Origin of the sequence: Roseicella aerolata, from assembly GCF_020523605.1 — a bacterium.
GTDB lineage: Bacteria > Pseudomonadota > Alphaproteobacteria > Acetobacterales > Acetobacteraceae > Paracraurococcus > Paracraurococcus aerolatus.
In genome coordinates this window covers 1-40,857 of record NZ_JAJAQI010000045.1, presented here as the reverse complement: position 1 = coordinate 40,857, position 40,857 = coordinate 1, and the positions used below count along the sequence as shown (strand labels likewise).

33 protein-coding genes and 1 pseudogene are annotated in these 40,857 nt (G+C 72.6%); 21 read left to right on the top strand and 13 right to left on the bottom strand.

The window, feature by feature from the left end; genetic code table 11:
- Positions 1-360: 360 nt before the first annotated feature.
- From LHA35_RS22690 to LHA35_RS22665, 6 genes are all read right to left on the bottom strand, one after another.
- The gene (locus tag LHA35_RS22690; protein WP_408902406.1) at positions 361-915 is read right to left on the bottom strand and encodes an NADH-quinone oxidoreductase subunit B family protein; all 555 of its coding nucleotides are present in this window, start codon (positions 913-915) and stop codon (positions 361-363) included.
- A gap of 120 nt (positions 916-1,035) precedes the next feature.
- A complete protein-coding gene (locus LHA35_RS22685; RefSeq protein WP_226612389.1) occupies positions 1,036-2,544 on the bottom strand; it encodes a hydrogenase large subunit in 1,509 nt (502 codons plus the stop codon).
- Entirely contained in the window at positions 2,541-3,983 is a 1,443-nt protein-coding gene (locus LHA35_RS22680) for a hydrogenase 4 subunit F (protein WP_226612387.1), read from the bottom strand. Before LHA35_RS22680 ends, LHA35_RS22685 begins: the two co-directional genes overlap by 4 nt.
- 133 nt (positions 3,984-4,116) lie before the next feature.
- Positions 4,117-4,785: a hydrogenase-4 component E gene (locus tag LHA35_RS22675; RefSeq protein WP_226612378.1), complete on the bottom strand. Its 669-nt coding sequence runs from the start codon at positions 4,783-4,785 to the stop codon at positions 4,117-4,119.
- 95 nt (positions 4,786-4,880) lie between these two features.
- A complete protein-coding gene (locus LHA35_RS22670) occupies positions 4,881-5,840 on the bottom strand; it encodes a respiratory chain complex I subunit 1 family protein (protein WP_226612375.1) in 960 nt (319 codons plus the stop codon).
- A 1-nt stretch (position 5,841) separates the two neighbouring features.
- Complete coding sequence (locus LHA35_RS22665; RefSeq protein ID WP_226612371.1) at positions 5,842-7,860, bottom strand: proton-conducting transporter transmembrane domain-containing protein; 2,019 nt, start codon at positions 7,858-7,860, stop codon at positions 5,842-5,844.
- Between the two features lie 172 nt (positions 7,861-8,032).
- Here LHA35_RS22665 and LHA35_RS22660 point away from each other — a divergent pair, with 172 nt between their 5' ends.
- From LHA35_RS22660 to LHA35_RS22650, 3 genes are read left to right on the top strand one after another with little or no spacing between them, the layout of a single operon-like run.
- Complete coding sequence (locus tag LHA35_RS22660) at positions 8,033-9,133, top strand: TRAP transporter substrate-binding protein (protein ID WP_226612367.1); 1,101 nt, start codon at positions 8,033-8,035, stop codon at positions 9,131-9,133.
- Positions 9,134-9,161: 28 nt separating this feature from the next.
- Positions 9,162-9,710 carry a TRAP transporter small permease subunit gene (locus LHA35_RS22655; protein ID WP_226612364.1) on the top strand — a complete coding sequence of 183 codons (549 nt, stop codon included), beginning with the start codon at positions 9,162-9,164 and terminating at the stop codon, positions 9,708-9,710.
- A 31-nt stretch (positions 9,711-9,741) separates the two neighbouring features.
- Positions 9,742-11,154 carry a TRAP transporter large permease gene (locus LHA35_RS22650; RefSeq protein ID WP_226612361.1) on the top strand — a complete coding sequence of 471 codons (1,413 nt, stop codon included), beginning with the start codon at positions 9,742-9,744 and terminating at the stop codon, positions 11,152-11,154.
- Positions 11,155-11,239: 85 nt separating this feature from the next.
- Here LHA35_RS22650 and LHA35_RS22645 read toward each other — a convergent pair whose 3' ends face one another.
- Positions 11,240-12,625, bottom strand: coding sequence for an amidase (locus LHA35_RS22645; RefSeq protein WP_226612353.1), 1,386 nt, complete (start codon positions 12,623-12,625; stop codon positions 11,240-11,242).
- Between the two features lie 276 nt (positions 12,626-12,901).
- Here LHA35_RS22645 and LHA35_RS22640 point away from each other — a divergent pair, with 276 nt between their 5' ends.
- The gene (locus tag LHA35_RS22640; protein ID WP_226612349.1) at positions 12,902-13,219 is read left to right on the top strand and encodes a hypothetical protein; all 318 of its coding nucleotides are present in this window, start codon (positions 12,902-12,904) and stop codon (positions 13,217-13,219) included.
- Between the two features lie 100 nt (positions 13,220-13,319).
- On the opposite strand, the gene LHA35_RS22635 is transcribed toward LHA35_RS22640, so the two are convergent.
- The 4 genes from LHA35_RS22635 to LHA35_RS22615 form a co-directional block, all read right to left on the bottom strand.
- A complete protein-coding gene (locus LHA35_RS22635; RefSeq protein ID WP_226612347.1) occupies positions 13,320-14,066 on the bottom strand; it encodes a 2OG-Fe dioxygenase family protein in 747 nt (248 codons plus the stop codon).
- Positions 14,063-14,830, bottom strand: coding sequence for a (Fe-S)-binding protein (locus LHA35_RS22630; RefSeq protein ID WP_226612344.1), 768 nt, complete (start codon positions 14,828-14,830; stop codon positions 14,063-14,065). Before LHA35_RS22630 ends, LHA35_RS22635 begins: the two co-directional genes overlap by 4 nt.
- Positions 14,831-15,009: 179 nt before the next feature.
- A complete protein-coding gene (gene mltA, locus LHA35_RS22620; RefSeq protein ID WP_264185728.1) occupies positions 15,010-16,065 on the bottom strand; it encodes a murein transglycosylase A in 1,056 nt (351 codons plus the stop codon).
- 104 nt (positions 16,066-16,169) lie between these two features.
- Positions 16,170-16,853: a Tim44/TimA family putative adaptor protein gene (locus LHA35_RS22615; protein WP_226612342.1), complete on the bottom strand. Its 684-nt coding sequence runs from the start codon at positions 16,851-16,853 to the stop codon at positions 16,170-16,172.
- 132 nt (positions 16,854-16,985) lie between these two features.
- Here LHA35_RS22615 and LHA35_RS22610 point away from each other — a divergent pair, with 132 nt between their 5' ends.
- The 4 genes from LHA35_RS22610 (at position 16,986) to LHA35_RS22595 (ending at position 22,430) form a co-directional block, all read left to right on the top strand.
- Positions 16,986-17,564, top strand: coding sequence for a histidine phosphatase family protein (locus tag LHA35_RS22610; protein ID WP_226612332.1), 579 nt, complete (start codon positions 16,986-16,988; stop codon positions 17,562-17,564).
- 319 nt (positions 17,565-17,883) lie between these two features.
- Positions 17,884-19,635, top strand: a complete 1,752-nt coding sequence (locus LHA35_RS22605) for a hybrid sensor histidine kinase/response regulator (RefSeq protein ID WP_226612330.1) — start codon at positions 17,884-17,886, stop codon at positions 19,633-19,635.
- A 237-nt stretch (positions 19,636-19,872) separates the two neighbouring features.
- On the top strand, positions 19,873-21,072 hold the full coding sequence (locus LHA35_RS22600; RefSeq protein ID WP_226612326.1) for an FIST signal transduction protein: 1,200 nt from the start codon (positions 19,873-19,875) through the stop codon (positions 21,070-21,072).
- Positions 21,072-22,430 carry a sensor histidine kinase gene (locus LHA35_RS22595; protein ID WP_226612324.1) on the top strand — a complete coding sequence of 453 codons (1,359 nt, stop codon included), beginning with the start codon at positions 21,072-21,074 and terminating at the stop codon, positions 22,428-22,430. The genes LHA35_RS22600 and LHA35_RS22595 overlap by 1 nt, the downstream gene beginning before the upstream one ends.
- Positions 22,431-23,080: 650 nt before the next feature.
- Here LHA35_RS22595 and LHA35_RS22590 read toward each other — a convergent pair.
- Entirely contained in the window at positions 23,081-24,259 is a 1,179-nt protein-coding gene (locus LHA35_RS22590) for a fatty acid desaturase (RefSeq protein WP_226612393.1), read from the bottom strand.
- A gap of 221 nt (positions 24,260-24,480) precedes the next feature.
- Between LHA35_RS22590 and secB the strand changes: the two genes are divergently transcribed.
- The 13 genes from secB to LHA35_RS22525 all read left to right on the top strand — a co-directional run bounded on the left by secB (position 24,481) and on the right by LHA35_RS22525 (position 40,494).
- A complete protein-coding gene (gene secB, locus LHA35_RS22585; protein WP_226612318.1) occupies positions 24,481-24,951 on the top strand; it encodes a protein-export chaperone SecB in 471 nt (156 codons plus the stop codon).
- Positions 24,952-25,384: 433 nt separating this feature from the next.
- Positions 25,385-26,617: a DegT/DnrJ/EryC1/StrS family aminotransferase gene (locus LHA35_RS22580; RefSeq protein WP_226612316.1), complete on the top strand. Its 1,233-nt coding sequence runs from the start codon at positions 25,385-25,387 to the stop codon at positions 26,615-26,617.
- Positions 26,617-27,867: a glycosyltransferase family 4 protein gene (locus LHA35_RS22575; protein WP_226612314.1), complete on the top strand. Its 1,251-nt coding sequence runs from the start codon at positions 26,617-26,619 to the stop codon at positions 27,865-27,867. Before LHA35_RS22580 ends, LHA35_RS22575 begins: the two co-directional genes overlap by 1 nt.
- Positions 27,868-28,044: 177 nt before the next feature.
- A complete protein-coding gene (locus LHA35_RS22570) occupies positions 28,045-29,127 on the top strand; it encodes a UDP-N-acetyl glucosamine 2-epimerase (protein ID WP_226612312.1) in 1,083 nt (360 codons plus the stop codon).
- A 250-nt stretch (positions 29,128-29,377) separates the two neighbouring features.
- Complete coding sequence (locus LHA35_RS22565; protein ID WP_226612310.1) at positions 29,378-30,601, top strand: glycosyltransferase; 1,224 nt, start codon at positions 29,378-29,380, stop codon at positions 30,599-30,601.
- A 7-nt stretch (positions 30,602-30,608) separates the two neighbouring features.
- Positions 30,609-32,585: a polysaccharide biosynthesis protein gene (locus LHA35_RS22560; protein ID WP_226612308.1), complete on the top strand. Its 1,977-nt coding sequence runs from the start codon at positions 30,609-30,611 to the stop codon at positions 32,583-32,585.
- A gap of 415 nt (positions 32,586-33,000) precedes the next feature.
- Complete coding sequence (locus LHA35_RS22555) at positions 33,001-34,299, top strand: ABC transporter substrate-binding protein (RefSeq protein WP_226612305.1); 1,299 nt, start codon at positions 33,001-33,003, stop codon at positions 34,297-34,299.
- Positions 34,300-34,311: 12 nt separating this feature from the next.
- Positions 34,312-35,268: a carbohydrate ABC transporter permease gene (locus LHA35_RS22550; protein WP_226612303.1), complete on the top strand. Its 957-nt coding sequence runs from the start codon at positions 34,312-34,314 to the stop codon at positions 35,266-35,268.
- Positions 35,268-36,086, top strand: a complete 819-nt coding sequence (locus LHA35_RS22545) for a carbohydrate ABC transporter permease (protein ID WP_226612300.1) — start codon at positions 35,268-35,270, stop codon at positions 36,084-36,086. The genes LHA35_RS22550 and LHA35_RS22545 overlap by 1 nt, the downstream gene beginning before the upstream one ends.
- A gap of 3 nt (positions 36,087-36,089) precedes the next feature.
- Positions 36,090-37,187 carry an ABC transporter ATP-binding protein gene (locus tag LHA35_RS22540; protein WP_226612298.1) on the top strand — a complete coding sequence of 366 codons (1,098 nt, stop codon included), beginning with the start codon at positions 36,090-36,092 and terminating at the stop codon, positions 37,185-37,187.
- 16 nt (positions 37,188-37,203) lie between these two features.
- Entirely contained in the window at positions 37,204-38,370 is a 1,167-nt protein-coding gene (locus LHA35_RS22535) for an LLM class flavin-dependent oxidoreductase (RefSeq protein ID WP_226612289.1), read from the top strand.
- 361 nt (positions 38,371-38,731) lie between these two features.
- The gene (locus tag LHA35_RS22530) at positions 38,732-39,670 is read left to right on the top strand and encodes an ABC transporter permease (RefSeq protein ID WP_226612287.1); all 939 of its coding nucleotides are present in this window, start codon (positions 38,732-38,734) and stop codon (positions 39,668-39,670) included.
- The gene (locus tag LHA35_RS22525) at positions 39,670-40,494 is read left to right on the top strand and encodes an ABC transporter permease (RefSeq protein ID WP_226612285.1); all 825 of its coding nucleotides are present in this window, start codon (positions 39,670-39,672) and stop codon (positions 40,492-40,494) included. The genes LHA35_RS22530 and LHA35_RS22525 overlap by 1 nt, the downstream gene beginning before the upstream one ends.
- Before the next feature lie 36 nt (positions 40,495-40,530).
- Here the strand turns inward: LHA35_RS22525 and LHA35_RS22520 are convergent.
- Positions 40,531-40,857: pseudogene (locus LHA35_RS22520) on the bottom strand (manganese catalase family protein); the annotation flags it as partial.

Genomic DNA, 40,857 nt, shown 5'->3' with positions numbered 1-40,857 from the left:
AGACGATCGGCGCCGTCAGCGATACTGTCACCGTCAGCCTGCCCGCCGTGGCCGCCTGATACGGCGGCCCAGCCCGCCGGAGATCACCGCACTCCTACACCACGCCCCGGGGCACGACCTGCCTGCGTACCGGATTGCCGGATTGTAAGCCCGCTCACATCTCCCGTTGAGCCGTGCTCGGCGATGCTTTGTTTGTCGTCCTGATGCCCTTCCGGGTTCGGACGGACGGCGTTCGGCGGAGGCTATTTCCCGGCAAGCCTTCGCCAGACTGGCAGCCTTTCTGGGCCGCCAACGGGCCGGCTGGTTGCATCCAGCCGGCCCGCTTTCTTTTCCGGCCAGCCGGACTTGCCGCAGCACGCATCAGCCCTGGTCGCGCGGCGGCGCTTGCGCTTCCAGCAGCGCCAGCAGCCCTTCCAGCAACTGCGCCGGTGAGGGCGGGCAGCCCGGGATCACCAGGTCGACCGGCAGCGCCGCGCCGATGCCGCCCTCGACCGCGGGGCTTTCCTTGAAGGCGCCACCATCCACCGCGCAATCGCCGACCGCGACGACGAAGCATGGCTCCGGCGTGCAGTCCCGGGTGCGCAGCAGCGCTTCCTTCATGTTGCGCGTCAGCGGGCCGGTCACCAGCAGCACATCGGCATGGCGGGGGGAGGCGACGAAGCGCAGCCCGAAGCGCTCCAGGTCATAGACCACGTTGTTGAGCGCGTTGATCTCCAGCTCGCAGGCATTGCAGCTTCCTGCATCCACCTGGCGGATCGAAAGGCTGCGGCCGAGCCGCGCCTGGGCGTTCTCCTCCAGCCGCGTGGCGAGCGCCTGCACCACCTCCTCGGACACCATGGGCGCCGGATCGGTCAGCGGCCTGCCGAAGAGGCCGCGCGCGAGCTGCGGCCAGAGCATGCGCTTCAGCGACTGCATGCTAGGACCGTGCGCCCGGAGGCGGCCGCAGGCAGGCGCCAGAGGCCGGGTGGCGCGGCGCCCCTTCCGGCGCCGGGCTTGCGGCGCGGGCCGCAGAAGGGGCCTCCCGATCGGCCTTGGTCACAGATCCACCCCGCTGTAGGAGCAATTGAAGCTCTTGTTGCACAAGGGGAAGTCCGCGACGATGTTGCCCTCGATCGCGGCCTCCAGCAGCGGCCATTGCAGCCAGGAGGGATCGCGCGGGAAGGCCGCACGTATCAGGCCGCCCTCCTCCAGCGCCACCCAGTGCAGGCAATCGCCGCGGAAGCCCTCCACCACGCCCACACCCTCGCCGCCACGCTGCGGCAGCGGCAGCAGCAGCTCGCCCTCCGGCAGCGTCTCCAGCAGCGCGCGCAGCAGGCGGATGGACTCGCCGATCTCGGCGATGCGGATGCGCACCCGGGCATCGACATCGCCCTGCTCCAGCACCGGTACCTCCGGCCTCAGCCGGTCATAGGGCGCATCGGCAAGCGCCACGCGGGCATCGAAGCCGCGGCCGGCGGCGCGGCCGACATGGCCGCCGGCGGCGAAGCACGCGACCAGCGCCGGGGTGATGGCGCCCGTGCCCACCACGCGGTCCTGCAGGCTGGCATGGTTCTCATAGATCGAGACCAGGGAGGGGATCTCCGCCTCCACCGCGGCCAGCGCGGCGAGGATCGCCTCCGCCCCGCCGGGCGTCAGGTCCGCCGCGACGCCGCCCGGCACCACGCGGTCCATCATCAGCCGGTGGCCGAATGCGGCGAAGGCGGCGCGCAGCACGCCCTCCCGCAACACGCCGCAGCGGGCATGGGGAAAGGCGAAGGCGGCGTCGTTGCAGACGAAGCCCCAGTCGTTCAGGTGGTTGTGGACCCGCTCCAGCTCCGCCATCACCGCCCGCAAGGCGATGGCGCGGGGGGAGGGCGAGACCTCCAGCGCCTGCTCCACCGCCCGGGCGAAGGCCCAGGAATGCGCCACGGTGCTGTCGCCCGAGAGGCGGGCGGCGAGGCGCGCCGCGGCGGGGGGCGGCTGGCCCAGCATCAGGCCGATATGGCCCTTGTGCAGGTAGCCCAGCCGCTCCTCCAGCCGCACCACCGTCTCGCCCTGGACATGGAAGCGGAAATGCCCCGGCTCGATGATGCCGGCATGCACGGGGCCGACCGGGATCTGGTGCACGCCCTCGCCCTCCACGGGCAGGAATTCCGGCTGCGGCGGCGGGCCGGCGCGGTCAACGGGCCTGGAGGAGAGCGGCGCAGTGTGCGGCCAGCGGCCATGGTCCAGCCAGGGGCGGAGATCGACCGCCCCCTCCGCCACATGGCCCCAGAGGTCGCGGATCATCCGCTCGAACCGCACCGCGCCCGGGCGGGCCGGGGAGAGCGCGGGGTAGCGCCCATCCGGCGCGGGGCAGGAGGCGAGCACCAGCCTCTCCTCCGCCGCGAAGCGGAAGGCGGCGTGGATCATCGCCGGCTCGGCCCAGAGCGCCATGAGCTCCGGCGCGGGATCGGCGGCCAGCACCTCGGCCAGCGCGCCCCATTGCGGCCGGGTCAGCAGCACGCGCGGCCAGGGCCGGCATTCCTGCGGGGAGCCGTTGCGGACAATCTCCTGCAGGCTCATCCCGGGATCCTCGCCGCGGCGGCAAGCAGGGCGGAGAGGGAGGCCGGCAGCGCCGCCCCCAGCATCAGGGCAAGCCCCAGATGCACCCAGAGCGGGCCGAGGGTGGTGCGATCCGTCCAGCGCGGCGGGGCGTCCCCGGCATCCGGCGTCGGGTCGCCGAGGCAGAGCGCCTGCAAGGTGTGGATCTTGGCCGCCGCCGCGGTCAGCAGGCCGAGGCCGAGCGGCGCGATCAGCCACCAGTGATGCGCCGCCGCCTCGGTCAGCAGCAGGAACTCGCTGGCGAACAGCGCGAAGGGCGGCAGGCCGGCGACGGCGGCGATGGCGAGCGCGAGGCCCCAGCCGAGGGCGGGGCGGGAGGCGCAGAGGCCGGCGATGTCCGCGGTCTTCTGCGAGCCCTTGAGCTGCGCCGCATGGCCGACGCCGAAGAAGACCGCCGACTTGGTCAGGGAATGGCCGAGCATGTGCAGCAGCCCCGCGAGATTCGCCACCGGCCCGCCCATGCCGAAGGCGAGGGTGGCGAGGCCCATATGCTCGATGCTGCTCCAGGCGAAGAAGCGGCGCGCATCCCGCCGCCGCCAGAGGGCGAAGGCGGCCAGCAGCAGGGAGGCGAGGCCGAAGGCGATGAGGAAGGGCCCGGGCGGCACCGTGCCGGGATGCGCGCCGATGACCGCCTTGGCGCGCACCACCGCATGCAGCGCGGCATTCAGCAGCAGGCCGGAGAGCACGGCGGAGATGGCAATCGGCCCCTCCGCCTCGGCATCCGGCAGCCAGGAATGCAGCGGCACCAGCCCGGCCTTGGTGCCGTAGCCGACGAGGAGGAAGACGAAGGCGAGGTTCAGCACGCCCGGGTCGCAGCGCGCCGCGAGCCCGAGCAGCACCTCCCAGGACAGGCCGCTGTCGCCGTGGCCGACGAAGGGCTGCGCCGCGAGATAGAGGATGATGGTGCCGAACAGGGCGAGGGCGATGCCGACGCCGCAGAGGATGAACAGCTTCCAGGCCGCCTCGATCGCCGCCGGCGTGCCGTGCACCGCGACGATCAGCACGCTGGCCAGCGTCGCGATCTCGATCGCCACCCACATGACGCCCATGTTGTCGGCGAGCAGGGCGAGCGCCTGCGCGCCCATGAAGACCTGGAAGGCGACATGGTAGGCGCGGAGCCGGAGGGCGTCGAACCCCTCCGCCGCGATGGCGCCGAGCGAGAAGACCGCGGTGGTCAGCCCGATCAGGAAGGAGAGGACGACCAGCGGCGTGTTCAGCGCGTCGATATGCGTCCAGCCCTGGGTGCCGCCGGGATGGCCGAGCAGGAAGAGCGAGAGCAGGAAGGAGAGGGCGGAGACGCCGATATTGGCGAGCGCCGCCGGCCGCTCCCGCGGCATCGCCACCAGCAGCAGCGCGCCCGCCCAGGGCAGGAAGACGAGCGCCCAGGAGAGCGGCATCATCCTGGCGTGCTTCCGCGCTTGCGCGCGAAAGCCCTCGGAGGCCGGCGCGGCGTTCCACGCGGCCCGGCCCCGCCGCGCCGGCGGCGGCGCGCATTCGCGCGCTCAGCCTGCATGTCCGGGCGATGCGGGGGCATCAGGGACGCTCCCCGCGATGGATCTCGAGGAAGCTGGTATCCACCGTGTCGAAGCGTTCCCGGATCTGGAAGACGAAGACGCCGCCGACCACCAGCAGCATCATGACCAGCGCGGCGGTCGAGAGCTCCACCACCAGCGGCATGCCGGCGACGCCGACCGCGGCCAGGATCAGGCCGTTCTCCAGCGTCATCAGCCCGACCACCTGCAGGATGGCGTTGCGGCGGGTGATCATCATCAGCATCCCCAGCAGCACGACGGAGAGGGCGAGCGCCAGATCCTCCCGCGCAATCGCCTTGCTGCCGGCGGTGATCGGCAGCACGACGAGGATGGCGAGCGCGACCAGCGCCACGCCCGCCACCAGGCTGGGCCCGATGCCGAGCGCGGTCTCCACGTTGCGGTGCAGGTCGAAGCGGCGGAGCAGGGCGCGCAGGGCGAAGGGGATCAGCACCGCCTTGGCGCCGAAGGCGATCAGCGCGGTCAGGTAGAGCTGCGGCGCGCCCTGCATGAAGCCCTGCCAGGCGGCGGCAAGCGCCAGGATGGCGCCCTGCAGGGCCAGCGCATTGATCACCGCCCCGATGCGCCGCTGGTAGAGCAGCACGAAGGAGAGCAGAAGCATGCCGCCGCCGAGGAGGTGCGCGACATCATAGGGGAGCTGGCCGAAGGTCATCGTCTATGCCCCGAGGCGCCGGGATGCGGCCTGGGCCTGCGCGCGCCTGCGCGCCCGGCCCTTTGTCCTTGCCGGCGCCGGATGGAGGGCCGCCGTCACGCCAGCCCCGTCGAGACGAAGAGCAGCGCCGCCGCCAGCAGCGCCAGCAGCAGGGCGGCGCCGAGGAATTCCGGCACCCGGAACACCCGCATCTTGGCGATCGCGCTCTCGAACACCGCCAGCGCCAGGCAAAGCGCCCCCATCTTCAAGGCCCAGGCGACCAGCCCCAGCGTCCAGGCAATGGGGCCGCTGCCCGCCGGCGCCGCGCCGAAGGGGACGAAAATGGCCGCGATCAGCGCCAGCCAGAGGGTGAGCCGCAGGGCCGACTGGTATTCCCACAGCGCGAGGTGCCGCCCCGAGGCCTCCAGCAGCATGGCCTCATGCACCATGGTCAGTTCCAGATGCGTCGCCGGGTTGTCCACCGGGATCCGGGCATTCTCGGCGACCGCGATCGCCAGCATGGCGACGCCGGCCAGGGCGAGGGAGACGCGCAGGCCGAGCGCCCCCTCCCGGAAGGTGGCCGTGATCAGGTCCAGATTGGTGGTGCCGGCCAGGATGGCGAAGGTCAGCACGCAGAGCAGCAGGGCCGGCTCGGCGAAGGCGGAGAAGCTCATCTCCCGTGCCGCGCCGAGGCCGCCGAAGGCGGTGCCGACATCCATCCCGGCCAGGGCCAGGGCGATGCGCGCCACCGCCAGCAGCCCGGCCAGCAGGATTAGGTCGGAGAGCGGGGCGAAGGCCATGCCGCGCGCGAAGCTCGGCACCAGGGCGATGGCCAGCAGGCAGGCGGCGAAGCCGGCATAGGGCGCGGCCTCTGAGACGATGGAGGCGTTCTCCGCCAGCACCGGCCGCTTGCGCAGCAGCTTGTCCAGGTCCCGCAGCGGCTGCAGCGGGGAGGCACCGCGCCGCCCCATCATCCGCGCCTTCAGCCAGCGCGTGACGCCGACCACCAGCGGCGCCGCCGCCAGCATCAGCGCGATGTGCAGCAACTGGGTCAGCAGCGCGCCGAGACCCTCCATCTCAGCGGCTCTCCAGCCAGGCGAGCAGCGCGAGCAGGCCGACCAGGGTGGCGAAGCTCAGCGACAGGCAGCGGCGGATCGTGAGGTCCCGCAGCTTCTCCGCCTGCACCGCGATGCGGTCCCGCAGCCGGGCGGCGGGCGCCAGCAGCAGGGGGCCGGCGGGATCCTCGAACCCTGCCGCGTACCGGGCGGGGCGCGTCTCGCCGGGCCGCGGCATGTCCAGGCTCTCCCGCGCGCGCAGCAGCGGCTGCCCCAGCATGCGGCGCAGCGGCTGGGCGATGCCGCCGGCCGTCGGCTGGGTCAGCGGGTCGCCGAAGGGCAGATGCGTCGGCGGGTCGATGAAGCCGCAATTCCAGACGGGGCCGCGCTGCGTCGTTGCCGGCGAGCGGCGGCGCACCAGGAACCAGGCGAGCGCGAGGGCCAGGACCAGCAGCAGGGCGATGAAAAGGGGCGCGTAGCCGGAGGGCGCCTCGCCCGCCACCAGCCAGAGGCCGCGCGCCGGCGCCTGTGCCGCCGGGCCGGTCAGCACCTGCAGGGCAGGCGCGGCGAGGGAGAGGAGCGTGGCCGGAAACAGGCCGAACAGCACCGTCAGCCCGGCCGGCAGCAGCAGCGCGGCGCGTTCCGCGGCCGAGACCTCACGCGCCCCCGCCCCGCGCGGGCTGCGCGGCCGGCCGAGGAAGACGAGGCCGAACAGGCGCACCATGGCCGCCGCCGCCAGCGCCGCCGCCATGGCGGCGAGCGCCGCCGCCGCCGCGGCCAGCACCTGGACGCCGATGCCGCCGACCCGCCAGCCCGCCAGCAGCGATTGCAGCAGCAGCCATTCCGAGGCGAACCCGGAGAGCGGCGGCAGGGAGGCGGCGGCGGCGGCGCCCACCAGCGCGGCGCCCGCCGTCACCGGCATGGCATGGATCAGCCCGCCCAGCCGGTCCAGCCGCCGGCTGCCCGCGCTGTGCGCGACGGCGCCGGCCACCAGGAAGAGCAGGGTCTTGAACACGCCATGGTTCAGCGCGTGCAGCAGCGCCGCCCCGGCGGCCAGCGCCGCGAGCGGGCCGAGATCGGCGCCGCGGAAGGCCAGCGCCAGGCCGAGGCCGAGCACGACGAGGCCGACATTCTCGATGGTCGAGCAGGCGAGGAGGGTCTTCGCATCCTCCTCCAGATTGGCCCGCAGCGCGCCGAGCAGCGCGGAGAAGGCCCCCGCCACCAGCAGGGGCACGCCCCACCAGGACGGCTGCGCCGCCCCGCAGAGATCGAGCAGCAGCCGCGCCAGGACATAGAGCGCGATCTTGGTCATCGCGCCCGACATCAGCGCCGAGACATGGCTCGGCGCCGCCGGATGGGCGAGCGGCAGCCAGGCATGCAGCGGCACCAGGCCCGCCTTGGCGCCGGCGCCGACCAGGCCGAGGACCAGCACCGCCGCCGCCCGCCAGCCCTCGGGCGGGGCGGCGCGCATGGCATCGAAGGTGATGGCGCCGGCCCGGCCGGCCAGCAGCCCGAAGGCCGGCACCAGGCAGGCCGCGGCCAGCAGCGCGAAGATCAGGTAGAGCCGCGCTGCCTTGCGGTTCTCCTCCTTCTCATGGTCCGCCGCCACCAGCGCCCAGGAGGCGAGCGACATCAGTTCGAACCCCCCAAGCAGCAGGAAGGCGTCGGTGGCAGCGAGGGTCAGCGCCATGCCGGCGAGGAAGAGCGGGAAGGGCGGCAGGGTCCGCGGCGGCCCAGGCGGATGGCCCAGCGCGAAGAGCGAGGCCGCGGCGCCGGTGAGGCCGAGCAGCAGCAGGAACCAGGCGGAGAGCCCGTCGAGCCCGATGCGCGCCGCCGCCCAGGGGGGGCCGAAGGGCAGCAGCAGCCCCTCCGGCGCCGCGCCCACCAGCAGCGCCGCGAGGGCGATGCCGGCAAACCCAAGCGCCGCGATCAGGCATCCGCCATGGACGAGCAGCCCCGCCCTGGGATGGCGGCCCAGCGGCACCGCGGCGGCGGCGAGCAGGACCAGGAACCCGAGACAGAGGGCAAGCGCCGTCAGCACGGGGGCAGGGGGCAGGCTGTCACGGGCGGCAGTGTAGCCCCCTGCCCGGCGGGGTGCGAAGGGGCTGCGGCATGGTCCGGCCGGGAAACACGCCCTTAACATCCGTGCGGCAGGGGTCTAGAGGGGCGCCCGGCGCCCACCCGGGGTGCCGCGAACGGGAGCCCGAACCGGAATGGACCGTCGTGGATTTGTGGCTGGCGGCGCGCTGGCCGGCACCGTCGCGCTTGCCGCCCCGGCGATCGCGCAGGGTGCGCTGCCCGAGATCCGGTGGCGCTGCGCCTCCTCCTTCCCCCGCTCGCTCGACACCATCTTCGGGGCCGGGGACCATGTCGGCAAGCGCGTGGCAGCGCTGACGGATGGCAGGTTCCAGATCCGGGTCTTCCCGGCGGGCGAGCTGGTGCCGGGCCTGGCCGTCGCGGATGCGGTGCAGGCCGGCACCGTCGATTGCGGCCATACCGCCAGCTACTACTTCGTCGGCAAGGACCCGACCTTCGCCTTCGATGCCACCATTCCCTTCGGCATGAACACCCGCCAGATCAATGCCTGGCTCTATGCCGGCGGCGGGCGGGAACTGCTGCGGGACTTCTTCGCCGGCTACAACATCGTCTCCATCCCCTGCGGCAGCACCGGCGCCCAGATGGGCGGCTGGTTCCGCAAGGAGGTCAAGGCGGTCCAGGACCTGCAGGGCCTCAAGATGCGCATCGCCGGCATCGCCGGCAACATCATGCAGAAGCTGGGCGGCGTGCCGCAGCAGATCGCCGGCGGCGACATCTACCCGGCGCTGGAGAAGGGCACGATCGATGCTGCGGAATGGATCGGCCCCTATGACGACGAGAAGCTGGGCTTCCAGCGCGTCGCGCCCTTCTACTACTACCCCGGCTGGTGGGAGGGCGGGCTGAACCTGTCCTTCTATGTCGGCAAGGCGAAGTGGGAGGAACTGCCCCAGCAGTACAAGGACGTGCTGGAGAGCGCCTGCCGCGACGCCACGCTGGAGACCATGGCGAAGTACGACGTGCAGAACCCGCAGGCGCTGCGCCGGCTCGTCGCCTCCGGCACGCAGCTCCGCGCCTTCCCGCGGGAGGTGATGCAGGCCTGCTACCGGGCCGCCTTCGAGCTCTATGAGGAGACCGCGGCGCGCAACGCCACCTTCCGGAAGGTGTACGAGCCCTGGAAGGCGTTCCGCGACAACGAGTACCAGTGGTTCCGGGTGGCCGAGAGCGCATTCGACAATTTCGTTTACTTCATGCACGCTCAGGAGCAGCAGCGCCGCTGAGACGCTGCCGAGGGAGGTTACGCGCCCGATGGGTCCCCTGTTCGCTTTCAGCCGCGGCGTCGACAGGCTGAATGCCGCGGTCGGCAAGCTGGCCGACTGGGCGGTGCTGCTGGCCTGCGCGGTCAGCGCCAGCAACGCGCTCATGCGCTACGGCATCTCCTACAGTTCGAATGCCTGGCTGGAGGTGCAGTGGTACCTCTTCGCCGCCATCGTCATGCTCGGCACCTCCTATACCCTGTTCCGCAACGCGCATGTGCGGGTGGACCTGGTCTATGGCGCGCTGTCCGAGCGCGGCCGGCTCTGGGTCGATGTGGTGGGGATCATCGTCTTCCTGTTGCCGGCCTGCGTGCTGCTGACCTGGATGACCTGGCCCTTCTTCCTCGACAGCTTCCTGCGGGACGAAGGCTCGCCCAATGCCGGCGGCCTGCTGCGCTGGCCGGTGAAGATCCTGATGCCGATCGGCTTCCTGCTGCTGACGCTCCAGGGCCTGTCCGAGCTGATCAAGCGCTTCGCCCTGCTGCGCGGCATCCGGCCGGCGGGCGAGGTGGTGGTCGAGTACGAGCGGCTCGAGCAGTGACTCGGCCTGAGACCCTGAAGGAAGCGCGCGCGTGATTTCCCTCGACCTGATGCCGCCGCTGATGTTCGGCGGCCTGGTGCTGTTCCTGCTGTTCGGCTTCCCGGTGGCCTTCAGCCTCTCCGCGGTGGGGCTGTTCTTCGGCTTCCTGTCGATCGAGCTCGGCTTCTTCACCGAGGCCTATCTCGGCAACCTGCCGCTGCGGGTCTTCGGCATCCTGTCGAACGAGCTGCTCCTCGCGATCCCCTTCTTCACCCTGATGGGGGCGATCCTCGAGCGCTGCGGCCTGGCGGAGGACCTGCTCGAGGGCACCGGCCAGCTCTTCGGCAAGCGGCCGGGCGGGCTCGCCTTCGCCATCGTGCTGGTCGGCGCGGTGCTCGGCGCCATCACCGGCACGGTCGCGGCCAGCGTCATCGCCATGGGCATGATCAGCCTGCCGGTGATGATGCGCTACGGCTACGACATGCGCATCGCGACCGGCGTCATCGCCGCCTCCGGCACCATCGCGCAGCTCATCCCGCCCTCCCTCGTGCTGATCGTGCTCGGCGACCAGCTCGGCAAGTCGGTCGGGGACATGTATGCCGGCGCGATCGGCCCGGCCGCGATGCAGATCCTGCTCTTCCTCAGCTTCATCGCGGTGGTGGCGATCTTCGCGCCGCACCGCATGCCGCCCCTGCCGGAGGAAGCGCGGACCCAGCGCGGCTGGCCGCTCTATGCCAAGGTGCTGAAGGGCATGGTGCCCTCCGTCGTGCTGATGTTCCTGGTTCTCGGCACGATCTTCCTCGGCCTGGCCACGCCGACCGAGGCCGGCGCCATGGGCGCGATGGGCGCCCTGTTCCTGGCCGTCGTGAACGGCCGCTTCACCTACGCCCTGCTGCGGGAGGCGATGGGCAACACGATGCGGATCACCGCCATGGTGATCTTCATCCTGATCGGCGCCACCGTCTTCAGCCTGGTCTTCCAGGGCGTCGATGGCGGCATCTGGATCGAGCACCTGCTGTCGCACCTGCCGGGCGGCCAGACCGGCTTCCTGGTGGTGGTCAACCTCTTCGTCTTCTTCCTGGCCTTCTTCCTCGACTTCTTCGAGATCGCCTTCATCGTCGTGCCGCTGCTGGCGCCGGTCGCCGCCAAGCTCGGGATCGACCTGGTCTGGTTCGGCGTGCTGCTCTGCGTGAACCTGCAGACCAGCTTCATGCACCCGCCCTTCGGCTTCGCGCTGTTCTACCTGCGCGGCGTCGCGCCGAAGGAGGTGCTGACCAAGGACATCTACTGGGGCGCCGTCCCCTGGGTCGGGCTGCAGCTCTGCATGGTGGCCATCGTCATCCTCTGGCCGGAAAGCGTGACCTACTGGCTGGACCGGGGCACCGGCGTGGACCCGAGCACGGTACGCATCGAGGTGCCGCTGCCCGACCTGCCCGAGGACGACGCGCCGCCGGTCTTCCGGTGAGATCGGGGAAGGCAGGGCCTTCCCCGAACCCCATCCGCCAGGCCGGAACCCGGCCCGGACCCAGGGTGAGGGGGCAAAGCCCCCCTCAGCGCGGATCGATGGGCGTCGGCATCGGGAAGGCCGCCTCGATCGCCAGGTCCTCCCGCCAGCGCGGCGCCACCACCTGCACGCCCATGGGCAGGCCGTTCACGACGCCGGTCGGCACGGAGACGCTCGGCAGGCCCAGCAGCACGGTCGGGAAGAGCGGCGCCTGCGCCCGGAACACGCGCGGGAAGTCCTGCTCGTCCAGCCCCTGCGGGAAGGGTGGCTCGGCCGAGACGGGGATCAGCAGCAGCGGCCGCTCCTGCATGAAGGCCGCCCAGGCCCGCTGGTGGGTGGCGCGGCCGGCCAGCAGCCGCATCCAGTCCGGCAGCGCCGGCAGGGGCCGCTCCGCCATCTCCCCGAAGATCGTGCGCGCCCTGGCATCGGCGAGGGTCTCGAAGCCCTCCTTCATGAAGACCGTCGCCTCGGCATGGATGAAGGCGTCCCAGTCCGCGGCGACGGCGGCGAAGCCGGGCGGCGCCGCTTCTTCCACCGCATAGCCCGCCCTGGCCAGCGCCTCGCCGGCGGCCTGCACCGCGGCGGCGACGGCGGGGTGGACGCCCTGGCCCGCCGGGTCGGCGCAGAGCGCGACGCGGATCGGCCGCGGCAGCGGCGGGCCTTCCAGCGGCACGGGGGCCTGCCAGGGGTCGCGCCAGTCGGGCGCCGCCATCGCCGCCAGCGCCAGGCGCAGGTCGCGCACCCGCCGCGTCAGCGGCCCCTGGGTCGAGAGGATCTGGGCGGAGAGCGGGCGCTCCCCCCTGGCGCCCGGGTTGAAGGCCGGGATGCGGCCGAAGGAGGGGCGCAGCCCGGCGACGCCGCAGGCATAGGCAGGGTAGCGGACGGACCCGCCGATATCGTTGCCATGCGCAATCGCGCCGATGCCGGCCGCGACCGCGGCGCCGGCGCCGCCCGAGGAGCCGCCCGGGGTGTGCCCCGCGCTCCAGGGATTGAGGGTCTTCCCGTGCAGGTCGTTGTCGGTGAACCAGCGCCAGGAGAAGGCGGGCGTATTGGTGCGGCCGATGACGACGGCGCCGGCCTTGCGCATGTTGCCGATGACGGCGCTGTCCTCCGGCGCGACCGCGTCGCGGAAGGCGACCACGCCATTGGTGGTGGCGCGGCCGGCCATGTCGGCATTCACCTTCACCGTGACCGGCACGCCATGCAGCGGCCCGAGCGGCTCGCCCCGCGCCCGCGCCGCATCGGCGGCCTCGGCGGCGGCAAGGGCGAGTTCCGGCAGCGGGTCCACCACCGCATTGATCGCCGGGTTCACCGCCTCGAGCCGCGCGAGCGCGGCCGCCGTCGCCTCCCGCGCCGACAGGGCGCCGAGGCGGATGGCGCGGGCGATGTCCACGGCGTCCCAGCGCCAGGTCTCGGGGGGCAGATGCTGCATGCGCGCGTCTCCGGATTGGGGCGGGGAGGGCACGGCCTCCCGCCGGCGGCCATCGGTGCCGAACCGCTGCTCCCGTGTCTCGCGGTTTGCGCGCGCTGTCCATCTGGCCGGGCCGTGCGGTCCGCGGGGTGGGCAGGGGCCGGCGAGCCGGGATGCCGCGCATCGCTGCGCCCTCGCCCGAAGCCGCGCCCCGCCCTGCAGGCGGGGGGTCTCCCGCACGTGACATGACCGGCGCCGGGCCGGTGCTATCGTCACGACGTCCTAACGAGGTCCGCCATGACCCCTGCGATTGCCATTCTCGGTGCCGTCATGCTGGCCCTGGCGGCCGCGGGCCCCGCCTTCGCACAGCCACTCCCGGGCAGCACGGGCGCGCCGCCGGGCCCCGGCACCACCCGCCCCCCTGCCCAGGCCCGGACGGTCCTGTCGCCCACCGGTGAGCCCTCCTTCATCACGCCGCAGCCGAACGGGGGTTATACGATCCACCGCCTCGGCGAGCCGCCGACCTATGTCACGCCCCTGCCGGGGGGTGGTTCGATGATCCAACGGCCGGGAGAGGCACCGGTCTTCTCCTCGGGGTCCGGCCTGCCGCGCTGACGCGGCGCGGCGGCCTGCGGGACAAGGCGGATCGCGGACGGGCGTACCGGCCAGGGCACTCGGGCCGCTGCGACAACATCGGCCCGCGGCGAATCGGCGCTCAGGCGCGAGGGGCCGGTCCGCCCCGCTTCCAGGTGATGACCAGCACGTCCCGGCAGGAGGGCAGCGCCGGATCCGCCGGGCCCACCGGCGTCACGCCATGCATCACGCGCCGGTCATCGACGAAGGCGGTGTCCAGCCGGTCGAGCAGGGTGAAGCGTGCCAGCTCCATCCCCGCATCGTCGGTGATCAGCGTCTCGCCGCCCGCGAGGTTGGTGCGGGCGATCATGCCGATCAGCACATAGTCCACGCCGTCATGGTGCACGCCCTCGGGCGTGGGGTAGCCGGGCGCACCGGCCGCGGCCTCGATCCGGAACTGGTGCGCCTCGACGAACCAGTCGCATCCCGGGCTCCGCGCATCGGCGACCGCGCGGCCGAGCCCGAGCAGCGCCTGCATCGGCGGGCTTGCCGCCACGGCATCCTCCATCGGGCCGAACCAGCGCTCCACCCCGCCATTCAGGCTGTTATGGACCACGGCCTGGAAATGCGGCCGGTGCGGGCCGCGGAGATGGCCGGGCAGGCCCGCGCGGGCGGTGAAGTTGGCATGGCGCCGGCGGCGGTAGCGGCCGCCATCGGCCATGAAGCTGTCGGTCTCCAGCCGCTCCCAGCTCGCGGCGAAGGCATCGAGCGCGGCGGCGGAGAGGCCGAGCCGCGCCGCCATCTCCGCGCCGCGGACCAGGGCGAAGCCGCGCTCCGCCACCTGCGCCGGCAGCGGGTCGGTCGGGGGAAGCTGAAGGGCAGCGCTCATTCCGTCTCGCCGATCGCCGGCGCCTCCCTGGTGCGGCCGGCCAGCACCTCGGCCACATGGCGGACCTGCACCGGCAGGCCTTCCCGCTTCAGCCGCCCGGCCATGTTCAGCAGGCAGCCCATATCGCCCGCCAGCACCATGTCCGCGCCGGTGGAGGCGATCGCCTTCGCCTTGTCCGCGACCATGCGGGTCGAGATGTCCGGGTACTTCACGCAGAAGGTGCCGCCGAAGCCGCAGCAGATCTCGGCATCCGGCAGTTCCTTCAGCGTCGCGCCCTGCACCGTGCCGAGCAGCGTGCGGGGCTGCTGCTTGATGCCGAGCTCGCGCAGGCCGGCGCAGCTGTCGTGATAGGTGATGACGCCGTCATACCGTGCCTGGACGCTCTCCACCCCGAGCACGTCGGTCAGGAAGCTCACCAGCTCATGCGTCTTCGCCGCCAGGGCCTCGGACTTGCCGCGGTAATGCGGGTCGTCGGCGAAAAGGCCGGGATAGTGGTGGGCGATCTGCCCGCCGCAGGAGCCGCTGGGCACCACCGTGTAGTCATAGGGCAGGAAGGCATCGACAACGGCGCGGGCCAGGTCCTTCGCCGTCGCCCGGTCGCCGCTGTTGTAGGCGGGCTGGCCGCAGCAGGTCTGCGCCTCCGGCACCTCCACCAGGCAGCCGGCCTCCTCCAGCAGCTTGATGGCGGAGAAGCCGACATTCGGCCGGTAGAGGTCGACGAGGCAGGTGACGAAGAGCGCGACGCGCGGCCGGGTCTGGAGCATGCCCGTAATCTAGAGCAGATCGCGGGAGGCCGTGAACGACCGGACGCGTGACTCTGCCAGAAAAACAAGGAGCTATCGCGGATGGGCGGGCGGTCCTGAACGCAATCCACGGGGAGGGGGCCGCGCCCGCCGCGAAACGATGCCCACGCATGGCATGAGCGCAACAAGCCGGCTGCCGCTCAGGGCGCGCCGCGCGGCACCAGCACGAACATCTCCACCGCCTCGCGCATCACCCCGGCCTTGGCCACCGCCTCCTCCCCCCAGCCCCAGAACAGGTCGCCGCGCGCCCGGCCGCGGATGGCGCCACCCGTGTCCTGGGCATGCACCAGGCGCCGGATCGGCGTGCCCGCCAGCGGGTCCCGCGTCACCACGAAGACCGGGGCGCCGAGCGGGACGATGGCCGGGTCCACCGCCAGCGACCGCTCCGGCGTCAGCGGCACGCCGAGCGTGCCCGGCGGCCCCTCATCCGGCCGCAGCGCCTCCATCCGGCGGAAGAAGACATAGGAAGGGTTCGTATGCAGCAGCGCCCGTGCCGCCTCGGCCGGGGCGGCGGCCAGCCAGGCGCGCAGCGCCTGCATGGACATCGCCTCCAGCGGGATCTCCCCGCGCTCCACCAGCACCCGGCCGATGGCGCGGTAGGGATGGCCGTTCTTGCCCGCGAAGCCCAGCCGCAGCAGCCCGCCATCCGGCAGCACCAGCCGGCCGGAGCCCTGGATCTGCAGGAAGAAGGCATCCACCGGGTCGGCATAGGCGAGGTGCGGCGCAAGCCCGTCCAGCGCCCCGGCCTCGATCGCCGCGCGGTCGGGCAGGAGCGCGCCCTCGGGCGGGGTCGGCGGCGGGCCGCGCAGCGGGGTCGGCCAGGCCGGATCGGGGGTGAGGGCGCCCGGCAGCTCCAACTCGACATAGCCGGTCAGCAGCCCGGTCCCGAGGGCGAAGGGCTGGAGGCGGCGTTCCAGGAAGGCGCGGGCCGCCGCCTCGCCGGGCGGCACCGCCGCCGCCTCCAGGCAGGTGGCCGCCCAGTCGGCCGGCCGGCCGCCAAGCGCGGCCAGCGATCCGGTCCCGCCCAGCGGCTGCGCCGGATCGCGGCGCGCCAGTTCCCGGCAGGTGGCGAGGAAGGGGGCGAGCGCCGCCGCCGCATCCTCCTCCCCCCAGCTGGGCAGCTCGGTGAAGGCGACGGGCCGCGGTGCTTCCTGCGCCGCCGCGCCGGTGGCCAGCAGCAGGGTGCAGGCATGCAAAAGGCGCCGCCAGAGGGGGCGGCGCCTTGCCTGCCGGGCAGGGTGGCCCAAGCCGGGATCAGCCCCGCGCGAAACCCGCGGCATGCGGCCGTGGCGCAAGGGGGTCAGGCGCTGCGGGTGGCCACCAACCGCCAGGTCGGGTCGGAGGAGCCGATATCGCGCTGGAAAGTCCAGATATCGGTCAGCTCGGTGATCGCGTCGCTGCCGGCAACGACCTCGCCGTTCCGGGCGGTGGTCATGTTCACCTGGTCGGTGACGAAGCGCACGGTCACCTCGGCGGTATTGCCGCGCAGATCGGCCGCCTCGATCCCCAGCTCATGGACCGCGCGCAGCTCGGTCCGCTGGGACTCGCCGGCCTGCTCGCGCGCCGTGATCGCCTGCTCGAACCCCGCATAGGTATCGTCCGAGAGCAGGGCGCGCAGGGTCTGGCGATCGCCGGCCGCGAAGGCGGTGACGATCATGCGGAAGGCGCCCTCCGCCCCGCTGAGGAAGCTGTCAGGGTCGAAGCTGCGCTCGACCGCGGCGATGCGGCCGAGCGCCTGGCCCACCGGCGTGCGCGGATCGGGCAGCACATGGCGCGCGCCACTGCCGGAGGCGGCCGGCTGCACCTCCTCCGCCGTGCCGTCGAGGGTGCGGGGACCGCGCGGGTCGAAGCCCGTGGGGCGCGGCTCGGGCTGCGGTGGACGCTCGAACCCGGTCCGGCGGCCGAGCACGCTGCGCAGCCGGAGGACCAGGAAGGCCGCGACCATGGCGAAGAGGATCAGGTCGAGCGGAAAACCACCCGTCATCGTGGACTCCTTTTCACCTATTTAAGGGCGCGCGGGGGGCGCCGCAACGCCGGGCCTGAAGATCCCGAGCTGGCTTGCCGTGCCGTGCCGCCGCCGCTATCGCGGGGCAGCCCCGGATGGAACCGCGCCGCGATGATCCTGCTGCGACACGGCCAGAGTGAGTTCAACCTCCATTTCACCGCCACCAAACGGGATCCTGGCATCCCCGACCCGAAACTGACCGAACTCGGCCACCAGCAGGCCGAGGCGGCAGCCGAGGCGCTGGCAGGGGAGGGGCTGCGGCGCGTCATCGCCTCGCCCTATACCCGCGCCCTGCAGACGGCGGCGCCGATCGCACGGCGGCTCAACATTCCTGTTCATGTGATGCCGACGGTGCGGGAGCGTTACGCCTTCACCTGTGACATCGGTTCCCCCCGTACCGAACTGGCGCTGGCCTGGCCGGAGCTTGACCTCGCCCATCTGGAGGAGGTGTGGTGGCCGGCGATCGAGGAGCCGGACCACCAGGTGGAGGCCCGCGCGGCGCTGTTCCGCGCCGAGATGGCGGCGCTGCCGGACTGGGGAGATACGCTGGTGGTCTCGCATTGGGGCTTCATCCTGGCGATGACCGGTGAGCGGCTGATGAACGGGCAATGGCTGCGCTGCGACCCGACCGGGCCGGCACCGGAGAACATCGTCTGGCGGCAATACCACCCGAGCGTCGTGAAGCCCTGATACCCGCGGCCGTTGATGGGGGGCCTCAATGGCCCCTCCATTGCCGGGCGATTTGCTCTGCAAAGCTTGACTGAACCGCATCGGCGGCGGCGCCCGTTCGGCCGCCCGGCCTGAAGCGCACGGTCATGCCGTGGGGATGAGGGGGCGCCGGAGGATCCACAACTGGGCAGCGTGGCCCGGCCGGCCTTCGCCAACCACAAAGACTTGCGCCTTGGTCGGAGGATGCCGGTATACTGCTATGATCGAAGATGGTGTGCAATCGCTCGCGGAGCGATGGTGCACCCACTCGTTTGGGCGGCGGCACGCGATGCAGGCTTCCATGCGACCTGCCCCATCCCAGGGGGGGCATCGACCGGGCGAGGCCCGTACGGGAGATCCGGCCCGAGCCGAGGCCGGCGCCGCGCCGGCGGCCGCCCGCCGCCGCCCTGCCCGTGCCCCCGCCGCCTGGCCGGCCCACCTTGCCGAGGAAGCACCCACCCTGCTCTGGGCAAGCGATGCCGAGGGCCGTCTGGTCCATGCCAACCGCCGCTTCCAGTCCGTCTTCGGCCTTCCCGCCGGCGCCCTGCGGGAAGATGCCTGGCAGCGGCTGCTCGAGCCGGAGGCGCTGGTCCGGTTCCGGGCTGAACTCGCCGCCGCCATCGCCGTGCGGGGACCGTTCCGGATCGAGGTCCCGCTGCGCACTGCCGGCGGCGCCCGCCACTGGTACCGCTGGGAGGCGGCCCCGAGCCTCGGCCCCGATGGTGCTCTGCTCGGCCATGCCGGCTGCTGCACTGATCTGAGCGAGGCGCGGGAGGCGGAGGCGGCGCTGCGGGAGCTGAATGCCACGCTCGAGCGCCGCATCGCGGAACGCACCGCCCAGCTCGCCGCGGAGGCCGCCGCCCGCTCCGCCGCGCAGGACCGCCTTCGCCACGCCCAGAAGCTCGAGGCGCTCGGCCAGCTCGCGGGCGGTGTGGCGCATGATTTCAACAATGTCTCCGCCGCGGTCCTCGCCGGCATCGCCCTGCTCGGGCAGCGCCATGGCCAGGCCCTGGCCGGCGCGGCGCCCGGAACCGCGCGCCTGCTCGCCGAGCTCAGGGAGGTGGCCGAGCGCGGCGCCGCCATCTCCCGCCGGATGCTCGCCTTCGCCCGGCGGGAGGAGCTGCGCGCGGCCGAGATCGACCCGACCGAGCTGCTGCGGAATCTGCAGGCCATCCTGGCCAATGCGATCGGCCCGGTGGTGCGCGTGGCGCTGGACGTGCCGGCGGCGCTGCCCGCCCTGCGGGCCGACCGCGCCCAGCTCGAGACCACGCTGATCAACCTGGCCGTCAACGCCCGCGATGCCATGCCGGGCGGCGGGACGGTGACGCTCGGCGCGGCGGTCGCAGAGGCGGGCGCCGATCCGGCCGGGCTGGCGCCGGGGCGCTATGTCCGGCTCTGGGTCGCCGATACCGGCACCGGGATGGAGCCGGCGGTCCTGAGCCGCGCCACCGAACCCTTCTTCACCACCAAGCCACGCGACAGGGGCACCGGCCTCGGCCTTTCCATGGCGGATGGCTTCGCCGCGCAGTCCGGTGGGCAGCTGCGGATCGAGAGCCGCCCCGGCCTCGGCACCACCGTGTCGCTCTGGCTGCCCTGCGCCGCCGGGCAGCGGCCTGCCCTTGCCGGAGGAGAGGCGCGCGGCCGGGCCTTGATCGTCGATGACCAGCCGATGATGCGGCGCTTCCTCACGGAATGCCTGGGCCGGGAAGGCTGGGAGGTGGCGGAGGCGGAGGATGGCGGCCAGGCCCTGCTCCATCTCGAATCCGGCGCGCCCTGCGACCTGCTGATCTCCGACCTGGCCATGCCCGGCATGGACGGCACGGCGCTGATCCAGACCGCGCGGCTGCGGCGGCCCGGCCTGGTGGCGATGCTGCTGACCGGCACCGGCCGGATGGCGGAGCTCGCGCCGCTGGCCGAGCGCGGCGGCTATGCCCTGCTGCGCAAGCCGGTCTCGCCCGCCGAACTGGCCGCGTGCCTGGCCGGGCTGGCCCTGCCGGGCGGCGCGGCAGGCTGTGGCGGATGGCGTTCAGACCTGAACGCCGGTCCGCTGTAGCCTGTTGATTGCAGAGCGGAGGCACGCGGCCGGGCGACGGCGTCCCCGCAGACCTTGCTCCGCAAGACTCGCGGAGGGGGCCGTTCGCGCCCGGCCGCGACCTGCTCCAGACCGTCCGATGCGCGTCGGACGATCCAGCCTGTTGTTCGGGCGAGCGAATTACGTCTTCCGGGTGGGTCCACTCGGCCGTCGTTTGCTCTAGGAGGACGGTATGATGGGTGGCCGAGGGGGCCAGGCGTGATCAGCGTCAGCTATGCGAAACATTCGGACCCGGCCGTGGCGGTGCGGCTCTGCGCCGCCGGCCTGGCCCAGGCCGCCCCACAGCTGCTGCTGGCCTTCTGCGGCGGCAAGCACGACCCCCTCGCGGCCCGCGCCGCGCTGCGGGAGGTCTTCGGCCCGGTCCCGGTCTTCGGCGGCTCCGCCGCCGGCGCCATCGGCCGCGCCGGATTCGGCTACAGCGGTTTCGAGCTCGGCCTCATCGCCTTCCACGACCCGGCGGTGACGCCGCAGGCCGTGGTGACGCGCGACCTGCTGCGGGACGAGCATGCCGCCGGCGCCGGGCTGGGCGCCGAGGTCGCCGGGATCGCGGGGGAGGGCGATGTCGTCCTGCTGCTCTTCGACAGCGTCGCGGTGACGGCGCCGCTCCGGCTGCACCCGGCGAGCGCGATCGTGGACGGCTTCCATGCCGGCTTCGGCGCGCGGCCGCTCTGCCTGCTCGGCGGCGGGCTGCTGACCGACATGAACCTCTCGGGCGGCTGGGTCTTCGATGGCGAGGCGGTGGTGAAGCATGCCGCCGTCGCGCTGGTCTTCCCGCCGGCGCTGCAGGCCGAGACGGCGGTCATGCATGGCTGCCGCCCGGTCAGCGCCTTCATGGAGATCACCCGGATCGAGGGCGCCGAGGTCTATGAGCTGGACGGAAGGCCGGCGCTGACGGTGATCGAGCGCATGCTGGGCCTGCCGCTCGGCGGCGCCAAGGGCCATGAGCTGACGCTCTGCGCCACGCTCGGGGAGAAGCAGGGCGACCCCTTCGCCCCCTATGACGAGAACGCCTATGTCAACCGCCTGATCCTGCGCGCCAACCCCGAGACCGGGTCGGTGACGCTGTTCGAGAAGGATTTCGCCCGCGGCACCCGCGTGCAGATCATGAGCCGCGACAACTCCCTGATGCTCGATTCCGTCCGCCGCGGCGTGCAGGAGATCAACCGCGTGGTCGCGGGGACGGCGCCGCTGCTCGGCCTCTACATCGACTGCGCCGGGCGCGGCAGCGCGCGCAGCGGCGCCCCGGTCGAGGAGGCGGCGCTGGTCCGCGACGGCCTCGACCCGGCGGTGCCCTTCCTCGGCTTCTATTCCGGCGTCGAGGTCGCCCCCTTCGCCCAGGGGCGCAGCAGGCCGCTCGACTGGACCGGCGTGCTGACCGTGCTGCGGAGGCGAGGCTGATGTCGGAGACCCCGCAGGGCGCCCTGATCGGCCAGCTCGAGCGCGAGCTGGCCTATTATCGGCGGGAATGCAACGACCTCGGCGCCCGGCTGCTCCGCCTGCAGGAGGAGCAGAGCCAGACCTTCCGCGAGGCGCGCCGCAGCCGCACCGTGGCGAAGCTGATCCGCGAGGCCTATCGCCTGGCCGATGGCGACTGGACGCCGCAGGAGATCGGCGTGCCGATGCTCGAGATGATCATCGAGAACGCGCTCTGCGACGGCGCGGCGCTGCTGCACGAGGAAGCGGGCGGCGAGCGATTCCGCGTCACCCATGCGATCGGCGCGGGGACCGAGATCACGGGGCACCGGGTCGCCATTCCCTCCCCGCCGGAATTCTTCTTCACCACGGCGCGCACGCCGATCGAGCCGCCCGCCTATGAGCTGACCGGCATCCTGCGCCTGCCCTATGTGCTCTGGGCCTATGACCGGCCGACCGGCCATGCCCTGATCCTCGGCAGCCGGTCCGAGAGCAATGTCAGCCGGCCCTTCGAGCCGGGGGACCAGGAGCTCATCGAGGGCGCGCTCTCGGTCTATATCGACATCATGCTCCGCAAGCAGGCGGAGCTGGACCTGCGGAGCGCGAAGGCGGCGGCCGAGCGGGCGAGCGCCGCGCGCGCGCGCTTCCTCGCCACCCTGACGCATGAGCTGCGCTCGCCGCTGAACGCCATCCTCGGCTTCGCCGAGATGATGGCGCCAGAGTCGCGCTACAACCCGAGCCTGGAGGATCGCGGGCGCTACTCCGCGCTGATCCTCGATGCCGCGCAGTACCTGCTGAAGCTGGCGGATGGCCTGCTCGACTACTCGCATCTGGAGCAGGCGCTGCCCTCGCTGGCGCCGGAATGGCTGCCGGCCGGGCAGGTGCTGGCGAGCACCGTGGCGCTCGGCGCAGGCGAAGGCCAGGTCCGCGGCGTCGAGATCCGGCTGGGCCTGGTGGAGCCGGCGCTGGAACTGTGCATCGACCCGGTGCGGTTCCGCCAGGTGCTGCACAACCTCATCGGCAATGCGGTGAAATTCTCCCCGGACGGTGCGGCGGTGGAGGTGAGCCTGGCGCGCGCCGAGGATGGCGGCGCAACGGTGACGGTGCGCGACAACGGCGTCGGCATGCGGCCGGAGGACATTCCCCGCGCGCTGGAGCCCTTCCAGCAGCTCGACCAGCAGGCGGCGCGCAGCCTGGGCGGGGCGGGCCTTGGCCTGCCGATCGCCAAGCGGCTGCTGGAGGCGCATGGCGGCGAGCTGCTGCTCGACAGCGCGCCAGGCCACGGGACCACCGCGATGATCCGGCTTCCGGCCGAGCGGGTGCGCGAGCGGCCGCAGGACTGACGCCGTCCTGCAGAGGGGCTGGCGCGTTTTCCGGCCTCATCCGCCGGGGAGGCTGCAGGCCAGGACGAACGAGCGCCTCCCGAACCCTCCGGCCGGGCCAACCGCAGCGGACTGGCGTCTGGAGCCGAATGCCGATCCGCTGCAGATCATCGCTCGCGGAGCAACTTCGGGCTCCCGGGCGACGGGACCCGCCCTCTTGGCTCCGCGAAACTGCGGGGTGCCCCGTTCAGGCCCCTCCGCGACCTGCGCCGGACCGTCCGGCGCGCATGGTGGCGCGTGCCCGACGATCCGGCCTCCTGCGGGACAGGCAGGTTGCGTCGCCTGATACCCGCCCGCATAAATCCTGACCTGCAGCCGCCGCGGGCGGCTGAGCGCCCGAACGGCCGGGCCCCATGGAAGATGCGGCCGGCATCTTCCATGGGCACCGGGGGCGCCGTGCCAGGTGGCGCGTAGCCCAGCCGCAGAGCGGCGCCGGCGACCGAGGCCGCAGGAATTCGTCAGCATTTATGCGGGTTGGTATGATTGAGTCCGCCCGGGCGAGGTCCGCTCGACAGCGGATTGCGTTCAAGACTGAACGCCCATCCGCTGTAGACCGCTGTTTGTAGAGCAGATTCACGCTGCGGGGCGTTCACGCCCCTCCGCGATCTGCTCTAGCGGCCCAGCACTTCCCGCGGGGTCGCGGCGAGGCTGGCCAGGTTGTGGTCGATTGCCTCGAACAGCCCCCAATTCTCGAAATAGCCGGTCGGGAAGCCGGGCGAGCCGGCTTCGAGATCCTGCTGCCGCGCATGGATGTAGTCCGCCCAGCGCCGCGTCGCCGGCTTGCGGTGGTGGAAGTCGTGGCAGGGCGCATCGCCGACCAGCACGAAGAGCCGGACGAAGAGGTGCACCGTCAGCATCTCCGCCCACCAGGCGGTCCAGCGCAGCAGCCCGCGCAGGCTGGTGGCGGGCAGGGCGGGCGGCGCGCTGCCGGGGAAGACGCCGGCCGTCGCATGGGCGACGAAGGCGCGGTCGCGCACCCGCATCCTCTCCGGCTCCGGAAAGCGATGCTCGCAAAGGATGCGGAAGACGGTCGCGACCTGCAGCAGCACCGTCACCGGCAGCACCCAGACCAGCAGGATCTCGGCCAGCAGGCCGGTTGCGGCAGCCAGCGCGAGGAGGCCAGCCCAGGCGATACGGCTCATCCGGTCATGCTGCGCATCGCCGGTGAACATGCTCGCGCGCAGGCGGCGCTGGAGGAAGCGGAGGTGGAAGACCGGCGAGGCGCAATTCACCAGCACCCGCCGCCACAACTCGCGCTTGGGCAGGCCCGGCTCCAGCCCGCACATGCCGAGGACGAAATCGGCGAACTCGTCCTCCTCGGTCAGCAGCTTGTTCGGGCTGTGATGCAGCATGTGCTCGCGCTGGTAGTCCTCGAACCGCTTGAACAGCAGGAAGGCGGAGATCATCCGGCCGGCGCGGCGGTTGCGCTCGCGCGTCGAGAAGACGGTGCCATGCGAGCAGTGGTGGAAGATCACCACCTGGAACAGGCCAAGGCCGCAGCTTGTCGCCAGCCATCCGATCGGCAGCAGCAGCCAGGTCAGCAGCGCCGGATCCGCCAGCAGCAAGGGGATGAGGCCGAGGGCGCAGCCGCCGAAGGTCCAGGCGAGGGCGCCGGCGACGAAGCCCATGGCGGTGCGGCCGGGGGCCGGCGCGCCGGGGACGGGCCTGGCCGTCAGCCAGGTGAGGAAGGGCTGGATGAAGGCGGGCAGCCGCGCCGCCATGCGGGCGCGGGGGTCTGGCAAGGCGGCATAGGACAGCAGCGGCGGCGCAACCGGCGTATCGGCATGCATTACGGTCAAGGCTTATTCTCCTTCGCGTCCGAAGAGGCACTTCGCCTCCGGCACCCGAACGAGTAGCAACAAAACTCACAATTCAGTCATTGGCCTGCAAAATCGGTAACGTCTCACCGCGTGAGCCGGGCGGTCCGCCGCCGGCCGCCCTCGTCCCGCCGCTGTCCCCGGCGCCGCCCGCGTGCTAGCGGAGCGCGCTCATCGCTCTGCAAGAGACCATCATGTCCGACGCCCCGTCCGCCCCGCCGATGTCCCAGGGCCCGCTGGTCCTGAACATGCAGTACACGAAGGACCTCTCCTTCGAGGTCCCGAACGCCCCCGAGATCTTCGCCACCCTGCGCGAGCAGCCGCGGGTCGACCTGCAGCTCGACGTTCAGGCCCGGCCGATCCAGGAAGGCCAGAATGTCTACGAGGTCTCGCTGAACATCCGCGCCGATGCCCAGGCCAACGACCAGACCTGCTTCATCGCCGAGCTGGTCTATTGCGGCATCTTCACCATCGATGTGGAGCCGCAGGTGCTGGAGCCGGTGCTGCTGGTCGAGTGCCCGCGCCTGCTCTTCCCCTTCGCCCGCAACATCCTGGCCGATGTGACGCGCGATGGCGGCTTCCCGCCGGTGATGCTGGCGCCGATCGATTTCGTTGCGCTCTGGCAGTCCCGCCGCGGCGAGCAGGGCCAGGTCGGCACCGCCTGAGCACCGGGTGGTACCAACGGCCGTTGATGGTGCCCCATCAGCGGCCCCCTCGATTGCCGGGCGGTTTGCTCCCTAAGGCTTGGCCAGGCCCCGCGGTTTCGGCGGCGCCGGTTCAGGCGCCTGGCATGAATGGTACGGTCATGCCGCCGGTAGGGTCATGCCGCCGGTAGGCAGGGGGCGTCGAGGCCCCTCGGTGGCCAGGGATGCATCCCGGCCATGGCGCATCCCCGCCTGCGCTGAGCTGGCGGCCCGGCGCCTGCCCGGGCCTGTCCCCTGATTCGCGCCGCCCGGCGCGTGACGCGGTTCCCACCGCATGGCCGGGCGGTATGCGGGCTGATTGTTCACGTTGTTTGTTTGCATATCGTATTAAAAATCGCTTGTTATTGAAGGAGGTCGGCCTGATTTTACCGGCGCAACAAGCCGGAGCCCCCGCATGCCGCTCGGCCAGGCTGCCCCGCAACCAGGACCGATTCTCCGCTTCCCGCGCCCGGCGCGGCCCCGACCACCCTCCGCCGGCGCGCCGCGCGCGCCGGAGCCGATCCTTCTCTCCCCGCCCCAGCTCACCGGGGGCGAGCTCGCCGCGCTCAGGGCCACGCTCGACAGCGGCTGGATCGCCCCGGCCGGCCCCGTGCCCGAGGCCTTCGAGGCCGCCCTCGCCGAGGCGACCGGCTTCCCCCATCTCCTCGCCACCGCCTCCGGCACCGCGGCGCTGCATCTCGGCTACCGCCTGCTCGGCGTCGTGCCGGGGGACGAGGTCTGGACCAGCACCCTCACCTTCGTCGCCACCATCGCGCCGGCGGTGCAGATGGGCGCCGTGCCGCGCTTCCTCGACGTCACGCCGGAGAGCTGGACGCTCGACCCCGCCCTGCTGGAGCGCGAACTGGCCCGCGCGGTGCGCCGCGGCCGGCTGCCGCGGGCGGTGGTGCCTGTCGACCTCTTCGGCCAGTGCTGCGACCTCGACGCCATCCTCGCGCTCTGCGAGCGCTGGGGCGTGCCCGTCCTCTGCGACAGCGCGGCGGCGCTCGGCGCGACGCAGCGCGGCCGGCATGCCGGGCGGGGCGCCCGCCTTGCCGCCTTCAGCTTCAACGGCAACAAGATCGTCACCGCGGGCGGCGGCGGCGCGCTGGCCTCCGACGACCCGGCGCTGATCGCCCGCGCCCGCCGCCTGGCGAACCAGGCGAAGGAGCCCTCGCCGCACTACCAGCATGAGGAAACGGGCTTCACCTATGCCCTCTCCTCGGTGCTCGCGGCCGTGGGCCTGGCGCAGCTTCCGGCCCTGCCGCAGCGGGTGGAGGCACGGCGCGCGGTCTTCGCGCGCTACCGGGAGGGGCTGGGCGACCTGCCGGGCGTCGGCTTCATGCCGGAGCCAGCCTGGGGCCAGGCCAATCGCTGGCTGAGCGTGGCGCTGTTCCACCCCCGCGCCGGCGCCCCGGACCGGGAGGCGGTGCGCGAGGCGCTCTCCGCCCTGGGCATCGAGAGCCGCCCGGTCTGGAAGCCGCTGCATCTGCAGCCGGCCTTCCGGGACGCGCCGCAGGCCGGCGGCGCGGCCGCCGCGCGGCTGTTCGAGGCGGGGCTCTGCCTGCCCTCCGGCAGCGGCCTCACCCCGGCGCAGCAGGAGCGGGTGATCGCGGCCATCCGCGCCTGCTTCGGAGAGGCGGGGCGCTGATGCGCATCCTCTACCTGCACCAGCATTTCTCGACGCCGGCGGGCGCGACCGGCACCCGCAGCTTCGCCCTGGCGCGGGCGCTGGCGGCGCGCGGCCATGCGGTGACGCTGGCCTGCGGGCAATATGCCGGGGCGGTCACGGGCCTTGCGGGCGGGTTCCGGCGCGGGCGGCGGGAGGGCGCGGTGGGCCCCTTCCGCGTCGTCGAATACGCCATCCCCTGCGGCAATGCGCAGGGGCTGCCGGCGCGCGCCGCCGCCTTCCTGCGCTATGCCGCGCGTGCCACGGCGCTGGCGCTGGCCGAGACCTGGGATGTGGTGGTGGCCAGTTCCACCCCGCTGACCGTGGCGCTGCCGGCGCTCGCGGCGCGGCGGCTGCGCGGCACCCCTTTCGTCTTCGAGATCCGCGACCCCTGGCCGGAGCTGCCGCGCGCCATGGGGGTGGGATCGCCGCCGCTCTGGGCGGGGCTCGGCGCGCTGGCCGGTGCCGCCTGCCGGGGGGCGTCCGCCGTCATCGCCCTCTCCGAGGGCATGGCGCGCACGGCGGTGGCGCATGGCGCGGCGCCCGGCGCCGTCTCCGTCCTGCCGAATGGCTGCGACCTCGACCTCTTCGGCCCGCATGTTCCCCCCTGGCGGCCGGCCGGGTTGCCGGCAGGGACGGTGCTGGCGGTCTATGCCGGGGCGCATGGGGTGGCGAATGGGCTCGGGCAGGTGCTGGGGGCCGCGGCGCTGCTGCAGGCGGAGGGAGCGCCGGTGACGCTGCTGTTGGTGGGGGAGGGGGCGGAGAAGCCGGTGCTCCAGGCCCGCGCCGCGGCGCTCGGCCTGCGCAATCTCCGCTTCCTCGATCCATTGCCGAAGCCAAGGCTGGCCGGGCTGCTGGCGGGCAGCGATATCGGGCTGCAATGCCTGGCGCCGGTGCCGGAATTTGCCGAGTTGACGGCGCCCAACAAGCTGATGGACTACCTGGCCAGCGGCCTGCCGGTGGTGGCCAATCTCGGCGGCGCGACGGCGCGGCTGCTGGCGGGGGATGGGGAGGGGCCCTGCGGCATCGCCACGCCGCCCGGCGATGCGGTGGCGCTGGCCGGGGCGCTGGCGGCGCTGGCGGCCGACCCGGCCCGGCGCGTGGCCATGCGCGCCGCCGCGCGGGGCCTGGCCGAACGGCGCTGGGACCGCCGCCTGCTGGCCGGCCGCTTCTGCGAGGTGGTCGAGGCCGCCGCGACGGCACCCGCCCTGCGCGCGGTGGCGGTGGCGTGAGACACCTGACCGGCCTGGAAATCGGTGCGGCGCGGGCCGCGTGCGAAGGCGCGCCGAGGCAAGTGCCGCGAAGCCAAGGCCCGGAGGGCCGTCGGCGTCTCAGGCATGGCAGGCTGACGCCTGCCATGCGCCAGCCATGCGCGTGATCCCGCCGATGCGGCATCACCGGTGCCGGGCATGACGGGCGAGCTGCACCTGGTCGCCGCGGCGCGGCCGAACCTGCCGAAGCTGGCCGCGCTCTGGCATGCCCTGCCGGGCGCCGGCCTGCCGCTCCGCCCCGTGCTGCTGCATACCGGCCAGCACCAGGACCCCGCGATGTTCGGCGACCATCTCGCGCCACTCGGCCTGCCGGCGCCGGAGATCGCGCTCGGCGTGCCGGGCGGCAGCCCGGCCGGGACCACCGGCCGCACCATGCTGGCGCTGGAGGCGGCCTGGCGCAGCCGCCGCCCCGCCCTGGTGGTGGTGGCGGGCGATGTGGATGGCAGCCTGGCGGCGGCGCTGGCGGCACGGAAGCTCGGCCTGCCGGTCGCGCATCTGGAGGCCGGGTTGCGCGGCGACGACCCGGACATGCCGGAGGAGATCAACCGCCGCACCATCGATGCCGTGGCGACCCTGCTCTGGGCGCCGGAGGAGGGAAGCGCCGCCCGGCTGCTGGCGGAGGGGCATCCGCCGGCGCGGGTGCGGGCCGTGGGCAATGCCATGGTGGACACGCTGCTGCGCGGCCTGCCGGCGGCGCGGGAACGACCCTTGCCGGAGGGGCTGGCGCCCGGCGGCTATGGCGTGGTGACGCTGCACCGGGCCGCCAATGTGGACGATGCCGCAGCCTTCGCCAGGCTGCTGGCCGCCCTGGCCGAGGCGGCGACGCTGCTGCCGCTGGCCTGGCCGGCGCATCCGCGCGCCCTGATGCGGCTGGCGGCGCATGGCCTCGCCCTGCCGCCCGGGGTGCGGACGCTGCCGCCGCTGTCCTACCCCGATTTCCTCGGCCTGCTGGCGCGCGCCCGGCTGGTCGCGACCGACAGCGGCGGGGTGCAGGAGGAGGCGACGGCGCTCGACCTGCCCTGCCTCACCCTCCGCCCCGGCACGGAGCGGCCGGTGACCTTGACCGCCGGCACCAGCCGGCTGGTGCCGCCCGACAGGCTGGCGGCGGCGGTGGCGGCGGTGCTGGCCGGCGACTGGCCGCGCGCCCGGCCCATCCCGCTCTGGGACGGGCAGGCGGGCCCGCGCATGGCGTCGCATCTGGCCGAACTGTTCGGGGCATGATCACGTCCCCCGTATCACCGCCCGGCCGCCGCGCCCGGCAAGGGTGGAAGGCGGTCCAGCCCGGGCCCCCATCCGCGGGGGGGCCTCGCACCTCGGGCAGGGGCGGGCTGCCGGGCTTTCACGTCCCTGCGGGATCCGTTCCCGCCCGGCCGGTCCCGCGCGGCCCCGCTCCGGCCCCGGCTTGGGCGCCGGGGACGGCCGGCTGGCCTCCGCCGCGCAGACCGCAGCCCCCGCCTGGGGAGGCGCGCGCGTGAGCGCGACGGAAGCCAGCACCCCCGCGTCCGGCGAAGCGCCGCCGGGGCGCCCGGCCGCGGTCGCCGCCCCGGCCCCCTTGGTCCTGCTGCTCTCGGCCGCCCATCCGCCCGACGACATCCGCGTGGTCCGCAAGGAAGGCGCGGCGCTGGCCGCCGCGGGCTGGCGCCTGCGCCACCTCGCCCCGGGCGGGCCGGAGGCGCCAGCCGAACTCGCCGGCGTCGCCCTCGAGACCTTCCGCCGTGGCCCCGGCTGGCGCGGCCGGCTGCGTGCCATCCCCGGCCTCGCCCGCCGCGCCGCCGCCAGCGGCGCCGCGGTGATCCATGCCAGCGAGCCGGATGCCTGGCTCGCCGCGCTGCTGGCCGCCCGCCGCACCGGCGCCCGCGCCGTGCTCGACGTGCACGAGCACTATCCGAGCCGGCTCGATGCCCGCCTGCCGCGGCCGCTGCGCCCGCTCGCCCGCGCCGTGCTCCGCCTGCTCTGCCGCCTGGCCGGCCGGGCGGCGGATGCGGTGGTGGTGGCGAAGGACGGCCTTGCCGAGGATTTCGCCGTGCCCGACCGCACCGTCGCGGTCCGCAACTACGCCATGCCGGTGGCCGTCGCGCCCCGGCGCCATGCCCCGGGCCCGCTCACCCTGGTGCATGCCGGCGCCATGACCCGCAGCCGCGGCTGGCCGCAGATGCTGCAGGCCATGGCCTGCCTCCCCGCCACCGACCGCCTCCGCCTGATCGGCCGCTTCACCGATGGCTCCGAGCCCGCCTTCGCGGCGCAGGCCGTCGCCCTCGGCGTCACCCACCGGATCGAGTGCCTGCCCTGGCTGCCCCATCCCGAGGCGCTGGCGCGCCTTGCCGAGGGCGACATCGCCCTGGTGCTGTTCCAGCCGGGCGAGGAGAACCACCGCCTTGCCCTGCCGCACAAGCTGTTCGACGCCATGCAGGCCGGCCTGCCCGTGATCGCCCCCGCCTTCGCCGAGGAGGTCGCCGGCATCATCCGCGCGGCCGGCTGCGGCGTGCTGGTGGACAGCGCCGATCCCGCTGCCATCGCCGGGGCCATTGAGGGCCTGCGCGACCCGGCGCGGCGCGCCGCCCTCGGCGCGGCGGGGCGGCAGGCCGCCGCGACGCGTTTCGGCTGGCCCGGCGAGGCGGCGCGGCTGGTCGCGCTCTATCAACGCCTGGCGCCGCTCCCGCCTGCCGGTGGCGCCGCGGCCCGTCCCGGCCTATAGCGAACAGATGGCCCGCCGCGCGCCGCACCGCATCCTCCTCAACCTCGTCCTCGATTCGCTCATCGCCTGTCTGGCCTTGCCGGCGGCGATGCTGCTGGATGCGCCCGGCGTCTGGCCGGAGGGGGGCTGGTGGCTCGGCGCCCTGCCTGGCGCCGTCGGTGCCCTGCTGGCCGCCGGCCTGCCCGTGCGCCTGCCGCAGCAATACTGGCGCTATGCCGGCCTGCCCGATCTGATGGGCATCATCGTGGCCGCGGTCGGCGCCGCGCTGCTTTTCTGGGGCGGGCTACTCACGCTCGGCGCCTGGAGGCCACCCAACCCGGCCTTCCCGGCCATCCATGCCCTGACGCTCGGCCTGCTGCTCGGCATGCCGCGCATCGCCGGCCGGCTGCACCACAGCCGCCGCGTGCCGGAACCGACCCTCTCCCCCCAGCCCGTGCTGCTGGTCGGCGCCGGCGACGGGGCGGACATCTTCATCCGCGCGCTGGCGGGCGAGCGCCAGCCGGCCTTCCGGGTCGTCGGCATCCTCTCCATGCGCTCCCGCCAGGCAGGGCGACGCATCCAGGGCCACCCTATCCTCGGCACGGCCGACGACATCGCCGCCGTGCTCGACCGGATGAAGGAGGAGGGGCGCCTGCCCGCCCTCATCGTCCTCACCACCCATCACGTCCAGGGGCTGGCCCTGGAGCGGCTGCTGGACGCCGCCGACCGCCATGGCATCCCGGTGCGCCGCGCCCCCTCCGTCACCGCCCTCGACCCTGCGGCGCGGCGCATGGCGGCGATGGAGAAGGCCGGCCAGGGAGCAGGGCATCGGCTGAAGCTCGACCCCGTGGCGATCGAGGACCTGCTGGACCGCCCGCAGGTGCCGCTGGACCGGGAGGGCATGGCGCGGCTGATCCAGGGCCGCCGCGTGCTGGTGACCGGCGCTGGCGGCACCATCGGCGGCGAACTGGCGCGGCAGGTGGCGGCGCTCGGCCCGGCGCAGCTCACCCTGCTCGACCACGGGGAGTTCGTCCTCTACGAGATCGACCTGGAACTGCGGGAGCGCCACCCGGACGTGCCGCGCCGCGCGGTGCTGGCCGATATCCGCGACGAGCCGCGCATGCGGCGCCTGCTGGAGGAGTTGCGGCCCGAGCTGGTCTTCCACGCCGCCGCCCTCAAGCACGTGCCGATGGTCGAGAACGACCCGCTGGAGGGGCTGCTCACCAATGCGCTCGGCACCCGCGTGGTGGCGGATGCCGCCCGCGCCGTCGGCTGCCGCGCCATGGTGTTCATCAGCACGGACAAGGCGGTGAACCCGACCAGCGTCATGGGCGCGAGCAAGCGCCTGGCCGAGATGTACTGCCAGGCGCTGGATGTCGCCGCGCGCGCGGGCGCCGAGCCCGGCGGGATGCGCTGCGTCACCGTGCGTTTCGGCAACGTGCTGGGCTCCACCGGCTCCGTCGTGCCGCTGTTCCGCCGCCAGCTCGAGCGCGGCGGGCCGCTGACCGTGACCCACCCGGACATGCGCCGCTACTTCATGACGGTGCGGGAGGCGGTGGGGCTGGTGCTGCAGGCCAGCGTGATCGGCGCCGCGGATACCTCCTCCCCTGGGGCCGCCCAGCTGCCGGAGCTGGCCGAGGGCGGCATCTTCGTCCTCGACATGGGCAAGGCGGTGAAGATCGTGGACCTGGCGCGGCGCATGATCCGCCTCGCGGGGCTCAGGCCGGAGGAGGATGTGGAGATCCGCTTCACCGGCCTCCGCCCCGGCGAGAAGCTGTACGAGGAGCTGTTCCACGGCCAGGAACCGCCGCGGCCGACCCGCTTCCAGGGCCTGCTGGTGGCAACCCCCCGCACGGCCGACCCGGCGCTGGTGGGGCGGGCCATCGACGAGATCGCGGCAGCCTGCCGGGCGGGCAATCCGCGGGCGGCGCTCGCGCAACTCGGGCGGCTGGTGCCCGAGTTCGACCATAATGCCGAGGGCGAGGCGGCGACGGCCGCGCGGTAGCGGCGGCGGCTCCGCCCCGATGGCCCCGCCAGCAGGGGCTGCTCCGCCCCCCGGAACCCCGCCAAGAGCCGCAAGGCCCTTGGAAACACCGGGTGGCGTGACACGCGGGGACATCGCGCGCACCTGACCCCGCAGCGGCGTCGCGGAGGATGTCGCCACGCCCCGAACTGCCGAAGGGGGCGCTTTCCCGGTTCGGGTAGGCGTTCGTCGCGTCGCAATGGCCGCCGGCCTGCTCCGGGCGAGCCGACCTCGCCCGGAGCGCCGATCGACGATGGGCGCAGCTGTGACGGCGCGGTGCTCGCCCCGGCCGCATCCGACAAGGCGGGTTGCGGCCATCGCAGGACCCTGCAAATCTCCCCCGACAAGAAAAACATGCGACCCGGACCGGCAAGGGCGGGCGATGCGGGAGGATAACATGAAGCGAAGGGACTTCCTGGCCGGCGGCCTGGCGGGTGGTGTTGGTCTGGCGATGGGCGGCCACGCCCGGGCGCAGGCGCGCGGCACGATCCGCTTCCTGACACCCGAGACCGATCCGAGCCAGGTGAAGGTCTGGCAGGAGCTGATCACCCGCTACACCGAGGCCAACAGAGGCGCCGCGGTCCAGCCCGAATACGCCTCCTGGGATGACCTGATCCGCAAGATCCCGGCCGACCTGATGGCGGGCCGGCCGCCGGAGATCGTCGCCGGCTCCTCCCGCGTCAGCTTCATGGCGGCGGCGGCCAAGCGCAACCTGCTGGTCGATCTCGCGCCGCTGGTGGATCAGATCGGCCGCGCCGATTTCCATGCGCCGAGCCTGAAGGCCTGGCATCTGAACGGCATCCAGGCCGCCATTCCCTATGGCGTGCAGTGGCCGGTGCTGTGGTGCCGCACCGACCTGTTCCAGGAGGCGGGGCTCGAACTGCCGAAGACCTGGGACGAGTATCGCGCCGCGGCGGAGAAGCTGACCAACCCGGCGCGGGGCATGTTCGGCGCCTGCTTCCCGGCGGGCCGCACCTGGAACACGCAGATCCAGGCGACCATCGCGATCTGGGGCGCCGGCGGGCGCATGTTCGACGACAAGCTGAACCCGACCTTCGACACGCCGGAGATCCGGCGCGCGATGACCTACTATGCCGAGATGTGCCGCTTCTCGCCGCCGGATATCGGCCAGTACGGCTTCCGCGAGGCCTCGGCGGCCTATACCTCCGGCAAGGCGGCCACGACCTTCTACTGGGGCCGCGTGCTGTCGCATCTCTACCAGCAGGCGCCCGACCTGCTGCCGAAGTCGAAGACGGTGCACATCCCGCATGGCGGCACGCCGGCAACCGCGCTCGGCTGGGACGAGTTCGTGGTCTACAAGTCGCGCAACACCAATGCGGCGCTGGACTATGTGAAGTTCATGCTGGAGCCGCAGCACATGTTCATGATGATGGAGCCGGTCATCGCGCATGTGGTGCCGACGCGCACATCCGTCATGCCGATGGTGGAGCGGCATGACTGGGTGCAGAAGCATCCGGACATCGTCAGGCCGCTGATCGAGCCGATCGACTTCGGCATCAGCGCCACCCAGGAAACGCCGGACCGCCCCTTCAACTACAAGTGGGATGCCATCGAGGCGCGCAACATCATCCCGGACATGGTGCAGCGCATCGTGCTGGGGAAGGAGCCGGTGAACATCGCGGTCGAGAAGGCGCAGAAGGAGGCGGTGGACGCCACCAAGGACCTGCGGCCGTAAGGGGCGGGGAGCGTGTCGCAACACGCGCCGCCGGCGGTCGGGACGCATCCGGCGGAGGATGCGGCCCGGCCCCCGATCGGGTCACGCAGCCTGCTCGGCAGGCTGCTGGACCAGCATCTCGGCGTCATCCTTCTCCTGCCCAGCGCGCTGACCTTCCTGGTGCTGCTGGTCTTCCCGCTGGGCTACGGGATCTACACCAGCTTCCTGCAGCGGCATGTGCTGGACCCGGAGGGAGTCTGGGTCGGCCTGGCCAATTATGCCTGGCTGTTCAGCAATGCCGAGTTCTGGCACTCGCTCTGGCTGTCCAGCCTCTGGGCCGGGGTCGCGGTGGGGCTGCAGATCATCCTCGGCACCGCCGTCGCGCTGATCCTGCACCAGCCCTTCAAGGGCCGCTCCCTGGTTCGCGGGCTGGTGCTGTTTCCCTACATGATGCCGGTCGTCTCGGTCATCCTGGTCTGGATGCTGCTCTACAACGCGCTGTATGGCGTGCTGAACTGGCTGCTGGTGCAGAGCGGGATCGTGGACGCGCCGATCGCCTGGCTGTCCCAGCCCGGCAGCGCCTTCTGGGCCGTGGTCTATGTCGGCGTCTGGAAATACTTCCCCTTCGTCGTCGTCATCGTCCTCGCCCGGCTGCAGGTGATCCCGCAGGACCTGTACGAGGCGGCGCGGATCGACGGCGCCGGCGCCATCGCCCGCTTCATCGACATCACCCTGCACCAGATCAAGGACGTGCTGCTGGTCATCGCGCTGCTGCGGACCATCTTCATGTTCAACAATTTCGAGATCATCTTCCTGCTGACCGGCGGCGGTCCGCTGCGCTCCACCATGACCCTGCCGATCCTGGTCTACGAACAGGCCTTCGGCCTCTATGAGATGGGGCGCGGCTCGGCCATCGCGGTGGTGATGTTCCTGATCCTGATCGCGGTCATGACCATCTACTTCGCCTTCCTGCGGAAGGAGCAAGATTGATGCTGCGCCTGCTGCGGACCTACGGGCTGGCGATGGTCCTGCTGACCTTTGTCGCCTTCCCGCTCTACTGGATGACGCTGACCTCCCTGAAGCCGCAGACCGAGGTCTTCCGCGTCCCGCCCACCTTCCTGCCGGCGACCTGGACGCTGGAGCACTACGTCAACCTGTTCTGGTTGACGGATTTCGGCCTGCTCTTCTGGAACAGCCTGAAGGTGTGCCTGCTGTCCACCGCGCTCTCCCTCGCGGTCGGCATCCTCGGCGCCTATGCGCTGGCGCGGTTCAACGTCCGGGGCAAGGAGGCCTATGGGCGGCTGGTGCTGCTGGCCTACATGTTCCCGGGCGCGCTGCTGGTCATCCCGCTGCTGCTTCTGTTCCGCGAACTCGGCCTGACCAACAGCCATCTCGGCCTGTCGCTGGCCTATCTCACCTTCTCGCTGCCCTTCGTCATGTGGGTGATGCGGGACTTCTTCGCCTCCGTCCCCGTGGACCTGGAAGAAGCGGCGATGATCGACGGCGCGACCCGGCTCGGCGCGCTCTGGGACGTGGTGCTGCCGCAGGCGGTGCCCGGCATCATCGCCACCGGCATCTTCGCCTTCCTCTTCGCCTGGAACGAGTATCTCTACGCCCTCATCCTGATCTCGGACGAGAGCCTGCGCACCCTGCCGCCCGGCATGATGCGCTTCGTCTCCACCACCGACACCAATTGGGGGCTGATCATGGCGGCCTCGACGCTTGCTACCCTGCCGATGGCGCTCGCCTTCGGCCTCATCCAACGCTACCTCGTGACCGGCATGGGCGCCGGCGGCGTGAAGGGCTGACCCATGGCGAATGTCCGCATCGACCGGCTGCACAAGGAATTCCGGGGCCCGACGGGCACGGTGCATGCGCTGCAGGAGCTGACGCTCGACATCGCCGATGGCGAGTTCGTCTCCCTCGTCGGTCCCTCGGGCTGCGGGAAGTCCACCGCGCTGCGCATCATCGCGGGGCTGGAGGTGCCGTCTTCCGGCCGCATCCTCTTCGGCCCGCGCGACATCACGAAGCTGGAGCCGCGCGACCGCAACATCGCCATGGTCTTCCAGAGCTACGCGCTCTACCCCCACATGACGGTGCGGCAGAACCTGGAATACGGGCTCAGGAAGCGCGGCATCGGGAAGGAGGAGCGGGCGCGCAAGGTCGCCGCAATCGCGCCCATGCTGCGGCTGGAGACGATGCTGGAGCGCAAGCCGCGCCAGCTCTCGGGCGGACAGCGGCAGCGCGTGGCCCTCGGCCGGGCGCTGATCCGCGACCCGGAGGTCTTCCTGCTGGATGAACCGCTGTCCAACCTGGACGCCAAGCTGCGCGTCCATATGCGGGCGGAGCTGGCGGCGCTGCACCAGAAGCTGCGCACCACCATGATCTACGTCACGCATGACCAGTTGGAGGCGATGACGCTCTCCGACCGGATCGTGGTGATGAACCACGGCGTCATGCAGCAGGTCGGCACGCCGGAGGAGATCTACTCCCGCCCCGCCAACCGCTTCGTCGCGGAGTTCATCGGCACCCCGTCCATGAACATGATCGAGGGCGAGCTGCGGATCGAGGGCGGCAGGCCGGTCTTCCAGGGCCCGGGCATCGCCGTGCCCCTGCCGCAGGCGCCGCCGCGCATGCCGGCGACGCCCCAGGCGACGCTTGGCGTGCGGCCGGAAGATATCGCGCTGGTTCCGCCGGACGCGCCGGGCGCCATCCGCGCGAAGGTGACAGTTTCCGAGCTGGCGGGGGCGGAGCGCTACCACTTCATCGAGCTGGGCAGCGGTTCGGTCATCCTCCGCACGCCGGCGACCACCGTGCTGCGCCCGGGGGAGACGGTCGCGCTCGGCCTCGATCCCGCCCGCCTGCACCTTTTCGCCGGCGCCGGGGAGGATGCCGCGGCGCTGCGCTGACCCGGAGGACAATCCCATGGCGCTCACCCTGAGGCATGGCGTCTTCATGGCCCCCTTCCACGCGCTGGAAGAGGACCCGACCATGTGCATCCACCGGGACCTCGAGCTCTGCGAATGGCTCGACCGTCTCGGCTTCGACGAGGCCTGGATCGGCGAGCACCATTCGGCGGGCTTCGAGACCATCGCCTCGCCCGAGCTCTTCATCGCCCATGCCGCCGCCATCACGCAGCGGCTGCGCTTCGGCACCGGCGTCGTCTCGCTGCCCTACCACAACCCGCTGATGGTCGCGAACCGCCTCATCCAGCTCGACCACCAGACCCGCGGGCGGGTGATGTTCGGCGCCGGGCCGGGGCTGCTGGCATCCGACGCCATGATGCTCGGCATTGATCCCTCCACCCAGCGGGACCGGATGCTGCAGGCGCTCGACGTCATCCTGCGGCTCTTCCGCGGGGAGGTGGTGACCGAGACCACCGAGTGGTACACCCTCGTCAACGCCCGCGCGCACCTGCTGCCCTATACGCGGCCGCATCCGGAGGTCTCGGTGGCCAGCGCCGTCTCGCCTTCCGGCGGGCGGGCGGCCGGCAGGTACGATCTCTCCATGCTCTGCGTCGCGGCGGCCGATGGCGCGGCCTTCGACGCGCTGGCGGCCAATTGGGAGATCGCCTGCCGGATCGCCGCGGAGCATGGACGGAGCATGGACCCGGCGCGGCTGCGCATCGTCGCGCCGATGCACATCGCCGAGACGCGGGAGCAGGCCAGGGAGAACGTCCGCTTCGGCTTCCGGAAATACATCGACTACTTCAACAACAACTCGCCCGGCCGCTTCCCCGTCCCCGCCGGGACGGATCCGGTGGACTGGTTCGTGGAAAAGAAGCTCGGCGTGGTCGGCACGCCGGATGACGCCATCGCCATGATCGAGCGATTGCAGGGCCAGCAGGGCGAGTTCGGCGTCTTCCTGCAGCAGACCCATGACTGGGCGGACTGGGAGGGCACGAAGCGCTCCTACGAACTCTATGCCCGCTACGTCATGCCGCATTTCCGTGGGACCAACGCGGCGCGCGTCGCCTCCTACCAATGGGTCGGCGAGAACAATGTGGAGTTCAGCGGCAAGCGCCAGGCGGCGGTGGAGGCGATGTTCCGCAAGCATGAGGCGGAGATGGCGCGGTCCGGAGGCGGAAGCTGACGCGGCGATCCGGATCGGCCCGGCGTGGCGATCAGTGCCGTGGCCGCGACGATGCCGGGACGTTCGAGGCCATCGTCCCGCGGCGTCACGACGCACCCAACGCCCCCCCCCGGGAAGGTCGCCCGGCTGAGCGGCCGGCCGAGGATCAGGCCCAGGGGCACGATATGCCGGTGAGGACGCCCTTGCCCGCGGCCGTGTCCTGCCGCCGCTCATCCGGTGGATTCATGCCGCTTGGCGATCCGCTCTACGGCGGATGGCGTTCATAGCTGAACGTCCATCCGCCGGTGCTCCCTGATTTCCGAGCAGAGTCTCGCTCACGGGCGTTCACGCTCTCCCGCGATCTGCTCTAGGCTGGAGGCCGATGCTTGCCCTGATTGCCGGCCGCCTGGTCCAGATCGCGGTCACCCTTTTCCTCGTCTCCGCCGCAACCTGGTCCGTCATGGGGCTGATGCCCGGCGATCCCGTGGACCTCGCCTTGATGTCCGACCCGCAGCTCACGGCCGAGGATGCGGCGCGGCTGCGGGCGCTGCACGGGCTCGACCGGCCGCTGCATGAGCGCTACCTGGCCTGGGCCGCCGCCCTGCTGCGCGGGGAGTTCGGCCATTCCCGGCTGTTTGCCGTGCCGGCGGCACAGGTGCTCTGGCCCGCGCTCGGCTCCACCCTGGTGCTGCTCGGCTGCGCGCTGCTGCTCGCGGGGGGCTTCGGCGTGCTGCTCGGCGTCTGGGGCGCGGCCCGGCGCGGGGCGGCGCCGGCGGTGGATGCCGTCACCATCCTGGCGCAATCCACGCCGACCTTCTGGCTCGGCATCCTGCTCATCATCCTCTTCGCGGTGGAGCTGGGCTGGCTGCCGGCCGGCGGCCTCGCGGAGGCGCCGGGCCTCGCCGAGGCCGCGCGCTTCCTCGCCCTGCCGGTCGCGACGCTCGCCATCGGCAACCTCGCGGGCTATGCGCGGCACAGCATGGCGGCGATGCAGGCCGAGCTGGGCGCGAACTACATCCGCACCGCACGCATGAAGGGCCTGCCCGAGCGCGCCGTGCTCTGGGGCCATGCCTTCCCGAATGCCGCGATCCCGGTGGTGACCATTCTCGCGCTGGATGCCGGCGCGCTGGTCTCCGGCGCGCTGGTGACGGAGACCATCTTCGCCCGGCCCGGCATGGGCAAGCTGATCTACGACGCCATCATGGGCAATGACTACAACCTGGCGCTGCTGGCCCTGCTGCTGGCGGCGCTGGTGACCATGCTGGCGACGCTGGCGGCCGATATCGCGCAGCGGCTGATCGACCCGAGGCTCTCGCGCTGATGCGCCTCTGGCTCGGCCTTGCTTTGCTGGGCGCGCTCGCCCTCGGCGCGCTGGCGGCGCCGCTGCTGCAGAGCTGGCTGGGGCATGATCCCTTCACGCCGGACCTCTTCAACCGCTTCGCCGCGCCCTCGGCCGCGCATCCGCTGGGCACGGATGAACTGGGGCGGGACATCCTGCTGCGGCTGCTGCATGGCGCGCGGGTCTCGCTCGCGGTCGCCCTCGCCGTCGCGCTCGGGGCGACGCTGCTCGGCACCGGCATCGGGCTGCTGGCCGCCTGGGCGGGCGGCTGGACGGAGGCGCTGCTGATGCGCCTGGCGGATGGGATGCTGGCCCTGCCGGCCCTGCCGCTGCTGGTGGTGCTGGCGGCGGTGGACACCGGCCGCTTCGGCCTGCCGCGCGGGGAGGCGCTGTCGGACATCATCCGCATCGCCGCCATCCTGGTGGTCTTCGGCTGGGTGGTGGTGGCGCGGCTCACGCGCGCGGCGGCGCTGACGCAGCTCTCGCTCGACTATGTCGCCGCGGCACGCGTCGCAGGCGCCGGCGAGGCGCGCGTGCTGGTCCGGCACCTGCTGCCGAACATTGCCGGGCCCATTGCGGTCGCGACCGCGCTCTCGGTCGCCGGCGCGATCCTGGCGGAGAGCACGCTGAGCTTCCTCGGCCTCGGCATCCAGCCGCCCGCGCCCTCCTGGGGCAACATGCTGTCCAACGCGCAGGAGATGGTGTTCAGCGCGCCGCTGGCGGCGGTCTGGCCCGGCCTCGCCATCCTGCTGGCGGTCACCGGCTGCACGCTGGTGGCGGATGGCATCCGGCAGCGGATGCCGTAACGGGAGGGGAGGGGCACGAGGCCCCTCCGCCAGGCGTCAGCGCATCGCCTTGGTCAGCTTCGCCGCGATCTCGTACATCTCCTCCGGCGCATAGTCCGGGGTGAAGGCGGAGGGCTCGCCGACCAGCTCATGGATCTTGCCGCCATCCGGCATGCCCTCCACCACCTGCAGCTCGCCCGGCGGGTCGCCCGGCAGCGCCTGCTCGCCCTGGCCCCAGATCGCCGCGATGTCCTTGTAGTCCTCGGGGCTGAAGGTATAGAGCCGGCGGTGCGAACCCTCGGCGAGGTATTTCTGCGCCTCGGGGATGTTGCCCAGCGGGATGTTCGGGGTGGGAAGCATCTTCTCGATCTCCACGCCCGTCAG

Bases quoted from the DNA above. Each gene is read 5' to 3' on its own strand.
- LHA35_RS22690 (WP_408902406.1), bottom strand. From the start codon at position 915: ATGCAGTCGCTGAAGCGCATGCTCTGGCCGCAGCTCGCGCGCGGCCTC.
- LHA35_RS22685 (WP_226612389.1), bottom strand. From the start codon at position 2,544: ATGAGCCTGCAGGAGATTGTCCGCAACGGCTCCCCGCAGGAATGCCGG.
- LHA35_RS22680 (WP_226612387.1), bottom strand. From the start codon at position 3,983: ATGATGCCGCTCTCCTGGGCGCTCGTCTTCCTGCCCTGGGCGGGCGCG.
- LHA35_RS22675 (WP_226612378.1), bottom strand. From the start codon at position 4,785: ATGACCTTCGGCCAGCTCCCCTATGATGTCGCGCACCTCCTCGGCGGC.
- LHA35_RS22670 (WP_226612375.1), bottom strand. From the start codon at position 5,840: ATGGAGGGTCTCGGCGCGCTGCTGACCCAGTTGCTGCACATCGCGCTG.
- LHA35_RS22660 (WP_226612367.1), top strand. From the start codon at position 8,033: ATGGACCGTCGTGGATTTGTGGCTGGCGGCGCGCTGGCCGGCACCGTC.
- LHA35_RS22655 (WP_226612364.1), top strand. From the start codon at position 9,162: ATGGGTCCCCTGTTCGCTTTCAGCCGCGGCGTCGACAGGCTGAATGCC.
- LHA35_RS22645 (WP_226612353.1), bottom strand. From the start codon at position 12,625: ATGCAGCATCTGCCCCCCGAGACCTGGCGCTGGGACGCCGTGGACATC.
- LHA35_RS22640 (WP_226612349.1), top strand. From the start codon at position 12,902: ATGACCCCTGCGATTGCCATTCTCGGTGCCGTCATGCTGGCCCTGGCG.
- LHA35_RS22635 (WP_226612347.1), bottom strand. From the start codon at position 14,066: ATGAGCGCTGCCCTTCAGCTTCCCCCGACCGACCCGCTGCCGGCGCAG.
- LHA35_RS22630 (WP_226612344.1), bottom strand. From the start codon at position 14,830: ATGCTCCAGACCCGGCCGCGCGTCGCGCTCTTCGTCACCTGCCTCGTC.
- LHA35_RS22615 (WP_226612342.1), bottom strand. From the start codon at position 16,853: ATGACGGGTGGTTTTCCGCTCGACCTGATCCTCTTCGCCATGGTCGCG.
- LHA35_RS22610 (WP_226612332.1), top strand. From the start codon at position 16,986: ATGATCCTGCTGCGACACGGCCAGAGTGAGTTCAACCTCCATTTCACC.
- LHA35_RS22605 (WP_226612330.1), top strand. From the start codon at position 17,884: ATGCGACCTGCCCCATCCCAGGGGGGGCATCGACCGGGCGAGGCCCGT.
- LHA35_RS22595 (WP_226612324.1), top strand. From the start codon at position 21,072: ATGTCGGAGACCCCGCAGGGCGCCCTGATCGGCCAGCTCGAGCGCGAG.
- LHA35_RS22590 (WP_226612393.1), bottom strand. From the start codon at position 24,259: ATGCATGCCGATACGCCGGTTGCGCCGCCGCTGCTGTCCTATGCCGCC.
- secB (WP_226612318.1), top strand. From the start codon at position 24,481: ATGTCCGACGCCCCGTCCGCCCCGCCGATGTCCCAGGGCCCGCTGGTC.
- LHA35_RS22580 (WP_226612316.1), top strand. From the start codon at position 25,385: ATGCCGCTCGGCCAGGCTGCCCCGCAACCAGGACCGATTCTCCGCTTC.
- LHA35_RS22575 (WP_226612314.1), top strand. From the start codon at position 26,617: ATGCGCATCCTCTACCTGCACCAGCATTTCTCGACGCCGGCGGGCGCG.
- LHA35_RS22570 (WP_226612312.1), top strand. From the start codon at position 28,045: ATGACGGGCGAGCTGCACCTGGTCGCCGCGGCGCGGCCGAACCTGCCG.
- LHA35_RS22560 (WP_226612308.1), top strand. From the start codon at position 30,609: ATGGCCCGCCGCGCGCCGCACCGCATCCTCCTCAACCTCGTCCTCGAT.
- LHA35_RS22555 (WP_226612305.1), top strand. From the start codon at position 33,001: ATGAAGCGAAGGGACTTCCTGGCCGGCGGCCTGGCGGGTGGTGTTGGT.
- LHA35_RS22545 (WP_226612300.1), top strand. From the start codon at position 35,268: ATGCTGCGCCTGCTGCGGACCTACGGGCTGGCGATGGTCCTGCTGACC.
- LHA35_RS22540 (WP_226612298.1), top strand. From the start codon at position 36,090: ATGGCGAATGTCCGCATCGACCGGCTGCACAAGGAATTCCGGGGCCCG.
- LHA35_RS22535 (WP_226612289.1), top strand. From the start codon at position 37,204: ATGGCGCTCACCCTGAGGCATGGCGTCTTCATGGCCCCCTTCCACGCG.
- LHA35_RS22530 (WP_226612287.1), top strand. From the start codon at position 38,732: ATGCTTGCCCTGATTGCCGGCCGCCTGGTCCAGATCGCGGTCACCCTT.
- LHA35_RS22525 (WP_226612285.1), top strand. From the start codon at position 39,670: ATGCGCCTCTGGCTCGGCCTTGCTTTGCTGGGCGCGCTCGCCCTCGGC.